Consider the following 56675-nt stretch of genomic DNA (forward strand, 5'->3'; position numbering starts at 1 on the left):
CGCGTTCTACGGCGCAGTGGAAAAGCTGGGAGCGCTGCCGATGGAACAGCGCAAGGCGGCGTTGCGGAGGCTGGCGGGATCAGACACATGACTGTAGGAGCTGCGAAGACCATTCAACGCGGCCCACCGGCTGCCCCTTGATCCCGATCATGGCGGCAGGGTCAAACCCAAACCCGTCGGAAGCCCGTGCCGGGCTTATTCGCAGACAAGTCAGCTCCTACAGGGGATCAGCTCACAGCGGCTGATCGTAACCTTCGGCCAGGTGTTGATCCTTGAGCTTCACGTAGTTGCTGGCGCTGTAGCTGAAGAATGCGCGCTCTTTGTCTGTCAGCGCCCGCACCTGTTTCACCGGGCTGCCAACGTACAGAAAGCCGCTCTCCAATCGCTTGCCCGGCGGTACCAGGCTGCCAGCGCCGATGATCACCTCGTCCTCGACCACCGCACCGTCCATGACGATGCTGCCCATGCCGATCAAGATGCGATTACCGACCGTGCAGCCATGCAGCATGACTTTATGGGCGATGGTCACTTCATCGCCAATCAGCAGGGGAAAGCCGTCCGGGTTGAACGGGCCCGCATGGGTAATGTGCAGCACGCAGCCGTCCTGGACACTGGTGCGCGCGCCGATGCGGATGTGGTGCATGTCGCCGCGAATCACGGTCAACGGCCAGATCGAACTGTCGGCGCCAATCTCTACATCGCCGATCACCACCGCCGAATAGTCGACAAATGCGCGCTCGGCGAGCACTGGAATGTGGTGCTGATATTTGCGAATAGCCACGATAGGTTCCTTCTCTGAGACTTATAGATGGGTCTGAGTGCTGCGGTCAGCGTCGATTGTAATTAAGATGTGCCAGTGATTCTTCCAGCCAAGGTGCTAAACCGTGAGCGCGAACAACCCTCTTTTACAGTCGTATGACTTGCCACCCTTCTCGGCGATCCGCGCTGAGCACGTCAAACCGGCGATTGACCAGATCCTTGCCGACAACCGTAGCGCGATTGCCGAGATCCTTGTGACTCAGGGCAAACAGCCGACCTGGGCCGGTCTGATCCTGGCCATGGACGAGCTCAATGACCGCCTGGGCGCGGCCTGGAGCCCGGTCAGCCACCTGAATGCCGTGTGCAACAGCGCCGAATTGCGCGAGGCCTATGAGTCTTGCCTGCCAGCGTTGAGTGCCTACTCTACCGAGATGGGCCAGAACCGCGAACTGTTCCAGGCTTTCGAGGCATTGGCCAACAGCCCGGAAGCCGCCGGCTTCGACGTGGCGCAGAAAACCATTCTCGAACACTCGCTGCGTGATTTCCGCCTGTCGGGTATCGACTTGCCGCCTGCACAGCAACAGCGTTATGCCGAGGTGCAGAGCAAATTGTCTGAGCTGGGCAGCCGCTTCTCCAACCAACTGCTCGATGCGACGCAGGCGTGGACCAAGCACGTTACCGACGAAGCCGCCCTCGCCGGCCTGACGGACTCGGCCAAAGCGCAGATGGCCGCCGCAGCCAAGGCCAAGGACCTCGACGGCTGGTTGATCAGCCTGGAATTCCCGAGCTACTACGCGGTAATGACTTACGCCGAAGACCGCGCCCTGCGTGAAGAAATTTACGCGGCCTACTGCACCCGAGCTTCCGATCAGGGCCCGAATGCCGGTCAGAATGACAACGGTCCGGTCATGGAAGACATCCTCGACCTGCGCCGTGAATTGGCCCAGCTGCTCGGTTTTGCCAGCTTCTCCGAGTTGAGCCTGGCGACCAAAATGGCTGAGACCAGCGATCACGTGTTGAGTTTCCTGCGCGATCTGGCCAAACGCAGCAAGCCGTTCGCCGTTCAAGACCTGCAACAGCTCAAGGCCTATGCCGCCGAGCAAGGCTGCGCCGACCTGCAAAGCTGGGACAGCGGTTTCTACGGGGAAAAGCTCCGTGAGCAACGCTACAGCGTCTCCCAGGAAACCCTGCGCGCTTACTTCCCCATCGATAAAGTGCTGACCGGCCTGTTTGCTATCGTGCAGCGCCTGTATGGCATTGAAATCGCCGAGCAAACAGGTTTTGACACCTGGCACCCGGATGTTCGTCTGTTCGAAATCACAGAAAACGGCCAACACGTCGGACGCTTCTTCTTCGACCTCTATGCTCGCGCCAACAAACGTGGCGGCGCCTGGATGGACGGCGCACGGGATCGTCGTCGTACGGCTAAAGGTCTGCTGCAAAATCCGGTGGCGAACCTGGTGTGCAACTTCACCCCTGCGGTAAGCGGCAAGCCTGCGCTGCTGACCCACGATGAAGTGACCACCCTGTTCCACGAATTCGGTCATGGCCTGCATCACCTGCTGACCCGCGTCGAACACGCGGGCGTGTCGGGTATCAACGGCGTGGCGTGGGACGCGGTCGAGTTGCCGAGCCAGTTCATGGAGAACTGGTGCTGGGAGCCTGAAGGCCTGGCGCTGATTTCAGCGCATTACGAAACCGGCGATGCGCTGCCGCAGGACTTGCTGGAAAAAATGCTCGCCGCGAAGAACTTTCAGTCCGGACTGATGATGGTTCGCCAGCTGGAATTCTCGCTGTTCGACTTCGAACTGCACGCCACCCATGGCGACGATCGCAGTGTGCTGCAAGTGCTTGAGGGCATTCGCGATGAAGTGTCGGTGATGCGTCCGCCGGCCTATAACCGCTTCCCCAACAGCTTCGCGCACATCTTTGCCGGCGGTTACGCGGCGGGTTACTACAGCTATAAGTGGGCTGAAGTGTTGTCGGCCGATGCGTTCTCGAAGTTCGAGGAAGAAGGGGTGTTCAACTCCGACACCGGTCGCGCGTTCCGCGAAGCGATTCTGGCGCGCGGCGGCTCACAGGAGCCGATGGTGCTGTTCGTCGACTTCCGCGGACGTGAGCCGACGATTGACGCACTCTTGCGCCATTCAGGCTTGAGTGAGGGAGCGGCACTATGACTGAGGCACCGGTAACGATCACCAAAAGACGCTTTATTGCCGGGGCTGTCTGCCCGGCGTGCAGCGAGCCTGACAAGTTGATGATGTGGAGCGAGAACGACGTCCCTCATCGCGAATGTGTGGGCTGCGGTTACTCCGACACCCTCAACGAGCAGGGGCTGTCCGTGCCCAAAGAACTCGGCACGCGGGTCAACAAACCAGTGGTAAAAGCGGCCGATCCAAAGGTGCAGGGCGTGCAGTTTTTCCCTAATCCCAAGCTGAAAAAGCCGGTTGATCCAAGCTAGATCGCTGGTTTCCCCCTGCAGGAGATGCCATCCCATCGTCGACGCCGCGCTATCGACGACGGGGCGGGGCCTCCTGCAGGTATTTCCCCGATATCCCCTCCAAAACATAACCGCTCGCCAGAGACGGGAATGGTCTTTTTTCGCCTAAACGAACGGTTATTTCGAATCTGATACCGATTTCATTTGTCGGAATGATCTGATTTTTGATGCTGAAACGATTTTTCTTATTGTTAGCCTGCTACCATTTGTAACTAAAGCTTGCCGGCGTGTTCTGTAATCAAAGTCGTGACACCTTGTCTGTGCGACCCAACAGCCCCGAAAAGACGGGCCGTCCAAGAGCGGCTCCTTAACCGTGATCGCAAGATGAGGTCTCCCATGTCTGAGCAAGACAATCCGCGGCGTGAGTTTCTGCGCAAAACCCTGACGTTGATCCCCGTGGTGACGGTTGCCAGTGCTGGTTTCGGTCTGGGCAGTAGCGTCGTGTTGGCCCAACCACCGGTCGTGACCACCGCCACACCGCCACCCGAAGCCCCTGCCAGTCATGGGGTGTACGAGCCGAATTATTTCACGGCTGAAGAATGGGCCTTCATCAACGCGGCGGTCGCGCGCCTGATTCCGGATGACGAACAAGGTCCTGGCGCCCTGGAAGCCGGTGCGCCGGAATACATTGATCGGCAGATGAACACGCCGTATGCCAGCGGTGCACTGTGGTTCATGCAAGGGCCTTTCGTGGCCGACGCGCCGAAGGAAATGGGTTGGCAGAGCAAGCTGGTGCCCAAGGACATCTACCGTCTGGGCATCGCTGACTGCGACATCTGGTGCAAACAGCAATACGGCAAGGTCTTCGCCGAGTTGAGCCCGTCTGCGCAGGACGAGGCACTCAAGCAGCTGGAAGCAGGCAAGGCGACGTTCGACAGCGTGCCGCCGAGTCTGTTTTTCAATCTGTTGCTGCAAAACACCAAGGAGGGTTTTTTCTGCGACCCGATCCACGGTGGCAATAAGGGCCTGGTTGGCTGGACCATGGTCGGTTTCCCAGGCGCTCGCGCCGATTTCATGGATTGGGTCGAACGCAACGAGCCCTACCCGTTCCCGGCAGTGTCTATTCGCGGCGAGAGGGCTTGAGCATGGCAACCATCATGAAGAAGGTCGATGCAGTGATCATCGGCTTTGGTTGGACCGGCGCAATCATGGCCAAGGAACTCACCGAGGCCGGGCTCAATGTGCTCGCCCTTGAACGCGGACCGATGCAAGACACCTACCCGGACGGTAACTATCCTCAGGTAATCGACGAACTGACCTACAGCGTGCGCAAAAAGCTGTTTCAGGACATCTCCAAGGAAACCGTGACCATCCGTCACAGCGTCAATGACGTGGCCCTGCCTAACCGCCAACTCGGTGCGTTTCTGCCCGGCAATGGTTTGGGCGGCGCGGGTTTGCATTGGTCCGGCGTGCATTTTCGGGTCGACCCAATCGAGCTTCGCATGCGCAGTCATTACGAAGAGCGCTATGGCAAAAGCTTTATCCCCAAGGACATGACCATTCAGGATTTCGGCGTCAGCTATGAAGAGCTGGAGCCGCACTTCGACTTCGCCGAGAAAGTCTTCGGCACCTCCGGTCAGGCGTGGACGGTTAAGGGCGAGAATGTCGGCCAGGGCAAAGGTGGCAATCCATATGCGCCCGATCGCTCCGATCATTTCCCCCTGGTGCCGCAGAAAAGAACCTACTCCGCGCAGCTGTTTCATACAGCTGCCGGCGTCGCGGGCTACAAGCCGTATGACCTGCCCTCGGCCAATACCTCAGGGCCTTACACCAACCCTTATGGCGCGCAGATGGGGCCGTGCAATTTCTGCGGATTTTGCAGCGGGTACGTGTGCTACATGTATTCCAAAGCCTCACCCAACGTGAACATCCTGCCGGCGCTCAAACAGACCCCGACGTTCGAGCTACGGCCCAATTCCCATGTACTGCGAATCAACCTCGACAGCAGCAAAACCAAGGCCACCGGCGTGACTTACGTCGATGCGCAGGGCCGGGAAATCGAGCAGCCGGCCGATCTGGTGATCCTCGGTGCGTTCCAGTTTAATAACGTACGCATGCTCCTGCTTTCCGGGATTGGTAAGCCTTACGACCCGAAAACCGGAGAAGGCGTGGTCGGCAAAAACTTCGCCTACCAGAACATGGCAACCATCAAGGCGTTCTTCGACAAAGACGTGTACACCAACAACTTCATCGGTGCGGGTGGCGCGGGCGTTGCGATTGATGACTTCAACGCGGACAACTTCGATCACGGGCCGCACGGTTTCGTCGGGGGCTCACCGATGTGGGTCAACCAGGCGGGCAGCCGGCCAATCGCCGGTACGTCCAACCCTCCGGGTACGCCGGCCTGGGGCAGCGCCTGGAAGCGCACCACCGCCGATTTTTATTCGCATCAGGTGTCGATGGACGCTCACGGTGCGCATCAGTCCTACCGGGGTAACTACCTGGATCTCGATCCGACCTACCACGATGCCTACGGCCAGCCTTTATTGCGCATGACCTTCGACTGGCAGGAAAACGACATCAAGATGAACCAGTTCATGGTCTCGAAACTGAGCAAAATTGCCGAAGCCATGAACCCCAAAGCCATCGCCGTGTTGGGCAAAAAAGTGGGCGAGCACTTCAACACAGCTGCCTACCAGACCACCCACCTGAACGGCGGCGCGATCATGGGCACCGACCCGAAAACCAGTGTGATCAATCGCTACCTGCAGAGCTGGGACGTGCATAACGTTTTCGTCCCAGGGGCGTCAGCTTTCCCACAAGGTCTTGGTTATAACCCGACAGGTCTGGTGGCTGCGCTGACCTACTGGTCGGCCAAGGCAATTCGCGAGCAGTACCTGAAAAACCCAGGCCCGCTGGTTCAGGCATAAGGAGCGATGATCATGAAAAATCTGCTTATCGCGACCTTGGCCCTGTGTTTTGGTGCCCCTGCTTTCGCTGTTGATAACCCGGACTCGGGGTTAATCAAACAGGGCGAATACCTGGCGCGTGCCGGTGACTGCGTGGCCTGCCACACCGCGAAGGATGGCAAGCCATTCGCCGGTGGGCTGCCTATGGAAACGCCCATTGGCACGATTTACTCGACCAACATCACCCCGGACAAGACCGGCATAGCCGCCTACAGCTTCGAGGACTTTGACAACGCTGTGCGTCAGGGTGTCGCCAAAAGCGGCAGCACCTTGTACCCCGCCATGCCCTATCCATCGTATGCGCGAGTGACCGAAGCCGACATGCAGGCGTTGTACGCGTACTTCATGAAAGGTGTAGAGCCCGTCGTTCAGGACAACAAGGCCGTCGACATCCCCTGGCCATTGAGCATGCGCTGGCCGTTGACGGGCTGGCGCTGGATGTTCGCGCCGAAGGTCGAGGCCTATCGGGCACCAGTCGCGCAAGATGCAGTGGTCAGTCGTGGCGCGTACCTGGTTGAAGGCCTTGGCCATTGCGGCGCGTGCCACACACCGCGGGCCATCAGCATGCAGGAAAAAGCCTTGAGCGCGAATGAAGGCAGCGTATTCCTGTCCGGCAGCGCACCGCTTGAAGGCTGGATCGCCAAAAGCCTGCGTGGCGATCATAAAGATGGCCTGGGGAGCTGGTCCGAGGCGCAGCTGGTTCAGTTCCTCAAAACCGGCCGCAGCGACCGCAGCGCAGTGTTCGGTGGTATGACCGACGTGATCGTGCACAGCATGCAATACATGAGCGATGAAGATTTGACCGCCATCGCCCGTTACCTGAAAACCCTGCCTGCCAACAACCTTGACGATCAGCCCCATCAATACGATGAGCAGGTCGCCAAAGCGCTGTGGAAAGGCGATGACAGCAAAGCCGGCGCTGCGGTCTACATCGATAACTGCGCCGCCTGCCACCGCACCGATGGCCACGGCTATACCCGCGTGTTCCCGGCACTGGCAGGCAACCCGGTGTTGCAGTCCGAAGACGCGACCTCGTTGATTCACATCGTCCTCAAAGGCGGCACGCTGGCGGCGACCCATACCGCGCCGTCGACCTTCACCATGCCCGCCTACGCCTGGCGTCTGTCGGATCAGGAAGTGGCTGATGTGGTCAACTTCATCCGCAGCAGTTGGGGGAATCAGGCGGGAACGGTGAAGGCTGGGGATGTCGCAAGCATCCGCAAGGCCGGTTGATTAATGTGTGAGGGACCGCTCGCCCGGTGACGCTAGGCAAAAGGGTTGATCGCGGATACTGTATGCATAGACAGTATCCGGAGAACCCTAATGCCCACTGCTCTGCCCCCGCGCGGACGCGGAACCGCGAGTAATCCACACAATCGCTTCGCGCCCAACCGTTCGGTCGCGGAGGATGACGGCTGGTATCAGGAAGTACCGCGGACCCAAGGCACCGAGGTGCGTAGCGAGACGGCGAAAACCATTATTACGCGCAACACCTCGCCGGACATTCCTTTCGACCGCTCCATCAATCCTTATCGCGGCTGTGAGCACGGTTGCATTTATTGTTATGCGCGGCCCAGCCACGCCTATTGGGACATGTCGCCTGGGCTGGATTTCGAGACCAAGCTGATCGCCAAGACCAACGCTGCTGCGGTGTTGGAGCAGCAACTGTCCAAGCCGGGCTACCGATGCGCGCCGATCACGTTGGGGTCCAATACCGATCCTTATCAGCCGATTGAGCGTGAATACAAAATCACCCGCGCGACCCTGGACGTGTTGTTGCGCTATCGTCATCCGGTGACGATCATCACCAAGGGGTCGTTGATTCTGCGTGACCTTGATCTGCTCGCCGAGTTGGCAAAGCAGCGGCTGGTGTCGGTATTTATCAGCCTGACGACCCTTGATGATGAGCTCAAACGTATCCTTGAGCCTCGTGCGGCGGCGCCCAAGGCGCGGCTGAGGGCGATTCGGGTGATGCGTGAGGCGGGCATTCCCGTTGGCGTGTTGTGCGCGCCCATGATCCCGATGATCAACGACAGTGAGCTGGAAAGCTTGCTGGCTGAAGCCAAGGCGGCCGGGGCATTGAGCGCAAGCTACGTGATGCTGCGTTTACCGCTGGAGGTCGCCCCGTTGTTCGAGGAGTGGCTTCAGGCGCACTATCCACAGCGGGCAGCGCATGTCATGAGCCTGATTCGGCAGAGTCGCGGCGGCGAGGTGTATGACAGTCGTTTTGGCGTACGGATGCGCGGTGAAGGACCATTCGCCGATTTGCTGGCCCGGCGTTACAGTGTGGCGATCAAGCGGTTGGGCCTGAACCGGCGCGAAGGCTTTGATCTGGATTGCGACGCGTTTTGTCCGCCAGGGGGGCAGATGTCGTTGTTGTAGTGAGGCAGTCCCCATTGGCCCCGGGAACCTCGGCCTAGGGCGTTTTATTAAGTTTCAATTAAGCTTGGACGGCTACTGTCGACCCTGGAGTGACTGATCAGTCGCGCTCCAGGAGCAGCAGGAAAATCCACATCAATCCGTCAGAGAGAACCAGACATGAGTGACATGGATAAACAGCCTCCGGCTGCGTCGGCCAGCGCCTCGCCAGAGACGGAAAATGCCGAGGCAGCGCTTCAGCATATCGTTGACGGTTTTTTGCATTTTCGTCATGAGATCTTCCCGCAGCAGGAAGAACTCTTTAAGAAGCTCGCCACGGCTCAGCGTCCTCGGGCCATGTTCATCGCCTGCGCCGATTCACGCATCGTTCCCGAGCTGATCACCCAAAGCGCCCCCGGCGACCTGTTCGTTACCCGTAACGTCGGGAATGTCGTGCCGCCTTACGGTCAGATGAATGGCGGCGTTTCCACCGCCATTGAATACGCGGTCATCGCCTTGGGCGTGCAGCACATCATCATTTGCGGGCATTCCGATTGCGGCGCCATGCGCGCCGTCCTCAACCCTCAAACTCTGGAGAAAATGCCCACGGTCAAGGCATGGCTGCGGCATGCCGAAGTCGCCAAGACGGTGGTCGAAGACAACTGTCATTGCGCCAATGAACAGGAAAGCATGCACGTGTTGACCCAGGAAAACGTCATCGCCCAGTTGCAGCATTTGCGCACGCACCCTTCGGTAGCGTCGAAGATGGCCAGTGGTCACTTGTTCATCCACGGTTGGGTCTACAGCATCGAGACCAGCGAAATCCTGGCTTACGATGCCTCGCAAGACCGGTTTCTGCCGCTCGACGGCACCCATCCGATACCGGTGGCAACACCCAGAGCGCGGTTTTAGACGCTCGCGTCTGATTCACAGCTGACTTTCATAAAATCCTTCTTGGGCCTTTAACGGCAGTGCTTTCTATGCGCTGGCGGGCCTTGTTACGTCTGAAGAATCCCGGAGAGTCGTCATGGGTACTGCAGAACTGAAATCCGTTTTGCCTCGGGAGCTATTGGCTTCCGTCGTGGTGTTCCTCGTCGCCCTGCCCTTGTGCATGGGTATTGCCATTGCCTCGGGCATGCCGCCTGCCAAAGGGCTGATCACGGGCATTATCGGTGGTCTGGTGGTGGGTTGGCTGGCCGGCTCGCCGTTGCAGGTCAGCGGTCCGGCCGCCGGTTTGGCGGTCCTGGTCTTTGAAGTGGTGCGCGAACACGGGATGGCGATGTTGGGGCCGATCCTGCTTCTGGCGGGCCTGCTGCAGGTTTTGGCGGGGCGCTTCAAGCTTGGCTGCTGGTTTCGGGTCACCGCGCCTGCGGTGGTCTACGGCATGCTCGCCGGGATTGGCGTGCTGATCGTCCTGTCTCAAGTGCATGTGATGTTTGATGGCGGACCCAAACCGTCCGGGCTGGATAACCTGATCGGGTTCCCCGCGACCCTGATCCAGGCTATCGGACCGGGCACCGGCTTACAGGCCGGGATGCTTGGGCTGGGTACGATTGTGGTGATGTGGCTGTGGGACAAATGGCGACCAACGGCGTTGCGCTTTGTACCAGGGGCGTTGCTGGGTGTCGGTCTTGCCACCGTTGTCAGCCTGGCGTTCGCCCTGCAAATCAAGCGCGTCGAGGTGCCGGCCAATCTTGCTGAGGCCATTGACTGGTTGCGCCCCGCCGACCTGCTGAGTCTGGCGGATCCGGGTATTTTGATCGCGGCCTTCGCGGTGGCATTTATCGCCAGTGCCGAGACGTTGTTGTCCGCCGCTGCGGTGGATCGCATGCACAATGGCCCGCGTTCGGATTTCGACCGGGAACTGACCGCCCAAGGAGTGGGCAACATGCTCTGCGGTTTGCTCGGTGCCCTGCCGATGACCGGGGTCATTGTGCGCAGCTCGGCCAACGTCCAGGCCGGTGCTCGTACACGGCTGTCAGCGGTTTTTCACGGCGTCTGGTTATTGGCCTTCGTGTTGCTGCTGTCCAGTGTGCTGCAAAGCATTCCGGTCGCCAGCCTGGCGGGCGTTCTGGTCTATACCGGGTTGAAACTGGTCGACCTCAAGGCCTTTCGCGGGCTGGGTCGCTATGGCCGGATGCCGATGTTCACCTACGCCGCAACTGCAATGGCGATCATCTTTACGGATCTGTTGACCGGAGTGTTGATCGGTTTCGGTATGACCTTGGCCAAACTGGCCTGGAAAGCATCGCGTTTGAAGGTCAGTCTGGTTGATCTCGAAGCCAAGGGGGAAATGGAGTTGCGATTGATGGGCGCTGCGACCTTTCTCAAAGTCCCGATGTTGACCCGGATTCTGGGGACCGTTCCGCACGGCAGCACGGTGCATGTGCCGCTCAATAACCTGAGTTATATCGACCACTCGTGTCTTGAGCTGCTTGAAGAGTGGGGACGCGCCAATGCGGCCACAGGCTCGCGGTTGATCATCGAGCCTCGTGGCCTTAAGCGTCGACTGGAGGGGAGATTGCGCACAACGGCAGGCCTTGGTTCGGCCTGAGTCGTGCGCGGTGTGGCGGTGCGCTGCAAGCCGTGGTGTCAGACGGCGCGGGTTTGCTCTAGATCAAGCCCGACGCCCAGCTGGCGCGACAGACACGGCCAGCGCTTCCATGCGGCTTCGGTGTCCGGGCTGATCAGGCGGTCGCGATAGGCTTCGACGGAATCGAGCGCGAAGCTTTCATCGTCGAGCATTTCGTCTACGGCATGATGGACCGCTTCGTCCAGTTGATTGGCGAACGCTTCGCCAATCAACTGGTGGGCAATCACGCTGGCCACGGTGGTATTCGATGGAATCAGCGGTTGGCCGAAGTGCTTGATGTAGAGGTCATTCACTTCTTCGACCAGACGATGGGCCAGATAGGCTTCATCCAGCAGGCTGTCCAGACCCTCGTGGCCGTCCATGATTGTCGGCGGCTGAAGAAAAAAGTGTTCGGCGATCTTCAATACGGGTTTGATTTGATCCTCGATACCGGCTTCGAGCGCGACCTCGTGGGCGGCGTCGAGCAAGTCCGGAACCAACTCGATATAAGCTGCAACAAAACGTGTCAGAACACCCTTTGCGTCCAGTTCAGGCAGGTGAATGGCAGGGTGAAGGTGTGGCAATTGAGTTTCCAGCTGACGTGACAATTGGCCGGTTTCGGCCTCGTGTTGATGTGCACGTTGAATCTGCTCGCGCAAAGCGGCGGTGTTCATGAAGGCTCCTGAAAGCAGTGAAGCAGGATTGAAAAGAAAACGAAGTTATACGGTAGCGTGCTTATAAAATTTTATAAGACGCATTTGTCATAACAAATTCACATTTATGTGAATGAGATCTAAGGCGTGTCCAATTGCGTTACACATTTCGCGCCCGATATAGCCCCGAATCGACAATTTAGCCAGCTAACTAGTTTCGCCACATCGCATTGCGAGGTCTGAGTCGCTGTCTATACTCGGGGCTGAAGGAAGATTAGCTGGTGACGCCCGACTGCATTTGCAGCCCTGGCCCCGACCGCCAAGTCCCCATTCTTGGCCGTCGCTCCCTTGGCCGCAGGTGAAAGCCGGCGGGATAACAAGAACGATAAGGGGAACCCGCAATGATGCGACATCCACATGTCTGGATGGGCCTCCTGTTGTGGTCGGTATTCAGCCAGGCACAAGCCGCCTGGACCACGAATATGGCGCCGGGAGCGACTGTAGTCAGTCACGAAGTATTCGACCTGCACATGACCATCTTCTGGATCTGTGTGGTGATCGGCGTTGTGGTATTTGGCGCCATGTTCTGGTCGATGATCGTCCACCGTCGCTCCACCGGTCAGGTGGCAGCCAAGTTTCATGAGAGCACGACCGTCGAAATTCTCTGGACGATTGTGCCCCTCCTGATCCTTATCGTAATGGCCATTCCGGCGACCAGAACCCTGATCAAGATGTACGACACCAGTGAGTCGGCGCTTGATATTCAGATCACCGGTTATCAGTGGAAATGGCATTACAAATACCTGGGGCAAGACGTCGAGTTCTTCAGCAACCTGGCGACCCCGGCGGCTCAGATTCATAACAAAGAAGCCAAGGGCGAAAATTACCTGCTGGAAGTCGACGAACCGTTGGTGGTCCCGGTGGGTGTGAAAATACGCTTTTTGGTGACCGCAGCCGATGTTATCCACTCCTGGTGGGTGCCGGCCTTTGCGGTTAAACGCGATGCCATTCCGGGGTTCGTCAACGAAGCCTGGACCCGCGTCGATACGCCTGGCATCTATCGCGGTCAGTGCTCTGAACTGTGCGGCAAGGACCACGGTTTCATGCCCATTGTGGTCGAGGCCAAGTCCCAGGCCGATTTTGATACCTGGCTGGCGGGACGCAAAGCCGAGACGGTCAAACTAAAAGAACTGACCAGCAAAGACTGGACACTGGATGAGCTGGTCGCCCGCGGCGACAAGGTCTACCACACCACCTGCGTGGCGTGTCACCAGGCCGAGGGTCAGGGTTTGCCACCGATGTTCCCGGCGCTGAAAGGCTCGAAGGTGGCCACCGGGCCTAAGGCAGACCACTTGAGCACGGTCTTCCATGGTCGGCCAGGCACGGCCATGGCGGCGTTCGGCAAACAGCTTTCCGAGGTCGATATCGCGGCGGTGGTGACCTACGAGCGTAATGCATGGGGTAACAGCAAAGGCGACATGGTCACCCCCAAAGACGTGCTGGCTCTGAAACAGGCGGACAGCAAATGATCCCTTCAATTGCCTATTCCTCTCGTTTCGCCCTGGCGTGCTTAGCTCCCCGTTTTGCAGGAGACAGGACATGAGTGCAGTGATCGATGACCATGGCCACGCCGGCCATGATGACCACGCTCACGGCCCCGCAAAAGGCCTGATGCGTTGGGTGCTGACGACTAACCACAAAGACATTGGCACGCTGTACCTGTGGTTCAGCTTCTGCATGTTTTTACTGGGCGGCTCTTTCGCCATGGTGATTCGTGCCGAGCTGTTCCAGCCGGGTCTGCAAATCGTCGAGCCGGCCTTCTTCAACCAGATGACCACCATGCACGGGCTGGTGATGGTGTTCGGTGCAGTGATGCCCGCGTTCGTCGGCCTCGCCAACTGGATGGTCCCGTTGATGATCGGCGCACCGGACATGGCCCTGCCGAGGATGAACAACTTCAGTTTCTGGTTGCTCCCGGCTGCGTTCCTGTTGCTGGTGTCGACGCTGTTCATGCCGGGTGGCGGGCCGAACTTCGGCTGGACCTTCTACGCCCCGCTGTCGACCACCTACGCGCCGGAAAGCGTGACCTTCTTCATCTTCGCCATCCACTTGATGGGCATCAGCTCGATCATGGGCGCGATCAACGTGATCGCGACCATTCTCAACCTGCGTGCGCCCGGCATGACCTTGATGAAAATGCCGCTGTTCGTCTGGACCTGGCTGATCACGGCCTTCCTGTTGATTGCGGTGATGCCGGTGCTGGCAGGTTGCGTGACCATGATGTTGATGGACATCCACTTCGGCACCAGCTTCTTCAGTGCGGCGGGCGGCGGTGACCCGGTGTTGTTCCAGCACGTGTTCTGGTTCTTCGGGCACCCTGAGGTGTACATCATGATCCTGCCGGCATTCGGCGCGGTCAGCTCGATCATCCCGACCTTCTCGCGCAAACCGCTGTTTGGCTACACGTCGATGGTGTATGCCACGGCGAGTATCGCCTTCCTGTCGTTCATCGTCTGGGCCCACCACATGTTCGTGGTCGGTATCCCGCTGGTGGGCGAGTTGTTCTTCATGTATGCCACCCTGCTGATCGCCGTGCCCACCGGGGTCAAGGTGTTCAACTGGGTCAGTACCATGTGGCAGGGGTCGCTGACCTTCGAGACACCGATGCTGTTCGCGGTGGCGTTCGTGATCCTATTTACCATTGGCGGTTTTTCCGGGCTCATGCTGGCGATAGCCCCGGCGGACTTCCAGTATCAGGACACCTACTTCGTGGTCGCGCATTTCCACTATGTACTGGTGCCGGGTGCGATCTTCGGGATCTTCGCGTCGGCCTATTACTGGCTGCCGAAATGGACCGGGCACATGTATGACGAAACCCTCGGCAAGCTGCATTTCTGGTTGTCGTTCGTGGGCATGAACATGGCCTTCTTCCCGATGCACTTCCTTGGTTTGGCGGGCATGCCGCGCCGGATTCCGGATTACAACCTGCAGTTCGCCAACTTCAACATGGTGTCGTCCATCGGTGCCTTCACCTTTGGCGCGACGCAGCTTTTCTTCCTGTTCATCGTGATCAAAACCATTCGTGGTGGTCCGCCAGCACCGGCCAAACCGTGGGACGGCGCTGAGGGCCTGGAGTGGAGTATTCCTTCGCCTGCGCCCTATCACACCTTCACGACACCTCCGGAAGTGAAATGACATGAGCGAAGCGCGCTCGATCAAACGCCTGGTGATCCGCCTGTTATTGCTGGTGGTCGTGATGTTCGCCTTCGGTTTTGCTTTGGTGCCGCTGTACGACGTGATGTGCAAAACGCTCGGTATCAACGGCAAGACCGGCGATAAATATGAAGGGTCGCAGGTCGTTGATCTGAATCGTCAGGTGCGGGTGCAGTTTGTCTCGAGCAACAACGTCGACATGGTTTGGGACTTCTACCCCAAGGCGGAGGAACTGATTGTGCATCCCGGTGCGGTCAACGAGATGCTGTTCGTGGCCCATAACCCGACCAACAAGCCGATGACGGCGCAGGCTGTCCCCAGCATTTCGCCGGGCGACGTCGCGGTTTACTTCCACAAGACCGAATGCTTTTGCTTCACCCAGCAAGTGCTGCAGCCGGGGGAACGCATTGAAATGCCGGTGCGATTCATCGTTGATCGCGACCTGCCCAAGAGCCAGAAAGAACTGACGCTCGCTTACACGCTGTTCGATATCACCGCTCGCCAACCACCGGCTGCAAAAGTGGCAAGCAATGGCGGTTAGGACCTGGATTCATCCAGGGCGCCCGATAAGGAGAACAATAAGATGGCAATTTACGAGCATTACTACGTTCCCGCGCAAAGCAAATGGCCGATCATCGCCACGGTTGGCATGTTCGTCACGATGTTCGGCCTGGGCACTTGGTTCAACGACATGAAGGCAGGACGGCCTGATTCCCACGGGCCACTGATCTTTTTCGTCGGCGGCCTGCTACTGGCCTACATGCTGTTTGGCTGGTTCGGTGCCGTGATCAAGGAAGGCCGCAGCGGTCTGTACAGTGCGCAGATGGATCGCTCGTTCCGCTGGGGTATGAGCTGGTTCATTTTTTCTGAAGTGATGTTCTTTATCGCCTTCTTTGGTGCCCTGTTTTACGTGCGCAACCTGTCGGGTCCCTGGCTGGGCGGTGAGGGCTCCAAGGGCATCTCACACATGCTCTGGCCTAATTTCCAGTACGCCTGGCCGCTGATGAATACCCCTGATCCAAAACTTTTCCCGGGTCCTAAAGAGATCATCAATCCGTGGCATTTGCCGCTGATCAACACCCTTTTGCTGGTCAGCTCCAGTGTCACGGTCACCATCGCTCACCATGCGTTGAAAAAAGGCCATCGCGGCGCCCTGAAAATCTGGCTGGCACTGACGGTCTTGTTGGGGCTGGGTTTTCTGGCGTTGCAGGCTACCGAATACATCGAGGCCTATCACGAGCTGGGGCTGACCCTCGGCTCAGGCATTTATGGCGCAACCTTCTTCATGCTCACCGGGTTTCACGGGGCCCACGTCACCATCGGCACGATCATTCTGTTTGTGATGTTGATGCGGGTGATGCGCGGGCACTTTGATGCCGAGCATCAATTCGGCTTCGAGGCGGCGAGTTGGTATTGGCACTTTGTCGACGTGGTGTGGATCGGCCTGTTTGTCTTTGTCTACGTCTTGTAGAGGCAAGGCTTACCAGCTGACGTGAGAGACCAATTGACCACTGTAGAAGCCCCACGCAATCAGGATGACGGTGATGGCGGTCAGGCTGACACGCACGGTCAGGGCCCTTACCACTCGGGTGGAACCGCTGTCGTCTTTGACTAGAAAGAACAGGCCGCTGAATAGACTGATCATCGTGGCAATAAGCAGTAGAACAATCGCCGCTTTGAGCATGATGAAACTCCATGACGTTGGGGGAGGTATAGGCGATGTATTGCAGTATAGCTACCCACAATGGGGGCATGTCATGAAGCGCTTCCAACCTGGCCGGGCACCGACAGTGGTGGTGTTTCTGTTACTGCCGCTGCTGATTTTTCTCGGCTTCTGGCAGCTTGATCGAGGCGAGGAAAAACGCGTATTGCTGACCCATTACGCCGAGCGCCGCGCGGCTGAACCGATGCCGGGCACCCACCTCGAACAAACAGTCGACCCCGCCTATCTTCGCGTGCAGTTGCGCGGCCAGTTCGACGCCGAACACACCCTGCTCCTGGACAACAGCACCCGTGGCGGCAGGCCCGGTGTCGAGTTGATCCAACCGTTTCACGATCAGGCCAGCGGGTTGTGGCTGCTGGTCAATCGTGGCTGGCTGCCTTGGCCGGAACGTCGCACGCCGCCGGTATTCAACACCCCCAGCCAAGTCTTGAACCTCAACGCCTGGGTGTATGTGCCGTCTGGCGCCACCTTCCAATTAGCGCCCGACCCTGTGGGTGCCCCATGGCCGCGGTTGGTCACGGCGGTGGATCCGACAACGCTCTGGCCCGAACTGGGACGCCAGGGGTATGCCGATGAATTGCGGCTTGAGCCGGGCGTTGCCGCGTATCAACTCGATTGGCCGGTGGTGGCGATGGGCCCGGAAAAACACCTCGGTTACGCCGTTCAGTGGTTCGCCATGGCGGCGGCGCTGTTCGGCCTTTATCTGTACCTCGGATTACACAACGCCAAGGAGAAAAACCATGGGAGCGGCCATGAATCCACTCAACATGTCTGAAACACGCGCGCCGCAGGGTCGCCGCAAGGGACGTTTGCAACTGATTCTGGTGTTGCTGGTGGCCCTCGGCCCGATCCTTCTGGCGACCGGCATGTACAAGTTGCAGTTCTGGGTGCCGGACGGCCGCAGCTACCACGGCGAGCTGATCGGTAACGGGCAAGGTCGCGCCGACCTCGGGGTGCCGGCCGACGAGCCCCGTTGGCAACTGCTGGTCAGTGCGCCGCAGGGCTGTGCGGCAGATTGCCAACAGCTGGTCTATCTGGCGCGGCAGGTCCAGATCGGTCTTGGCCGTGATGCGACTCGCGCCAGCCATGCGCTGGCTACCGCACAACCGCTGGAGGCCAATTACTCGGCGAAGCTGACGCGCGAATACCCGCAGTTGCAGCGCTATCCGCTGGATCTATCGCGGTACAACACCCTTGCACCCGGCGTTGAAGCGCCACACCTCTGGATCGTCGATCCCCACGGCAACCTGGTGCTGCGTTACGACGCCAAGGTCGACGGCAAGGACCTGCTCAACGATCTACGCCAACTGTTGAAACTGTCGAACATCGGATAGGGCATCGTCATGGCCAGACCTGGATTTCGCCTCGCTTTGTTTGCCACGCTGCTTGCGCTGGTTGTGGTGTTGCTCGGTGCCTACACCCGGCTGACCCACGCAGGGTTGGGATGTCCGGACTGGCCTGGCTGTTACGGTTTTATCAGTGTGCCCAACGGCGAGACGCAACTGGCGCATGCCGAATTGCACTTTCCCGAGGCACCGGTAGAAGCCCGCAAGGGCTGGAACGAGATGGTCCACCGTTACTTCGCGGGCACGCTGGCGCTGATGATCATGGCGCTGGCGGCCCAGGCCGTGCGTCGTCGCCATAACGGTGGGCAGCCGCTGAAATTGCCGCTGCTGATGCTCTGCGTGGTCATCGCTCAGGCCGCGTTTGGCATGTGGACGGTGACCCTCAAGCTATGGCCGCAGGTGGTTACGGCGCATTTACTCGGCGGCGTCGCGACCTTGAGCCTGCTGTTTTTGCTGACGCTGCGTTTGTCCGGGGCCTTTGCACCCTTGCCGCAGCTACCTTCTCGATTACGCCTTCTGGCGGCGTTGGGGTTGGTGCTGGTGATTGGGCAAATCGCCCTCGGCGGCTGGGTCAGCTCCAACTATGCCGCAGTGGCCTGTATCGACTTGCCCACCTGTCATGGCGAATGGTGGCCCAAAGCAGACTTCGCCAATGGCTTTCACCTCACGCAGCACATAGGCCCGAACTATCTGGGGGGGCAACTGGACAGTGATGCCCGCACCGCGATCCACCTGACGCATCGCGTCGGCGCAGTCGTGGTGACCTTGGTACTGCTGGCGCTGGCCTGGCAACTGCAGCGAGCCGGGCTCAAAGGCATGGCTTCTCTGGTTTTGCTGGCCCTGGCGGCTCAGGTGGGATTGGGTATCAGCAACGTGATTTTTCATCTGCCGCTGCCGATTGCCGTGGCCCATAACGCTGGTGGTGCGGCCTTGATGTTGACCCTGACCCTGGTGAATTACCGCACACGCTCAGCCCTTGGTTGGGCGACCAAGACGAAACGCCGACACCGCTTTGAAGTGCAAGGATCGGCTCACGGGCAGCTTCAACCCGGCAAATAACCTGGCACAGAATAATAACGAGAAGGAGAGACGCCATGGCTACTCTAATCAGCGAGCGACACAGCCAGGCCATTTGGCGTGACTACCTCGAACTGACCAAGCCCAAAGTGTTGGTGCTGATGCTGATCACCTCACTGGTCGGCATGTTCCTCGCCACACGCGCTGGAGTGCCTTGGACGGTACTGGTGTTTGGCAACATGGGGATCGCTTTTTGCGCGGGCGGCGCGGCGGTGGTCAATCACGTGGTGGATCGACGCATTGATGCCGTGATGGCACGCACCCACAAGCGACCAATCGCTGAAGGACGCGTGTCACCTGCGTCGGCCATGACCTTTGCCTTGCTGCTGGCGGTGGCCGGGCAAGCCTTGCTGTTGGCGTTCACCAACCCGCTCACGGCGTGGCTGACGCTGGCCTCGTTGCTCGGCTATGCAGTGATTTACACCGGCTTTTTGAAGCGCGCCACACCGCAGAATATTGTGATCGGCGGCCTGGCCGGGGCCGCGCCGCCGCTGCTGGGTTGGGTTGCCATCACCGGGCATGTCAGCGCCGAACCGCTGCTGCTGGTGCTGATCATCTTCGCCTGGACCCCGCCGCACTTCTGGGCGCTGGCGATCCATCGCAAAGAGGAATACGCCAAGGCAGACATCCCGATGCTGCCCGTCACCCACGGCGAGCATTACACCAAGGTGCATATTCTGCTGTACACCTTCGTCCTGCTCGCGGTCAGCCTCATGCCCTACGTGATTCACATGAGCGGCATGCTGTACCTGCTGTGTGCCCTGGGGCTGGGTGCGCGCTTTCTGCAATGGGCCTGGGTGCTGTACCGTGGCAGTAAGCCGCACGCGGCGATCAACACCTTCAAGTACTCTATTTACTACTTGTTCCTGCTGTTTATCGCGCTGCTTGTCGACCACTACTTATTGTTGAATCTATGACTCGAGTTCAGAAAACCGTTTTTATTCTGGTCGCCCTGGTGGCGTTGGTCCTGGGCCTTACCGTCAACAAGGTGCTGTCTGGCAGAGGACAGGGCGATCCGACGGCGCTGATTGATGCAGGCATCATCCTGCTACCTACCAGCCGCAGTCTGCCTGACGTGAAGATGACCAATCAGGATGGCAAGCCGGTCGTCATGAATGAGTTGAAGGGTAAATGGACGATGCTGTTTTTCGGCTATACTTTTTGCCCGGATATCTGCCCAACCACGCTCGCCCAGCTGCGCCAGATCAAAAGCGAATTACCCAAGGACGTTGTGGGCAAGCTGCAAATCGTATTGGTCAGCGTCGACCCCAATCGCGATACACCGCAGCAGCTCAAGCAATACCTGGGCTACTTCGACCCCGAGTTCCAGGGCGTGACCGCGCCCGTCGACGACATCCAGAAACTCGCCAACGCCGTGAGCATTCCATTCATCCCTGCCGACACCAGTAAGCCCAACTACACCGTCGACCACAGCGGCAACCTCGCCCTGCTTGGTCCGGACGGCACCCAGCGCGGGTTTATCCGGTCGCCGCTGAATAACCAGAAAATGATCGCGCAATTGCCGGGGTTGTTGGTCCGGGAGTAACCGGACGCTGATGGCCGTTTCGCGAATGAAGGCGACATCACTTGGCAAACAACTGGCCAATGTCTTTGAAGGCTTTGAACTCCAGCGCATTGCCACACGGGTCGAGCAGGAACATGGTCGCCTGCTCGCCCACCTGGCCCTTGAAGCGAATGTATGGCTCGATAACGAACGCGGTTTCCCGGGATTGGAGTCGATCGGCCAGCGCTTCCCATTGATCCCATTCCAGCACCACGCCGAAATGCGGCACGGGCACATCATGGCCGTCCACCGGATTGCTCAGGGCTTGCTCCTGCGACGTGCTTTTTGCTTGGTGGTGAATCACCAACTGGTGGCCGAAGAAATTGAAGTCGACCCAATGCTCGCTGCTGCGGCCTTCGCTGCAACCGAATACATCGCCGTAGAAATGCCGGGCAGCCGCCAGGTCATAGACCGGTACCGCCAAGTGGAAGGGGGGCAGCGCCATGACAAGCATCCTCGTTCAGGGAGTGAAAGTGTCCTGAGTCTAGGCTAATGGCGCGTGAGGGTGTTTGATCAGAATGCCGGAACGATTGCACCCTGATATTTTTCCAGCATGAATTGCTTCAGTTCCGGGCTGTGCAAGGCGACGACCAGTTTTTGCATGGCAATCGAGTCTCTGTTTTCCGGACGTGCTACGAGGATGTTCACGTAAGGCGAGTCGCTGCCTTCGATGAGCAACGCGTCTTTGGCAGGGTCCAGTTTGACGCTCATCGCGTAGTTGGTGTTGAGCAGCGTCAGGTCAACCTGGGTAACCACGCGCGGCAATGTGGCCGCTTCCAGCTCGCGGAATTTCAGGTTTTTCGGGTTCTCGGCGATGTCTTGAGGCTTTGACAAGATGTTGCCCGGATCTTTAAGCGTGATCAGCCCGGCTTTGGTCAGCAACAGCAAGGCTCGACCTTCGTTGGCGGGTTCGTTGGGTAAGGCGATGTTGGCGCCATCGGGCAGGTCGTCGATCTTTTTTAGTAGGCCGTTCGAGTAAGCGCCCATGGGCTCGACGTGAACCTTGGTCACGGCAATCAGGTCGGTGCCGTTGCTTTTGTTGAACTCATTCAGGGCCGGCTGATGCTGGAAGAAGTTCGCGTCGAGGCTTTTATCCGCGAGCAGCGCATTGGGCTGGATGTAGTCGCTGAATACCTTGATTTGCAGGTCGATCCCTTCCTTGGCCAGCATCGGCTTGATGAACTCAAGAACCTCCGCATGGGGCACAGCCGAGGCGCCGACGGTCAAAGTTTCATCGGCGTGCGCGCCCAGAGCAACAACTGCAGCCAATGCGGCGAGTAGCTTTTTCATGCACTAACTCCGTTGAAACGGCCGCCTGCTGACGGGGCGGCTCTGGCCGGTCGGGCCTTGGCGGATCGGCGACCCGCCATTGTGTTTAGCGATTGCTGTTATCGGTGGGTGAAGTGCGTCACCAGCTTGTCGCCGATGGTTTGCAGGATCTGTACCAGCACCAATAACAATACGACCGTGACAAACATCACATCGTTCTGGAAGCGTTGATAACCATAGCGAATAGCCAGGTCGCCCAGACCTCCGGCACCGACTGCACCGGCCATCGCGGTGAACGACACCAGTGCGATAGCCGTGACGGTTATGGCCGCCAGAATGCCGGGCCGCGCTTCTGGCAACAGTGCCTTGATGATGATTTGCCGAGTGGTGGCACCCATGGCCTGGGTCGCTTCGATGATGCCGCGATCCACTTCCCTCAATGCGGTCTCGACCAGGCGAGCGAAGAAGGGCGTGGCGCCCGCCACCAGTGGCGGCAAGGTGCCGAGGACCCCGAGCGATGTGCCGGTGATGATTTCGGTCAGTGGCATCATCACGATCAGCAAAATGATGAACGGCAACGCCCGCAGCAGGTTGACGATCAATGCCACGCCGGAATACAGACGGTCGTTCTCCAGTAACTGGCGCGGCGAGGTCAGGAACATCAACACGCCCAGCGGCAGCCCAAGGAGCACAGTAAAGGCTAGGGACACGCCGAGCATCACCAGGGTGTCGCCCGTGGCGATCCAGATTTCGTACCAGTCGACGTTGGAAAACAGGTGGGTCAGGGCATCCATCAACGCAGCACCTCCATGTGAACATCTGCGGCGGTGAAGCGGGCGAAGGCTGCTTCCATGTCGCCACCGGTAATGGCTAGGGTCAGTTGCCCATAGGGGGTGTCTTTGATTCGGTCGATGCGCCCGGCGAGGATACTGTAATCGACCCCGGTCTCCCGGGCGACAGTGCCCAGTAGCGGTGCGTAGGTGGCATCACCCTGGAACGTCAGGCGCACGATGCGGCCCTGCACATGGGCGAAATCATCGCGCAGTTCACCTTCGTCGATTTGCTCGTCTTCTTGCACGAAACGCTTGGTGGTCGGGTGCTTGGGATGCAGGAACACATCCGTCACGCTGCCCTGCTCGACGATCCTCCCGGCATCCATGACGGCAACGTGGTCGCAGACGCGGCGGATCACGTCCATCTCGTGGGTGATCAGGACAATGGTCAGATTAAGCTCGCGATTGATCTCGGCCAGCAATTGCAGGACTGATGCCGTGGTTTGCGGGTCAAGGGCGCTGGTGGCTTCATCGCACAGCAGGATTTTCGGTTTGGTCGCCAGCGCACGGGCAATACCCACCCGCTGCTTTTGGCCGCCAGACAACTGGGTCGGGTATTTCTTCGCCTGATCGGACAGGCCGACGCGTTCAAGCAGTTCGGCCACGCGCTGATCGATCTGGCTGCGTGACATATCACCGGCCAGGGTCAGCGGCATGGCAACGTTATCGGCAACGGTCTTGGAGGCCAGCAGATTGAAGTGCTGGAATATCATCCCGACCTGTTGCCGGAAGCCTCGCAGAGCGTTGGCATCGAACGCGGTGACATCTTCACCGTCGACGATGATCTGCCCACCACTCGGGGTTTCCAGGCGATTGATCAGGCGCAGCAACGTGCTTTTGCCCGCGCCAGAATGACCAATCAGACCGAAGACCTGACCGTCTTCGACACGCAGGCTGGTGGGGTGCAGGGCGGGAATTTCACGATCTGCGACCCGATAGGTTTTATGGACGTTATGAAACTCGATCACGTAGCGAACCTTGTGGGGGCGCGGTAAGAAAGGGTGGTGGAAGTGGCCGGATGCTCAGGCGTTCTTACTACCAGCGGACACCGGCTGGATAAGCCGGGCGCGCATTTTAGCCTGTCCGGCCAGAGGTTCTTAGCATTTATTTGATGGCAAACCTGCGAAACGGCAATAACGGGGTCGGTGGCGGCAGATCGGAGTGGTTTGCCTGTTGGTTAGACCAAAGGTCATGAAAAACACGGAACGGCTGTTTTAAGCCTCAGTCAGTAATTAAGCGTCTCGATTTTCCTGAGTGCCGTACCAGGAGAGGTTTTGCCGATCAGGCCCCGCGATTCAACCCGCGCCAGGGCCACCCGCAACCGAGGAGTTTTAGTCTGATGGCTACCAAGAAGACCATAACCACTGCCACGACCCGCGCCAGTTCCAATGTCAGCCACAGCCAGCTGGCAGGCACTGACACCCTGGACCGTGGCAATACCAACGCCAAGCTGGACAGCCTGGAGCAGTTCCGTTCCGATGCCACCGAGCAGGCGCTACGCACCAATCAGGGCGTAAAAATTTCCAATAACCAGAACACGCTCAAGGTCGGTGATCGCGGTCCGTCCTTGCTTGAAGATTTCATCATGCGTGAAAAAATCACCCACTTTGACCATGAACGCATTCCCGAGCGCATCGTTCATGCGCGGGGCACTGCGGCGCACGGTTACTTCCAGACCTATGAAAACCATGCAGCCCTGACCAAGGCCGGTTTCCTCCAGGACCCGGGGAAAAAGACCCCGGTGTTCGTGCGCTTTTCCACCGTCCAAGGGCCGCGTGGCTCGGGCGATACCGTGCGTGACGTACGCGGATTTGCGGTGAAGTTTTACACCGATGAAGGCAACTTCGATCTGGTCGGCAACAACATGCCGGTGTTCTTCATTCAGGACGCGATCAAGTTCCCGGACTTCGTTCACGCGGTAAAGCCCGAGCCTCATAATGAAATACCCACGGGCGGTTCCGCTCACGATACGTTCTGGGATTTCGTTTCGCTGGTGCCGGAATCGGCGCATATGGTGCTATGGACGATGTCCGACCGGGCCATCCCGAAAAGCCTGCGGACCATGCAGGGGTTTGGCATTCACACCTTTCGCTTGATCAACGCCGACGGTAAATCGAGCTTCGTCAAGTTTCACTGGAAGCCCAAGTTTGGCGTGTGTTCGCTGCTCTGGGATGAGGCGCAGAAACTCGCAGGCAAGGACACCGACTTTCATCGTCGCGATTTGTGGGAGTCGATTGAAACCGGCGATTACCCCGAGTGGGAATTCGGTGTGCAGATTGTCGCGGAAGAGGATGAGCATACATTCGATTTCGACCTGCTCGACCCAACCAAGATCATCCCCGAGGAGTTAGTGCCGGTGACGCCGTTGGGCAAAATGGTGCTTAACCGCAATCCGGACAACTTCTTCGCCGAGACCGAGCAGGTTGCGTTCTGCCCTGGGCATATCGTACCGGGCATCGACTTTTCCAATGATCCGCTGCTGCAAGGTCGACTGTTTTCCTACACCGACACGCAGATCAGCCGTCTGGGGGGACCGAACTTCCACGAGATTCCGATCAACCGTCCTGTCGCACCCAACCACAACGGGCAACGTGACGCGCAACATCGCACTACCCTCGACAAGGGGCGCGCCTCTTACGAGCCTAACTCCATTGATGGTGGCTGGCCGAAAGAGACGCCGCCCGGGGCTCAGGATGGCGGTTTCGAGACCTATCCAGAGCGCCTCGAAGCGCACAAGGTTCGTCGTCGTAGTGAATCGTTCGCCGACCATTTTTCACAAGCGACCCTGTTCTTCCAAAGCATGAGTGACCATGAGAAAGAACACATCATCGCGGCCTACAGCTTTGAGTTGGGCAAGGTGGAGCGCACTTGGATTCGTGAGCGTCAGGTGAATGAGATTCTGGCCAATATCGACCTAGAGCTGGCCGCGCGCGTGGCGCAAAACCTCGGTTTGCCTGCGCCGACTGCCGGTACCGTGCCCGGAAAGGCGGCGGCGGTGACTCAATCCCCTGCGCTGAGCCAGGTCAACTTGCTGTCTGGCACTATTGTTTCGCGCAAAGTGGCCATCCTTGCAGCCAACGGCGTCGATGGTGCTGCCATCGCTGCGCTGAAGAAGGCCCTGGAAGTCGAAGGTGCGCACGCCAGGCTGCTAGGCCCTACCTCGGCGCCAGTCACCACGGCGGATGGCAAGCACCTCGCGGTGGACGCTTCTATGGAAGGCATGCCGTCGATCGCTTTCGACGCGGTGTTTGTGGCGGGCGGGGCCGAGTCGGTGAAAGCACTGAGCGCCAATGGCGTGGCATTGCATTTCGTGCTCGAGGCCTACAAGCACCTCAAGGCTATTGCGTTGAATGGGGAAGCCAAACAATTGCTGGACGTGCTGCATCTGTCAGCTGATGAAGGCTTGCTGGTTGGCGGTAATGACAGCAAGGCGTTCAAGGCGTTTTTCGCGGCGATGGCCCAGCATCGGGTGTGGGCGCGTGAGCCTAAAACCAAGACTGTTCCGGCGTGATGACACACGGTCGACTGTAACTCCAGGAGCGCGCTTGCAAAATCGCATAAACCGTCAGCGTTTTTGGGACCGCTTCGCGGTCCATCGCGGGCAAGCACGCTCCTACAGTTGATTTTCGTCGCACATAAGTCTGTGGAGGATGCTACAGCTTCGCGGGTTTGAGAACGATATGCGCAGGTTGGCTGCGATCGATCTGCCGCTCCAGCTGTAATTCAAAGTCAGGATTGATTTTGATGACCCGTTTGGTCAACAAGGTTGCCAACCACGGGTAATCATCAGTGCGTGGCACTTGCAGGATCACCTGGCAATCGAAAGCTGTGACATCTGCGGCAATCGCGTCAAACTGGCGACGTAACTGCGTCATATCGCCGATTTTAAGTGCGATGGTGGTGCTTTCGACGGTGGGGTCGATTACCTTCGCGATACGTTTGGCTTCCGCAGCTTTCAGCTCGGCTTCGGCTTTTTCCAGTTCGGCTTTGCGTGCCTGGGTAATTGCACCATTCACGCCGCTAGTGAGCGCCGGGGCCTTGGGCATGAGTGCTCGGGCGCGGCTCAATGCGGTGGCCGCAGCGTTCACATCGCCCTTTTGCAGGACGATTTGACTGCGCTTCAAGTACGCCTCTGCCAACTGGTGTTGGTACTGCTCGATGCGCGGGTCGTCTGGCATCTGCGTTTGCAGAGCCTGCAACTGGTCTTCAGCGGTGGCCAGTTCGCTGCTGGCGATACTTTGCTCAAGCTGCTCAAAGCCCGTGGGCGCGGCGGCAGGCGCGGGCGTTTCGACTGTCGGCGCACTTTGGCAGGCGCCCAACAGGATGGAAAATGCGGCAAGGAGCAGATAACGGGAGGCGAACAGCTTCATTCCTGCGATTCTCTAATTGCGCAAAAAACGAGCAAGTCTACACCGCTCGCCGGGGGAGGACAAAACTCAACAAGAACAACGCGGCGGCGCATACCACTATAGACGGTCCAGCCGGGGTGTCTTTGAACCACGATAAGGCCAGCCCGCCACAGACTGCAACCACGCCAAGCGCGCTTGCGCCCAAAGCCATTTGCTCGGGGGAACGTGAGTGGCGTTGCGCGGCGGCGGCAGGAATGATCAGCAGCGAGGTGATCAGCAGGACACCAACGATTTTCATGGCCACCGCAATCACAATCGCGATCAGCAACATCAATGTCATGCGCAAGGCCGCGACGGGTAAGCCTTCGACGGTCGCCAGTTCTTCATGCACCGTAATGGCCAGCAATGGTCGCCACAGGGCGACGATCAACGTCAGTACCGCCGCGCTGCCGCCCATAATCCAGGCCAGATCGGTGGGGCTGATCGCCAGCAGGTCACCAAACAGATAACCCATCAGGTCAACACGAACGTTGTGCATGAAGCTGAGGACTACCAGCCCCAGTGACAACGTACTGGGCGCGAGAATCCCGAGCAGCGTGTCCGATGCCAGCGCCTGGCGCTGTTGCAGCGTCACCAACAGGATCGCCAGCAGCAGGCAACCGACGGTAACCGCCAGCGCCGGGCTGATATCCAGCACAAAGCCCAATGCCACGCCGAGCAAAGCCGCATGGGACAGGGTGTCGCCGAAATAAGCCATGCGCCGCCAGACCACGAACGAACCCAAAGGGCCTGCGACTATTGCCAGCGCCAGACCTGCGAGCAAGGCATAGAGTAAAAAGTCAGCCATGCTTGCAGTTGTCTCCGTGGACATGAGTAGGGGGCGTGCCGGGCGCTGATGCAGCCTCTTCGACCACTGCGCCGTGTAAGTCATGGGCGTGATCGTGGTGGTGGTGATAGATCGCCAGGCTTTGCGCGTTTTTGCCGAACAATTCGACAAACGCCGGATCGTTGCTGACTTGCTCCGGGTGGCCCGAGCAGCACACATGCCGGTTCAGGCAAACTACTTGGTCGGTGGTGCTCATTACCAGGTGCAGGTCATGGGACACCATCAGCACGCCGCAGCCGTAGCGGTCGCGCAGGCGGGTGATCAAGCTGTACAGCTCAGTCTGGCCAGCCACGTCGACACCTTGCACGGGCTCATCAAGGACCAGCAACTCGGGTTCACGCAATAATGCCCGGGCCAGCAGCACGCGCTGCATCTCGCCGCCGGATATCCCTTGCAGCGGGCTGTCGATGACTTTCTCGGCACCTACTTCGATCAACGCCGCCAGCGCTCGTGGCCGGTCAACGCCGGGGACCAGTCGCAGAAAGCGCAGCACCGACAGGGGTAATGTGGGGTCCACATACAGCTTTTGCGGCATGTAGCCGACACGCAACTTCGGTTTGCGCCAGACGCTGCCCGAGTTCGGTTTGAGCAGGCCCAGAACCGCCCGCACCAACGTGGTCTTGCCTGCGCCGTTAGGCCCGATCAGGGTCACGATTTCGCCCGGTTTTACGCTGAGCTGAATGTTTTCCAGCACGTTTTGCCCGGCAAACGTAACGGTGACCTGATCGAGACGGATCAATGCAGTGCTCATCAGGCCGCCTTGCAGCCCGAACACAGGCCAACAATTTCGACCGTTTGCCCTTCTACGGTGAAACCCACCTCCGCCGCAGCGGCGATGATTGCCTTGCTGATGGCGGGGTGTTGCAGCTCGATAGCGGCATGGCACTCCCGGCAGATCAGAAACTGGCCCTGGTGCGCGTGCGTCGGGTGATTGCAGCCGGTAAAGGCGTTGAGCGATGCGATGCGGTGGACGAGGCCGTTTTCCAGAAGGAAATCCAGCGCGCGGTACACGGTGGGCGGCGCGGCGCGGCGGCCGTCTTCTTCACTGAGGACCGCGAGAATGTCATAGGCGCCCAACGGTTTATGACTCTGCCAGACCAGTTCCAGCACGCGGCGACGCAGAGCGGTCAGGCGCAGACCTTGGCTCGCGCACAGCGCATCAGCCTCGGAGAGCGCGGTGTGCACGCAATGTGAGTGATCATGGGGGCGACTGGCCAGCGGTGTGTTGAGCATGGGCGGCGACGACTTTTGTGAGAGACGTTATTATGTTACCTGTTCCTGCCTCCTTGAGTGGTCATCGTGTTCCGTCTTTTTGCCATTTTTATTGCTTTAAGTGCCAGTTTGCTGGTGATCAGCCCCGCTCACGCCGAGGTTCGGGTGCTGACCAGCATTAAGCCGTTGCAGCTGATTGCCGCTGCGGTGCAGGACGGCGTGGGCTCGCCAGAGGTGCTCTTGCCGCCCGGTGCGTCGCCGCATAACTACGCCTTGCGCCCGTCCGACGTACGGCGCGTGCGTGAAGTCGATTTGTTTTATTGGATCGGTCCAGACCTGGAAAGCTTCCTGCCTCGTGTGTTGCAAAGCCGAACGCTGCCGGTGGTGACGGTGCAATCGTTGCCGGAGTTGCGCCTGCGTCACTTCGCGGCGGACAGCCAGTCCCATGAGGCTGCCGATCCCGCCGAGCATGACCACGACCATCGCCCCGGCAGTCTGGATGCCCACTTATGGCTGTCATCGGTCAATGCGCGGGTGATCGCTGCGCGTATGGCCACTGATTTAAGTGCGGCCGACCCCACCAACGCGGCGCGCTATAAAAGCAATGTGAAGGTGTTCGATGAACGCCTCGACGCCATGGATGCGCGGGTAAAGGCGCGGGTTGCGGACGTCGCAGGAAAACCGTTCTTCGTGTTTCATGAAGCATTCGATTACTTCGAGGATGCCTACGGTCTCAAGCATACGGGGGTGTTCAGCGTCGCCGCTGAAGTGCAGCCCGGCGCGCAGCATGTTGCCGCCATGCGCGCGCGGTTGAGCGAAGTGGGCAAGACCTGCGTGTTCAGCGAGCCGCCGATGCGTCCGCGTCTGGCCGAAACCCTGACTGCGGGGCTGCCGGTCAAACTGGCGGAACTCGATGGATTGGGCGGCTACACCCCTGCCACCGCTCAGGGTTATGAGCAGATGGTGGAAAAGCTGGGTAATGATTTGGCAGGGTGTCTGGAGTCGCTTTGATGGGGCGGTGTCTGAGTCATTGCTTTTCAGGCGAGTGAGTTCGCTCCCACAGATTGAGAGCGAACTCATTCGTGAAGCGTACGCCGCTGACTACAGGGCGAACGGCAGCGGCGTATGCACGTGCTGGCGCTGGGCCAAACGTTGCTGAAACTCCATAGGGTCATGGATCAGTACGTCCTGCCCGGCAAAGGATTCCGCCGCGATCAGGCGTGACAGCCAGAAACGCACGCAGGCTACGCGCAGCATGGTCGGCCACAGTTCGGCTTCGCCGGCGGTGAACGGACGCAAACCGGCGTAGGCACCGAGCAAGGCACGGGCGCGCGCACCGTCGATCTGACCGTCTTCTTCAGAGCACCAGTCATTGAGGGCAATGGCCAGGTCGTAAAGCATTGGCCCGGAGCAGGCGTTGTAGAAATCGATCAGCCCGGTCAAGTGCGTGCCTTCGAACAAGGCGTTGTCGCGAAACAGGTCGGCGTGCAGGTTGGCGCGTGGCAAGGCCATGATTCTCGGCGCGAGCCGTTCGAACTCTTCAAGTGCCGCCTGCAGCAGTGCGCTTTGCGTCGTGTCCAGGTGCGGCATCAACGTCGCGCCTTCGGCCTGCATCCAGTCCAGCCCCCGATCAGTCTTGCGCTCCAGCACATGCTCATGCGTGGCCAGATGCAAATGCCCCAGCAATTCGCCGATCTGTACGCAATGCTGGGTGTTCGGTTCGCTAACGTGTTTGCCCGGGAGCCTTGGCTGCAGCAGTGCCGGCTTGCCCGCCAGCTCGCGTAATGCGTGGCCGTCGGTGGTGCGTAGGGCGTAAGGCACCGGCAGATTGGCGTCGTGCAGTACGTCGAGCAGCTTGATGAAAAACGGTAGATCCTTGACTGGCCCGCGCTCAACCAGGGTCAGGACGAACTCGCCCTGCTCCAGGCTGACGAAGAAATTGCTGTTCTCGCTGCCGGCAGCAATGCCCTGAAAATCATGTAGACGGCCAAGCCCATAAGGGGCGAGAAACGTTTCCAGCTCAGGTCGAGCCAGGGGGGTAAATACGGACATGGTCAAGACTGCCAGTAAACAAAGTGAATGTTAGGCACTACCACTCGAAGATTTTCCATTCGGGAATCAGCATGTCCGGTTGGTCCGAACGAATGAAGTTGGCCTGAGTGCCATCGGAGCGTACTAGAAAGTACGGTTTACCGCCTTTGGGTGTGATCTTGATTGCGTAAAGAAACCCGTTCTGGCGGTATTCCTGAATGGTTTTGTCGCCTTCGGTGCGGATGGTAACGTCTGGATCCGCAGAAGGAGCCCCAGTGTCAGCAGCAACTGCAACCAGCGGGCAAAGTGCCAACAGGCTGGCCAGCAACAGGCGATTTGTTGTGCGCATGATAACCTTGTCCTTTTGTCGTCATTGGTCCTCGCATTCTAGCGCCGACCCCGCTGAAAAGGTTGATCTTGCTCATGAACCAAGCACCCCTCGTCCTGGTGGACGGTTCTTCCTATCTTTACCGTGCCTTTCACGCGCTACCGCCACTCGCTACGTCTAGGGGATTGCCTACGGGGGCGGTCAAGGGTGTGCTGAACATGCTCAAAAGCCTGCGTCGGCAGTATCCTGAAAGCCCGTTTGCCGTGGTTTTCGACGCAAAAGGCGGCACGTTCCGCGATGCGTTGTTTGCCGAATACAAGGCTAATCGCCCAAGCATGCCCGACGATCTGCGGGTGCAGGTCGATTTGCTTCACGCCTGCGTCAAAGGTCTGGGCTACCCGCTGCTCTGCGTCGAAGGCGTCGAGGCCGATGACGTGATCGGTACGCTGGCCCGCAGCAGCGCGGCCGCCAACCGCCCGGTGATTATCTCTACCGGCGACAAGGACATGGCGCAACTGGTCGATGGGCACATTACCTTGGTCAATACGATGACCGGTAGCGTGCTGGATGTGGCTGGCGTGAAAGAGAAGTTTGGTGTCGGTCCTGAACACATCATCGATTATCTGGCGCTGATGGGGGACAAAGTCGACAACATTCCGGGCGTGCCCGGTGTTGGCGAAAAAACCGCGGTCGGCCTGTTGGTCGGTATCGGCGGTGGTCTTGTCGAGCTGTACGCAAACCTGGACAAGGTTGCCGCACTGCCGATTCGTGGCGCGAAAACCCTGTCGGCCAAGCTTGAAGAGCACAAGGACATGGCGTTCCTGTCCTACGAGCTGGCGACGATCAAAATCGACGTGCCATTGGACGTCGAGCTGGACGCCCTGCACTGCGGCGAACCGGATCGCGAGAAGCTGGTCGAGCTGTACACCGAACTGGAGTTCAAAAGCTGGATTGACGAATTGCAGCGCGAAGCCAAGCGCGCCGGTGAGGAAATCGTCGTTGCACAGGAGCCGGTGGTCACCGAAGCGCGCTACGAAACCATTCTTGAACAGGATCAGTTCGAGGCCTGGTTGAAGAAGTTGAGCGACGCCAAGCTGTTTGCCTTCGTCACCAAGAGCAACGGTCCGGACGCACAAAAGGCGCAGTTGGTCGGCATGTCGTTTGCGGTCAAGACCAACGAAGCGGCTTATATCCCGCTGACCCACTCATACATGGGCGTGCCCCAGCAACTGGATCGAGACACCGTGCTCAGGGCGCTTCAGCCGCTGCTTGAGGACCCCGGGAAGGTCAAGGTCGGTCAGCACGCCAAGTTCGATATCAACATCCTCGCCAACTGCGCCATTGGCGGTGATCAGCGCCAAGGTATCACCGTGCGGGGCCTGGCGTTCGACACCATGCTCGAATCCTATGTGCTCGACTCCACTGCGACCCGGCACGACATGGACAGCCTGGCCCTCAAATACCTGGGCCACACGACCACCAGCCTGCAAGACATTGCCGGCAAGGGCGTGAAACAACTGACTTTCGATCAGATCGCGCTGGAGCAAGCCGCGCACTTTGCCGCCGAAGACGCGGATGTAACCCTGCGGTTGCATGAAGCCCTGATGGAAAAGCTCGCCCTTACACCAAGCCTGATGCCGGTACTCACCGACATCGAAATGCCATTGGTACCGGTGTTGGCGCGAATAGAGCGTCAGGGTGCGTTGGTCGATGCCAAATTGTTGGGTATTCAGAGCGTCGAACTGGGCGAGAAAATGATCGCCCTGGAGCGAGAGGCGTTTGCTATCGCCGGCGAGGAGTTCAACCTCGGCTCACCCAAGCAGCTCGGGGTCATTTTGTACGAAAAGCTCGGTCTTCCGGTCCTCAGCAAAACGGCCAAAGGCCAGGCGTCTACCGCAGAAGCGGTGTTGGCCGAGTTGGCTGAGCTGGATTACCCGCTGCCTAAAGTGCTGATGCAGTACCGCTCCATGAGCAAACTGAAGAGTACCTACACCGACCGTTTGCCGGAGCAGATCAACCCACGCACCGGGCGCGTTCATACGTCCTACCATCAAGCGGTTGCGGCGACCGGGCGCTTGTCGTCCAGTGATCCTAACCTGCAGAACATCCCGATCCGTTCGGCCGAAGGGCGCCGGATTCGTCAGGCTTTCGTTGCGCCCAAGGGCTACAAGCTGCTGGCCGCCGACTATTCGCAGATCGAGCTGCGAATCATGGCGCACCTGGCCAAGGACGAAGGGTTGCTGCATGCCTTCCGCAACAACCTGGATGTGCACCGTGCGACGGCTGCCGAAGTGTTTGGCGTCGAGTTGGAGGACGTCACCACCGACATGCGTCGCAAGGCCAAGGCGATCAATTTCGGTTTGATCTACGGCATGAGTGCGTTTGGTCTGGCGAAACAGATCGGTGTCGACCGCAAACAGTCGCAGGCGTATATCGACCGCTATTTTGCGCGCTATCCCGGTGTGCTGGATTACATGGAGCGCACGCGCGCGCAAGCGGCCGAGCAGGGCTTTGTAGAAACTCTTTTCGGCCGTCGGCTCTATCTGCCGGATATCAATGCCAAGAACCAGGCCTTGCGCAAAGGTGCGGAGCGTACTGCGATCAATGCGCCTATGCAGGGCACTGCAGCCGACATTATCAAGAAAGCCATGATTGCGGTCGATGGATGGCTGACTGACTCCGGTCTGGATGCCAGGGTTATTCTTCAGGTCCACGATGAATTGGTGCTGGAAGTGCGCGAAGACCTCGTTGAGCAGGTGCGTGAGGAGATTCGGCACTACATGAGTGGGGCAGCTAAACTCGATGTGCCGCTACTCGTCGAAGTAGGTGTTGGCAACAACTGGGACGAAGCACACTGATTGTGCTGAATAAACGTGCCTGGACTGCGACTTAAAGTCGCAGTCCAGCAGGTGTTTCGCCCCGGTTTCTCAGCTTATTCCTGAAATGAAGCACCGCTATAGCGAACCGCATCTAGATGCTCAGGAACTAAATCGGAGAATTCCCAGTCAGAGATTGGGAATGGGTGTGAAGCCCTTCAAGCTCCTAATGTTGTGTTAAGTGTTGGCAGATATCTGGACCACGCCCTAATGGTCTGGATCTTAAACCCCGAACTTCCCCCTCCCCATAAGAAGTCCGGGGTTTTTTTTGCCTGCGATTTTACGTTGCAGACGGCTCGGCACCCTTGTCCGCCAGCTCCATCCATCCCGCCAATACAGTGTAGGCGTCTTCCAGGCCCATGCGCTTGGGGGCTGAAAATAACTGGATGCTCACTGCATTGCCCCAGCCTTTATGAATTTCGGCCTGCACTTTGAGCAGGGCATTTTTCGCTGCGCCGTACGTCAGCTTGTCGGCTTTGGTCAGCAGAATATGCATAGGCATGTGGCTGGCGACGGACCAATCGAGCATCAGCAGGTCGAAATCGGTCATTGGATGACGGATATCCATCATCAGAATCAAACCTTTGAGGCTTTCGCGGCTGCCTAAATAGGCTTCCAGGTGACGCTGCCAGTGCAATTTAAGCGGGATTGGCACCTTGGCGTAGCCGTAACCGGGCAAGTCCACCAGGCGACGATGATCGTCGAGACTAAAGAAGTTCAGCAGCTGTGTACGCCCTGGAGTCTTCGATGTACGGGCCAGGCTGGCGTGAGTCAGGGTGTTCAGTGCGCTCGACTTACCGGCGTTGGAACGTCCTGCGAAGGCCACTTCAAAGCCTTCGTCGTCGGGACATTGATCGACTTTGGCCGCGCTGAGCATGAAAGTTGCCTGTTGGCACAGGCCGAGGATGGGGTTCTTGAGTTGCATGGGATTTCCGATGAGGGCGGTGCCGGCAAGAGCGCGGCAAGCAGTGTCGTTTCCGTTTCAGTAGCGCCAGTATATAATGCCGCAGATTTTGTGTGCGCTTTGTCCCACCGTAGGATGAAGTTCACGGGAACGAGTGGTTTGAATTGCGCATTAGAACGCAGCACGTTCCCAACCCTGAAAAGGTCGTTTTATGAAGAAATGGCTGCTAGCTGCCGGTGTCTTGATGCCGTTTTTCAGCGCTCAGGCTACACAGGATCCGGAAGCTATGTACAACCGTGCTTGCGTGGCTTGTCATGCCGGTCAACTGCCAATGGCGCCGAAACCTGGCGACCGGGCAGTTTGGGCGCCTAGACTGTTGCAGGGTATGGATACGCTGGTGCAACACGTTACCCAGGGTTTCAAGGCAATGCCGCCGCGTGGATTGTGCATGGACTGCAGTAGCGAGGATTACCGCGCAATCATCCAGTGGATGAGCGAGTAACCCCGATACATAACTCTTTCACCCTTAGCCGTAGTTGGATTAGCTGATGAACAAATTAATCGTGAGTCTGCTGTTGACCTTGGGCATCTCTGGTATGGCCCAGGCCGCCGGTGCTGTTACCGGTGTTGTTGGCGACGCTGCTGCCGGTCAGGCAAAAGCGGCTGTGTGTGGCGCTTGTCATGGCCCGGACGGCAATAGTATGGCGCCTAACTTTCCGAAATTGGCAGGTCAGGGGCAGCGCTATCTGCTCAAGCAAATGCATGACATCAAGGATGGTAAGCGTACGGTCCTGGAAATGACCGGTCTGCTGACCAACCTGCAAGACCAGGACCTGGCTGATATTTCAGCTTACTTCTCCAGCCAGAAAGGCAGCGTAGGTGCTGCTGATCCGAAGTTGGTTGCTGCAGGCGAAGCGTTGTTCCGTGGCGGTAAACTGGAACAGGGCATGCCTGCCTGCCTCGGTTGCCACTCACCCAATGGTGCAGGTAACGTGGCTGCCGGCTTCCCGCACCTGGGTGGTCAGCACGCTACTTACGTGGCAAAACAGCTGACCTCGTTCCGTGAAGGTGATCGCACCAACGACGGCGATACCATGGTAATGCGTACCATTGCTTCGAAGCTGAGCAACAAGGACATCGCAGCGCTGTCGGCCTACATTCAAGGTCTGCATTGATCGCTGCCTGATCAGTCTGCGAACGGCTTACACTTTTCGCAATGATTTGAGGCTCTCCTGCATGGACGCAGGGTCAAAAAGGGTGGCTACGGCTGCCCTTTTTCGTGGCTGCCAGCGTTACACTAGCGAACTCAAGCCTGTCCGCCCGGTCCAACACTGGTCGCGCCAAGGCGACTTTATTTGCCCAGGAGTAAAGCATGCGTAATTTGATTCTCAGCGCCGCTCTCGTTACCGCCAGCCTGTTCGGGATGACCGCTCAGGCTGCCGAGCCTATCGAAGCCGGTAAACAGTATGTCGAGCTGAGCAGCGCTGTTCCTGTTTCCGAGCCTGGCAAGATCGAAGTAGTTGAAATGTTCTGGTACGGCTGTCCACACTGCTATGCCTTCGAGCCGACCATCAACCCATGGGCAGAAAAACTGCCTGCCGATGTGCACTTCGTGCGTCTCCCCGCCATGTTCGGCGGCCCGTGGGACGCTCACGGCCAATTGTTTTTGACCCTGCAGTCCATGGGCGTTGAAAACAAGGTTCACTCTGCCGTGTTCAATGCCATCCAGAAAGAACACAAAAAACTGACCACTCCAGACGAAATGGCTGAATTCGTCGCGACTCAAGGCGTTGACAAGGACAAGTTCCTGGCCACATTCAACTCCTTCGCGATCAAGGGCCAAATCGCAGCAGCAAAAGAACTGGCCAAGAAGTATGAAATTACTGGCGTTCCAACCCTGATCGTCAACGGCAAATACCGCTTTGACCTGGGTTCTGCTGGCGGTCCTGAGCAAACATTGCAAGTCGCCGACCAGTTGATCGCCAAAGAGCGCGCTGCTGTTGCTGGCAAATAAGAGGCGTTAGCCATGCGACGCTGGGGAACAGAACGCGTTGTTGGCAGGCACGATGCGCATGTCAACGAAGACCACCTGGAAACAAGCGGCTTGCCGGCCGATGGTCGGTTGCGCTTGCTCAGCTTCAACATTCAGGTCGGTATCAGCACCGAGCGGTACCGGCACTACCTGACGCGCGGGTGGCAGCATCTGCTGCCGCATACCGGGCGAGCAGGCAACCTGCAAAAGATCGGTGATCTGCTCGGCGACTTCGATCTGGTCGCGCTGCAGGAGGCCGATGGTGGCAGCCTGCGATCAGGTTATATCAATCAAGTCGAACACCTTGCCCAGCTCGGGGCCTTCCCGTACTGGTATCAGCAACTCAATCGTAACCTCGGGCGTTTTGGCCAGCACAGCAACGGTGTGCTCAGCCGTTTGCGGCCGTGGGCGATAGAAGATCACCCGTTGCCAGGTCCTGCCGGGCGCGGGGCCATCCTGGTCCGTTTTGGCGAAGGTCCGGAAGCATTGATCGTGGTGATGATGCACCTGGCACTGGGCGCACGCGTTCGCACCCGGCAACTGGCTTACATTCGCGAGTTGATTGGTGATTATCGCCACCAGGTGTTGATGGGCGACATGAACACTCATGCCACCGACTTGCTGGAAAACTCACCGCTTCGGGACTTGGGCCTGTTGGCGCCGCAGATCGAAGCGACGTTCCCCAGTTGGCGCCCTCAGCGCTGTCTTGATCATATTTTGCTCAGCCCCAGCCTGACGCTGGAGCGAGTGCAGGTCCTGGCTCAACCCATCTCCGACCATTTGCCCGTTGCCGTGGAGATCCGCCTGCCTGCATCGTTAACGGGTGATTCGCTGCCTGTGGCCAGCACGCCTCTTCGTGGAACCCTTGGATGAGCGAAGAAGCAGAACGCTGGAAAGAAAAGTACCTGAAAAGTCTCGAACAACAGGAAAAGCTTGAAAATCGCTGGAATGCGCGACTCGATCTGCTGCGGCGTGGCCTGGTGCGCAGCAGCCTGGCCGCTGAAGGCAGTGATCGCGCCGTTGATCACTGCATGAAAGAAATGCGTGAGGTCGTTCGCAAGGATGACATGGATGCCGCCCTCGCCGCGCTTCTCCCCCGGCTGGAAAAAGCCGTGCTCGATTCGGAGCAGCGCCGCGAAACCAGAGTCGGGCAGATGGGCACGGCCTTGAACTCATTAGTTGCCCAGTTGCAGAGTCTGCCCTTGCCTCGAGAGGTGAGTCGCCCGCTCAAGAGTTTTGCCAAGCAGTTGGATGAGCGCGTTTCTCAGGCGCGTGAACTGCCACTGTTGCTCGCCGAATTGAGCGCGTTGCAGGGCAAAGCGTTGACCCTGCTGGAAAACTCTGAAGAGACAAACTCACGGCCGGGACTCCTGCAGCGGTTGTTTGGTGGTCGCGAGGCTGCCAATACCGGCACGGAGCCGATGCCCGAGGCTGCGATGGGCTCGGTATTGGCGTCTGTCGAGTCGGTGATGCTGCCTGCCGAAACGCGGATTGAAAGCACAAAGGTCCCTGAGCACGCTCAAGTGGTGCAGGTCGCCTCACCCGTGCCTGCCGCTCCTGCAACCGGTCAGCGTGTTGATGACCCGGTAGAAGAGGCGCCTGAGCCTGCCGCGATAACGGTGCCAGTGCCTGCGGCTGTCAGCTCGACGCCAACGGTCGCGGCGCCTGCAGTCCTTGATGCCCGTGCGCCAACCGAGGCGCCAGTTGCCGCAGAGGTTGCGCTCGTTGTCGAAGAGGTGTTTGTCGCACCGGAGCTGATTGAGCAATTGCCAGTCGCGCTGCCTGAGCGCCTTCCAGACGCCGTCGATAGCGGCGCGCTGGCCGCTGAGCCGGTGGCTGAGAGCGTGCCGCAGCTCGATCAAGAGAATGTCGAGCAAGACGTCACCTACGACCTCCCGGCTACTCCAGAGCCAACTTACAGCTCTGTGGCGACACATATTGAAGAAACACTGCTGGGCCTGCTTGACGACCTGACCTTGCCGGAGCGTCACCAGCCTCAAGCACAGTCGATGCGAGAACGTTTGGCCAAGGGCCTGAACTGGTACGAATTGTTGCCGCTTCTAGATGACCTGGTCGTGCTGATGTTGGCGATCACGGACAGCGGACAGCATGAGTTCGAGGTGTACCTCAAGCAACTCAACGAGCGGCTTGAGTCATTTCAGAGCAGCTTGCAGGCCGCCAGTGAGGGCCAGGCCGACAGCTGCTCTGTTGCCCGCGACATGCAAAGTGAGCTGCGTGAACAGGTCGATGGCCTGCAAAGCAGCGTGCAGGACGCAGCCGACCTGAACAGCCTCAAGCAGGTCCTAGAGAATCGTCTGGAGGGCCTGCTGGGCACGATGGATCAGCATCAGCAGCAGCATGACGAGCGGGAGCAGGAAGTCGCTGCACGGCTGCAAGGCCTGGCGAACCGGGTCGCAACCATGGAACAAGAGGCTCAGGGCTTTCGCGTGCACCTTGAGGAGCAGCGGCAGAAAGCCTTGGTCGATCCGCTGACGGGCCTGCCCAATCGTGCCGCCTGGAGTGAACGGCTGGAGCAGGAGGTCGGTCTTCGGCAAAAAAATGGCAATGAGCTGCTGCTGGGGATGATTGATCTCGATTACTTCAAAAGGATCAATGACAACTACGGCCACCTGGCGGGCGACAAGGTGCTGAAGATCATCGCCACAGAACTGCGCAAACGTCTGCGGCCCGGCGACTTTATCGCCCGTTTTGGCGGTGAAGAGTTTGTTCTATTGATCCCGCATACCCCCATGCCTGATGGTGTGGCGTTGATGGACAAGCTGCGCAGGGCCATCGAGGCCTGCCCGTTTCACTTCAAGGGCGAGCCGGTAACGGTCACCATTTCTGTGGGGATCACTGCTTTTGGGGTGGGTGAGCGTAGCGAGTTTGTGTTGAAGAGAGCGGACGAAGCGTTATACCGCGCCAAGGATGAAGGCAGAAACCGCATCGAATGCGGCTGACAGGCCCCGTGTCGAGTAATGACTAAATATTGCGTAACGCTGCTTTACTAAAGCGTTTTGTCAGCATTACGTTATGCTATTGCATTACTTGCCTATGCGTGTTCCGACCTTCCATGAAATTGCTCACCGCTTTGGTTTTGTTCATCTTCCTGACCGCGTGCACCAGCAGTGGTCCGAAGCTCGACACCAGTCACCCCTCCGCCAACCATGACAGTCGGGTCCAGTTCGTCATCGTGCACTACACCAATGCGTCGTTGGAGCGTTCCTTGGCGCTATTGACCCATGGCGAGGTCAGCAGCCATTACCTGATCGGCGATCAGTCGCGCCCCACGGTCTACAAACTGGTCGATGAAAACCTTCGCGCCTGGCATGCCGGCGAAAGCGAGTGGCAGGGCCGAACCTGGCTCAACTCCAGCTCCATCGGAATCGAAATAGTCAACCCGGGTTTCCGCGATACGCCCACTGGCAGGCTTTGGTACCCCTATACAGAGGGCCAGGTCCAGGCGTTGATCGTATTGCTCAAAGACATCGTCAAACGCAATAACATCGATCCTCGACACATCATTGGACACAGCGACATCGCTCCTCTGCGCAAGCTCGATCCGGGCCCATTGTTTCCATGGAAGCGTCTTGCGGATGAAGGGCTGGGTATCTGGCCGGATGCACAGAGGGTGGCTCAGCGCCAGGCGTCGATGATGGACAACCTGCCGAGCGTTACCTGGTTTCAGCAGCAGTTGGCGCAGCTGGGTTATGTGACTCCCCAAACGGGCGAGCTGGATGTAGCTACACGTCACGTGTTAGCGGCGTTCCAGATGCACTATCGGCCGGAGCGATTCGATGGTCAGCCGGATGTGCAGAGTGCAGCTATCCTGCAAGTGCTCAATCATTAACGCTAAAAACAGCCGGCCCGTCTGATAGGGCAGGTTATTTTCTGAGTTGTTGCTATACCTCAGTGATATTCATTTGGATAGACATTGATGTCGATGGCTGCTGCACGCACTCTGATCTTTCGTCCCTGGCTGCTGGCCTTACTGGCGGCATTGATCAGTGCTGTCTTGTTGTTAGTCGGCAGCTTTGGCTTGGTCATGCATCAAGCCAGGCAGGATGAAAGAGAACAGATGAATGCTCAGGGCGAGCGCTTTTTGGTGCGTCTGGAGCAAATGTTCGGCCAATTGCGCGAAGGTCTCGATCAGCTGGAGGCCCAGCCTTTGCGCAGCTGTAGCCCGCAAATGCTGGAACTGCTGCGTCAGGTCAGCGTCAGCTATCGGTTCGTGTATGACGCCTCGTTTGTCGGTGGGTCGCAGCCGTGTTCGAGTCGGGGGGGGCAAAACCTGGTCGATTCCCCGCGCGCTCCGGATATTCGCGGGCCTACCTATGACTATTGGCTCAATACGTCTGCCCAGCCCGATGACAATCTGGCTGCGTTGATGCTGGGACGAGGCGATTTCCGGGTGTTGACCTCTCGGGGGCACCTCACCGATGTGGTTGATCTGCCCGTCGATGGCAGTCTGTTGGTGGTGCTTGATAAAGGCGCCAGGGCCATACCGGTGTTGGGGCCTGCGCAGGCATGGCCACCGACACCGGACTGGTCGGCCGACACCCTGCAAACCTTGGTCACCACCCCCACTCAGCTTATTTACCGGATGCCCACGCAGAGCCCGGAATACCAGCTTGTACTCATCACTTCGCGCACAGGGCTACAGCCGCAAACGAGGGGTGCCTGGTGGTTGCTGATCCCGGCCAGTCTCCTGATTGCGCTGTGCATCGGTGGATTGGTGTTGCAATTGGTGCGTCAGCGCCAGTCGTTGGGCGGCGAGCTTCATGGCGCGTTGCGTCGGGGCGAATTGCAGGTGCTTTATCAGCCAATATTCGATCTCAACAGTCGCCGCTGCGTCGGTGCCGAGGCTTTGGTGCGCTGGCGTCGGCCGGATGGCAGTTTGACCAGCCCGGATCTGTTCATTCCACTGGCGGAGAACACCGGGCAGATTCGGCAAATCACCGACTTTGTTCTTCAACAATTACTGGAACAGTTAGGCCAGTTATTGCGCGCGAATCCGCATTTGTACATCTCGGTGAACCTGGCCGCATGTGATGTCATGGCCCCACGCATTGGTCGGGTAGCGGCCAGATTGCTGACGCTGCATCGGGTGGCCGCGCGTCAGATTGCGTTCGAGGTGACCGAGCGCGGGTTGATTGATGTCGTGGTGGCACGCGATCACCTGCAAGCACTGCGCGACGTCGGCCATCAGGTATTGATCGACGATTTTGGCACCGGTTATTGCAGCCTTGCGTACCTGCAAACCCTGCCTGTGGATTGCCTGAAAATCGACAAGGCATTCATCGACGCGCTAGGGCACGATGCGGCGAGCAGCGGTGTCGCGCCGCACATCATTCGCATGGCTCACGCCCTGCAGTTGCGCGTGATCGCCGAAGGGATAGAGTCAGAAGCGCAGGCCGTGCTGCTCAGCAGTGAAGGCGTGAGCTATGGCCAGGGCTGGCTGTTTGCGCGGCCATTGAGCGCAGCCAAATTTTCCGAACTGGTTACCGGCGGGCGGCGAACACTCTCCCGCCGCAACGATGATGAGGCCTGAGACCTCACGCCTAGATCGGCAATGCCATGTAGAACTGAGTGCCCTGCCCCGGTCGCGAATAGACGCCCATCCGGCCACCGTGCAATTGCACGATTTCCTTGCACAGTGCGAGACCTAGCCCTGCCCCGCCTTTCTTGCGCCCGACCTGAACGAAGGGTTCGAAAATCCGCCCTTGCTGCCCATAAGCGATGCCTTCACCGTTGTCCTCGATGCTGACGATGACACGCTCGCCGTGGCGCCGTGCCTGCAGGCGAATCAGCCCGTTCTGCGGGGTATGGCGTAGCGCGTTATCCAACAGGTTATCCAGTACGCGCTCAAGCTGCGTCTTGTCGGCGTTCACGCGTGGGAGCGGCTCCTGAATCTCGACCAGCAACGCGATATTCTGCTCATCGGCTTGTTCGGCGAAACGCTGGCGCGCCAGCTCGAGCAGATCATCAAGGGCGCAGGGGGCGAGGCTGAGTTTTTGCAGACCATTCTGGTAACGCGAGAAATTCAGTAGATCGTTGATTAACTGCATCAAACGCTGCATTTCTTCATTGACCGTATTAAGCAGGTCGGCTTCACGCGAGTCCGCGGCAAAGTGCACGCGCTCTTGAAGCAGGCCGAACGCCATGTGCATGCCGGTCACGGGGGTGCGCAATTCATGGGAAGCGCGCAGTACGAACTCGCTGCGTACCCGCTCGAATGCACGTTGTTCGGTCACGTCGCGCAGCACCATCACCGCGCCAAGGATATGGCCCTTGGTATGGCTGACGGGCGTCAAACTGTAGGTCAGCAGCCGTGACTCGCCATCGACCTCAATGGCCAGGTCGTCGGGGACACGATCCAGACTTCCGCCGCGCAGCGTCAGGTACAGCTGTTCGTCCAGCTCAGGGCGCTGCAAGGCCTCGCCCAACCCTTGACCGAGTCGGTTTTCGTCCCAGCCCAGTTGGCGTTGGGCTACTGGATTAAGGTGCTCCAGACGGCCTTGCCGGTCAATCATGAGCAACCCGTCATCGATGCTGTCAAGCACTGCTTGCAGGCGCTGCTGACCCGCGAGCAGCTCATCGATATTCGTCGCCTGATGCTGGCGCAAGGCTTCGGCCATGATCCCGAAACGTCGAGTCAGCAGGTTCATTTCCGCCGCCGAAGAAATCGGCAGCGTGACCTCGAAATTGCCTTGGCCGATATTGTCGGCGGCCTTGGCCAGTGCCTCGATAGGTGCGCCGAAACGCTGAGCAATACCGTGGGCGGTAATAAAACCGATACACAAGACGGCAATGCCCACCAATCCCAGCAGGGCGGCAATCCAGAGAGCCCTTTCTCGGGCCGTACTCTGGGTTTGATTGATGTTTTCCAGTGCTTGCCTATGGGCGTCGATCAACCCGTTGCGCAGGACATCGAAACTGTTAGTCAGCGCCACATTATCGCGGACCTCGGCGGGTTGACGTTGCGATTGCTCGAAATCCTGAATAAACCGCTGATAATCGATGCGGGCCTGAGTAAAACCGTTTTGCAGATTGCTTTGCGCTTCGTTTTCGATGCCTTGGGCCAACAGCGCTTGAAACTGCTGGCGAGCCTGCAAGACGGCGGCTCTATCGGACTGTCCTTTGAGCATCATGACCAATTGATCGCCGAGGTTCTTGCGCAACTTCAGGCCCAAGTCGAGGGTGATGAAGTTTTGCTGGACCAGCGACTCCTGGGCTTTTGCCATCTGCATCACGCTGACGAGCCCGAGCAGCAGTCCCAGCAGCGCGACCGTGATCAACGCCGAAATGCTCAGGAACAACCGGGTACGCAACTTCATCGTGAACTTCATGAATTGAGATTCATAGCGTGTACTGCTTGCGTTTGCGGTACAGCGTCGAGGCATCGATACCCAGGGTTTTAGCGGCTTGGTCAAGCGTGTCGCTGGTCGCCAGAACGGCGCCGATGTGGGCTTTCTCCAATTCGTCCAGGCTCAGCGCAGCGCCGATCCGTGGTGCGTTATTGGTCGGCTGCTCGGCCATCCCCAAATGACTCACCTCCACGCGTTCTTGAGGGCAAATGATGCTGGCCCGTTCGACCACGTTACGCAGTTCCCGAATGTTGCCGGGCCAACGATAATTGAGCAGGGCTGCCCGCGCCTCTTCGCTGAAACCGCGTCCGGGACGGGCGTACTCCTTGACGAAGCGGGCAAGAAACCGGTCGGCGAGGGCCAGAATATCTTCGCTACGTTCACGCAGCGGCGGCAGATTCAGGGTAATGACGTTTAAGCGATACAACAGGTCTTCGCGAAAACGGCCATCGCGCACCATGTCTTCAAGGTTGAGGTTGGTTGCCGCCAGAATTCGCACATCGGCTCGACGCGTGACCGGGTCGCCAACGCGCTCGTACTCTTTGTCCTGGATGAAACGCAGTAGTTTAGGTTGCAGCGTCAGCGGGAAATCGCCGATCTCGTCGAGGAACAGGGTGCCGCCATCGGCCTGGTTGACCCGGCCCAATGTGCTTTCGCTGGCGCCGGTAAATGCACCACGGCTATGGCCGAACAGCTCGCTTTCCATCAGTTCGGCGGTCAGCGAGGGGCAGTTGATCGTGATGCAGGACTTCTTCGCCCGTTTGCTCCATGCGTGAATCGCACGCGCCAGCTCGCCTTTACCAGTGCCGGACTCGCCGAGAATCAGGATGTTCGCATCCGTATTCGCGACCTGACGCGCGGTTTCCAATACGGCCATCATCGACGGGCTGTGAGAGTCCAGGCCGTCCTTGGGCTTGCGCACTTCACCTTCCAGCGCTTCGAGCCGCGCGGACAGTTGACGGATTTCAAGTTGCTTGGCGGTGGCCAGTCGCAGTTGATCCGGGCTGCAAGGTTTTACCAGGTAGTCGGCCGCGCCCGCCTGAATCGCATCGACGGCGGTATCGACGGCTGAGTGGGCGGTGACGATCACCACGCGCATCCACGGCGCCTGGATGCGCATTTGCGCCAGCACGTCCAAGCCATTGTCTTCACCCAGGCGCAGGTCCAGAAAGCACAGGTCGAATACCTGGCGCTGAAGCAACGCCTCTGCCTGGGCCGCGCTGTTGGCGGTGGCGACGGTATAGCCTTCATCTTCAAGGCAATAGCGAAAGGTGCGAAGGATCGCGGACTCGTCATCCACTAAAAGAATACGGCCTTGATGCTCAGTGGCTGTGTCCATATTCCTACGCTCCTTTAAGACTGTTCTTAGTTAGTCCCGGAAAAATCGGGCAAGTTGCATGGTTAATTCTGCTTGATTCGGCGGTCTGCATGGTAGCTATCTGTTAGTGATGTCGTCATCGGCCTGATTTATATGCGTTTTAGCGTCTCAAACGTGCTGGCACGAGGCTTGCGACACTCCCGCGACTATCGTCACAAACAACCTGCGCAGACATTGATGGAGAATCGTTATGCACCCGCTGAAGAAGATTGCCCTGGCCACCGCTACGACCGCAGTACTGGGGTTGACCCCTATGTTTGCGCAGGCCGCTCAGGAAGATCTGGCTCCTCAGCTGACCCAGGCGCGGCAGGAAGGTTCGATCTGGACCGCGTTCGCTCTTAACCGCCATTTGAGCCCTTTCAAGATCGACGTCACGGTCGAGAAAGGGACTGCGGTGCTCAAGGGCAAGGTTGAAAATGACGTTGATCGTGAGTTGGCTGAACAGATAGCGCTCGACACCAAAGGCATAGACAAGGTCGATAACCAGCTGGAGGTAGACCCAAATGTCGCTGCTGAGCCAGGCACTAAAGCCAAAATCGCTCAGCGTTTTGAAGATGCAACACTCACCGCGACGGTGAAATCAAAACTGCTGTGGAACAGCGTGACCCAGGCGCTGAGTATTCAAGTGGATAGCAAAGACGGGGTGGTCACGCTTAAAGGCCAGGCCCAAAGCGCCGAAGCCAAGGAGCTGGCTGGCAGGCTGGCGAGCAACACCGATGGGGTGACAGAGGTTAATAACCTGATCAGCCTGAGTGCCAGTGACCCCTCGGTGCCCAAGGTCCAGCCTGGCGCAACTAACGCCGGCGAAGTGATCAGCGATCTCTGGATTACCAGCAAGGTTAAATCCAGTTTGATCTACAGCCGTAACCTTGATGGATTGAACATCAAAGTCGATACCAAGGATGGCATGGTCAGCCTTAGCGGTGTGGTCGCCAATTACGCCGAAAAACAACTGGCGGTCGAAATCGCGCGGAATATTCGTGGCGTACGCGGTGTTGATGCCGACGCGTTGAAAGTCATCACCCGGACGGCGGGTTAGTCCCATCGTGCAGAACGCACGATGCCCATGGGGCCGTCGTGCAGGATGCTTGCAAGTATGCGGCTGTTATTTATTTAAATACTTGATAAGTAAGGTTTTTTATAGATAAAGAAGCTGGCATGCAGGCTGCAGAAGGTTACGTAACAAAGGCTGAGCAGTACGCTCGCCCAACAAGATCGAACAGCCACTCAGGTGGAGGAGTTTCAGGATGAACAGCCCGCGTATCGCTCAACTGCGTATTTCGCCTCTGCCTATTCAGCAGGGTTTGTTTGTCAGCCTGGCGCTGCTCGTCACTTTGATTGTCGGACAACAATTTGAGCGTTGGGACAGTCACCGGAATGTGCATCAGATCAAACAGCCTTTCATGACCGGCAGCACCTACACCAACGTGAGCGCCGCAGCCCCGAAAGACGTTGCCCTGAGCTTGCAACCGGTCGAGGGGGAAGCCTCTGTCAGTGAACGACCTCATCCACAAAGCTGGGTGTTCTAGGCATGTTGTCCTGGAAGCCTGAAATATACGCAAGAAAAAACGCAACGTAAGGAGAATCACCATGTTGAGTTGGGCAATCACGTTCTTGATCATTGCTATCGTCGCTGCCGTATTGGGCTTCGGTGGTATCGCTGGCACCGCTACGGGTATCGCGAAGATTCTCTTTATCGTGTTCCTGGTGCTTTTTGTCGCTTCGTTCTTCTTCGGTCGTCGCGGTCGAGGTTGACGCGCTTTTTCACGCCTGTATGCCGCGACACAATCAGGGTCTAATCAGGAGAGCGCTGTGATGCAAGTCCGTGATTTTCATTCAGAAATGAATTTCGCGGACTTGCCGAGCGCTTTATTTTTCGACCATCGATCTAAAAATTTCCAGCAGAAAACTCCCCCGCTTTAATACCGAATTACCTTTTTATTCGCTCATGCCCCGGGTTGGATTTTTAAATCTCTTTTCGCTACAGGCGACGCTTTAGCCAGTCTGGCGCCGAAAAACGGTATTTATTCCCGCCGCGTAAATGACCTTGTTCTATCTGAAACCTGGGTTTCATTTGACGTACCTCATGCCGATTCGGCATGAGGTAGGCGTTTACGGCATTAGACGTCGCGTCTTGTCCTCGGAATAGTTGCGCCCTTTTTCGCCTGCTAAAGAGCTGGGACGCCCAACTGCGGAAACCTTCTACTGGACAGCCCTCAAGCCATCTTTGTCCTCGATGCGGCCTTCAAAAAAAGCCAAGTCAAATGCCTTGATGGGGGATGTCCACGCCACTTGATATAAGGGTAATGACATGAAGAAGGCAAAGCTGAGCCTCGCCTGGCAGATCCTCATCGGTCTGGTTCTGGGGATTGCAATCGGGGCACTGCTCAACCATTTCAGTGCTGAAAAAGCCTGGTGGATCAGCAACGTTCTGCAACCAGCGGGTGACATATTCATCCGCCTGATCAAGATGATCGTGATCCCGATTGTGGTGTCTTCACTGATCGTTGGTATCGCGGGTGTGGGTGATGCTAAAAAACTGGGACGCATCGGCCTCAAAACCATTCTCTATTTCGAAGTCGTCACTACCATCGCCATTCTGGTAGGCCTGGTGTTGGCCAATGTGTTCCATCCGGGCACAGGCATCGACATGAGTACCTTGGGCACCGTCGATATCTCCAAGTACCAGCAGACGGCCTCCGAGGTGCGGCACGAGCATGCGTTCATAGAGACCATCCTCAACCTGATCCCGTCGAACATCTTCGCCGCCATCGCTCGCGGTGACATGCTGCCGATCATCTTCTTCTCGGTATTGTTCGGCCTCGGCTTGTCCAGCCTGCAATCAGACCTGCGTGAGCCGCTGGTAAAGATGTTTCAGGGCGTCTCGGAAAGCATGTTCAAAGTTACCCATATGATCATGAGCTACGCCCCGATAGGTGTGTTTGCCTTGATCGCGGTCACGGTCGCTAACTTCGGTTTTGCGTCCCTGCTGCCGCTGGCCAAGCTGGTGATCCTGGTTTACTTCGCCATCGCTTTTTTTGCCTTCATGGTGCTGGGTCTGATTGGCCGCCTGTTCGGGTTCTCGGTGATCAAGCTGATGCGCATCTTTAAAGATGAGCTGGTCCTCGCCTACTCCACCGCCAGCTCCGAGACCGTGCTGCCGCGTGTGATCGAGAAGATGGAAGCCTACGGCGCACCCAAGGCTATTTGCAGCTTCGTGGTGCCGACCGGCTACTCGTTCAACCTTGATGGCTCGACCCTGTATCAGAGCATTGCGGCGATCTTCATTGCTCAGCTTTATGGCATTGACCTGTCGATAGGGCAGCAATTGATGCTGGTCTTGACCCTGATGGTCACGTCCAAAGGGATCGCGGGCGTGCCGGGCGTGTCCTTCGTGGTGTTGCTGGCAACGTTGGGTAGCGCGGGTATTCCGTTGGAAGGTCTGGCCTTTATCGCCGGTGTCGACCGGATCATGGACATGGCCCGTACGGCGCTGAACGTGATCGGCAATGCCTTGGCGGTGTTGGTGATCTCGCGCTGGGAAGGCATGTATGACGATGCCAAGGGCGAGCGCTACTGGAACTCCCTTCCGCACTGGCGCAGCAAAGAGCCGCTGCCAGCGGGTGAAACCGTCATTGACTGATCACTGACGCGCCGCACTGACAAACCCCGGATTTCCGGGGTTTTGTCTTTTTGACGTTCCTGCCGCAATACGGCCAGCCCCATTTGTTGTTAACCCCTGTCGCCGCTATCATCGCCGCATCTTCTGAGGGACTTACTGATGCTCAATGGCCTATGGCTTGGCTTTTTTGTGGTGGCGGCGGTCTCGGCGCTGGCGCAGTGGCTGATTGGCGGGAATGCCGGGATCTTTGCAGCGATGGTGGAAAGCATTTTCGCCATGGCCAAGTTGTCGGTCGATGTGATGATCCTGCTGTTCGGCACCCTCACCCTCTGGTTAGGGTTTCTGCGCATTGCGGAGAAGGCCGGAATCGTCGATTGGCTGGCCAAGGTACTGGGCCCGTTGTTCCGCCATCTGATGCCTGACGTCCCGCCTGGTCATCCGGCGCTGGGGCTGATCACCCTCAACTTCGCTGCCAATGGCTTGGGTCTGGACAACGCCGCCACACCTATTGGTCTCAAGGCCATGCGTGCGCTGCAAGAGCTGAACCCCAGCAAGACCACGGCCAGTAACGCGCAGATTCTGTTTCTTGTGCTCAACGCTTCGTCCCTGACCCTGATGCCGGTGACGATCTTTATGTACCGGGCTCAGCAAGGCGCGGTGGATCCGACGCTGGTGTTCTTGCCGATTTTGCTGGCGACCAGCGCCTCCAGCCTGGTCGGATTGCTGTCGGTAGCGTTCATGCAACGCTTGCGGTTGTGGGACCCGGTGGTCCTGGCGTATTTGATTCCCGGTGCACTGCTGCTGGGCGGTTTCATGACGCTGCTCGCCGGGCTGTCGGCTACCGCGTTGGCAAGCCTGTCGTCGATCCTCGGTAATTTGACGTTGTTTGGCCTGATCATGGTGTTTCTGCTCATTGCCGCGTTCAAGAAAGTGAAGGTGTACGAGGCCTTTGTCGAGGGCGCGAAAGAAGGCTTCGATGTCGCCAAGAACCTACTGCCCTATTTGGTAGCGATGCTCTGCGCGGTCGGTGTATTGCGTGCGTCAGGTGCGCTGGATTTCGGCCTTGATGGCATTCGGCATCTGGTGCAATGGGCGGGGATAGACTCCCGCTTCGTCGATGCCCTGCCCACTGCAATGGTCAAACCGTTCTCTGGCAGCGCCGCACGGGCGATGCTGATCGAGACCATGCAGACTCAGGGCGTCGACAGCTTTCCGGCGCTGGTGGCCGCGACGATTCAGGGCAGCACTGAAACCACCTTCTACGTGCTGGCGGTCTACTTCGGGTCTGTCGGTATCCAGCGTGCGCGGCATGCGGTGGGTTGCGCACTGCTGGCGGAACTGGCCGGGGTCGTTGCGGCCATCCTCGTTTGCTACTGGTTCTTCGGCGCCATGGCGTAATGCTTTTGACCCTGCTCAAGGGTCCATTGCACCAGTTGCGCCGCTAGCGTATCGCTGGCCTGACTGAAACCCGCCACCACCGAAGGTACCTGTTTGTCAGTGACGGGTTGGTGTACGTCGAAACGGCGGCTGGCGACGATACGTTTGTCCTCACTGACCAGTCGCGCATCGAGACGGACGACCACGTCGATGACCTGTCCATGGTATTCGCTCTGGAACGCCTGTAGCTCGCCGCTCAGCTCAAAATCCGCCTGCAGGTTACTGTCATCGGTGCTGAGCGACTGCACGCGGCCATCGCGCGTAAAGGCGTCAAGCAGTCGGTTACGCAGTGCCACCGGGGCCGGATCGCTCCAGCGCGCGCCCTTGTAATTACTGATCAGATCCCCCTGAGGCACGACGGCGATTCGCGGGCTGTCCAGCGCCTCGCTAGCTCTGGGCCGGGCCACCCGTAGCGACCAGGCAAGCGGTGCTCCGTGGGCGGCTTGCGGTGCTGATTGCGACGTGGTCAATCGGTAGACATCGGACGGTTCAGCTTGTGGCAGGATCGAGCACGCGCTCGACAGCAACAATGCTCCGGCAACGGCGAAACGACCGAGTGAGTGATGGGCAAGCCTCATGGCTCGAACTCCTTGTTCTTGTCGCGGCCCAGAAGGTAACCGCTCGGATTGGCTTCCAGGCGGCGGGAAATTAACCGGAACGAGGTCAGCGTGTCGCGCAATTCGCGCACGGCCGGGCCTAGTTCGCTGAGTCCTTGCATGCCGCTGTCGAGCGAATCATGGTTATTTTTGAGCAGGTTGCTGATGGTCAGGCTGCTTTGCTCGATGGATTTCATCGCCTGTTCGGCGCTGTTGAACATCTGTTTGCCGTCATTGTTGAGCAAGCCGTTAGCGTTGCGCATCAACAAGGCGGTTTGCTCCAGCGTTGCACTCGCTTGCTTACCGACCTGCGCCAGTTGGTTGAGGGCCTGGCGTATATCGTCGCGCTGCTCGGCGATGACGCCGGTGGTTTGTTCCAGATGCTGGAGGGTCAGGCTGAGGCTTTTCGCGTTGTCGGGCGAGAACATCTGGTTGGCGTTGTGCAGCAATTCATTAACGCCGCTCATCAGGTCGCCGGTGTCGTTCAGCAGTCGGGCGATGGGCGAGGGCTTGGCGAAAATAACAGGAAGTTTACCGTCGACGCCCCGCAATACATGGCTTTCTGGCGTGCCGCCACTGAGCTGGATGATCGAGGTGCCCGTAATCCCGGTCAGGGCCAGTTTGGCTTGAGTGTCTTCCTTGATCGGGGTTTCGCCCGCGATACGGATCCGCGCCAGCACTCGCCGCGGATCCTCGGGGTCCAGGCGCAACTGCGCCACGTCGCCGACCTTGATTCCGCTGTATTGCACGCCACTGCCGTTCGACAGGCCCGTCACGGCCTCGTTGAACACAACCTCATACTCTTTGAACTCGGTGTCGACACTGGATTTTGCCAGCCACAGGCTGAACAGCAGCGCTGCGGCGACCACTATCACGGTGAATAAGCCAATCAGCACATGATGGGCACGGGTTTCCATCGTTAGACCTCGTTCTACTGTGTGGCGGCTGAAAAGGCCGCTCGGCCGCGCGGGCCATGGAAGTATTCATGAATCCAGGCATCGTTCGTGGCGGCGACTTTATCGATCTGATCGACCACTAATACACGCTTTTGCGCCAGCACCGCGACCCGATCAGTGATGGTGTAGAGGGTGTCCAGATCGTGTGTGACTAGAAATACGCTCAGGCCCAGCGCGTCACGCAGGGTCAGGATCAATTGATCGAACGAGGCGGCGCCAATCGGATCGAGACCCGCAGTCGGCTCGTCGAGAAACAAAATGTCCGGGTCCAGGGCCAGAGCCCTGGCCAGCGCGGCGCGTTTGATCATGCCGCCAGACAACGTCGCCGGGTATTTGTGTGCGGCCGACAACGGCAGTCCGGCCAGCGCCAGTTTCACGCTCGCCAAGTGTTCCGCGTCATTGCGGCTCAGACCTGCGTTCTCGATCAGCGGCAGCGCGACGTTCTCGGTCACCGTCAATGAAGAAAACAACGCGCCTTTCTGGAACAGTACACCGGAGCGTCGCTCGACCAGGGAGCGGTGTTTGTCTGACAGGTGTCGCAGGTCTTGGCCAAATACCCGAATCGTGCCTTCGTTCGGCCGCCGCAGTCCGACAATGCTGCGCAGCAATACGGACTTGCCACTGCCCGAGCCTCCGACCACGGCCAGAATTTCGCCCCGCCGCAAGTCCAGGTCGAGATTCTCATGCACGATCTGGCTACCGAATCGGTTGCACAGGCCGCGCACCTCAATCACCACTTCGTGCGGCGTACTTGGGGTCGGGCTTGCAACAGGGTTTGTCATTGGGGTCACCAGCCCATCTCCATGAAGAACAGCGCGGCCACGGCATCCAGCACGATGACCACAAAGATCGACTGCACCACGCTGGATGTGGTGTGAGCCCCGACTGATTCGGCACTGCCACTGACCTTGAAGCCTTCCAGGCACCCAATGGAGGCGATCAGGAAGGCAAAGAATGGCGCCTTGACCATACCCACCAGGAAGTGCCGAACGCTAATGTCCGATTGCAGTAGCGAGAGGAACATCGCTGGCGATATATCCAGCGACACTGCACACACCACGGCACCGCCGATAATCCCGGAGAGCATCGCGAGAAAGGTCAGGATCGGCAGCGAAACCAATAGTGCCAATACGCGAGGGACCACCAGCAGCTCGACAGGGCTCAGACCGAGGGTACGGATAGCGTCTATTTCCTCGTTGGCCTTCATCGAACCGATTTGCGCGGTGAAGGCACTGGCCGTTCGCCCGGCCATCAGGATCGCAGTCAACAACACGCCGAACTCACGCAGGAAAGAGAACGCCACCAGATCCACGGTAAAGATGCTGGCACCGAATTTTTGCAGTACCGTCGCGCCAAGGAACGCCACCACGGCGCCGACCAGGAAGGTCAGCAGCGCCACGATAGGCGCGGCATCAAGGCCGGTCTGCTCGATGTGCGAGATCACCGAGGTCATCCGCCAGCGTTTTGGGCGAAATGAATTCAGCACCAGTGTCTCTAGAATCAGGCCAACAAAACCAAGCAGTTGCAGGGTGTCCAGCCAAACCGCATCCACCGCCTTGCCGATGCGCATGAGTAACTGAATGCCCACCGCCTCTTCCGGCTCTTTGGCAGGTATACAAAAATCATGCATCGAGGACTGAATGGTTTGCAGCAAGGCGCGGCTGGCGGTTGGCAGTTCCGGGGCGTCCACGGCCAGTTGTCCCAGCCGGTCTGCGCCCAGCAACTCCACCAACAACGAAGCGCCTGCGGTATCGAGGGCGCTCAGCAGAGTCAGGTCGACGGGGGTCGTGGCGTCGTACTGCCCGAACAGCGCGCTCGTCTGCTGCTTGAGGTCGCGGTAATGTGCCAGCGTCCAGTCGCCCGAGATTCGCAGGCTCGGGGGGCTGCTCGACGTGTCAACGAGGGCGATGCCAGCCGAAGACGGCGCACTGCCGGCCAGAGAGGGTGTGGTCATAAGCTCCGAGCTTAGTAGGTTTGCCCTGGATTGGATTGCGCTGGATCATCGGCTGAGGGTTTTATACCCAGAGGGTCGCCAGCCGAGTGCGTGACAGGTGCCTGGTCGGTGTCTGTGACGAGAAACCGCAGCACACCGATCATCTGACCATCTTCAGTCAGCACCCTCACCTGCCAGCGCCCGGTGGGGTCGGCCGGGAAATTCTGTTTGCGGGTCCAGGCACGATAGCCTTCCTTGCGCCCACCGTGGATATCCAGGGCGATTCGATCGACCTCTTTACCGTTTTGTCGCCAGACATGGTAAATCCGTTCATCCAGCCCGCGCGGTGCATTGATTGCGGTGTAGGCATACAACCCACTGTTGCGTACCTGGCGGGCGCTGACCTCTTTCAGGCTTTCACCCGGCGTCCGGTTCTGGTTATCAAAATCAGTGCTGACCGCGACTTCAGTCAACCACAAGGTCGCCGGTGGTACCCACGAACGCAGAAACCAGCCAGCGCCGCCGATAACCAGCGTCACTGCCAGTAATAACACGCCGCGCCGCCAATGGTTGATCGGGAAGCTCGACACCAGGCTGGGAAATGACAGCAGCATGGCGATACCCAATGACAGCTTGTAACTCTCGGCGGTGGTCAGGTGCAGAATGATCGGTAACGCGGTGAGCAGCGCGGCGAATAAGGTCAGCGTGTGCAGCGCAAGAAACAACCAGCGCTTGGGCGCCAGCCATTTGTAATACAGCGGGTCAGTGATCGAAATCAGTGCCGCCGCGCCCAGTAGACTGGTGAACACCAGCTGGCCGCTGTTCCAGGTGGTGGTAATGAAGAAAAACGGCAATACGAAAAACAGACTTTCCTGGTGGATCATCTGAGTGCCATAGCGCAACAGCGGCGGCGGAATTTCGCGTTTGAAGATTTTAGTGAACAGCTGCATCACGCTGTTCTCGAACATCAGCCACAGCCAGCTGACCAGCATGATGACCGCAATCCAGGTGGCCAGAGCTTCTTGACGATCTACCAAAATGAAGCTGCTGATACCTGAAGCAAAACCGAAGAGCGCAATCAACCCTGGATAGCGCTTCATCAAATCCAGTATTCGCGTTACGTAATGGTTCCAGTCAGGCATTCGGCAGTTCACTGTGTATGTAGGAAAAATCCTCGACAGGATACCAATGCTGTTCGGTTAGCGGTCATCCCCGTGCAGGCTGTGTGAAAACTCCAGGCTCAATCCCCGTCAGCGAATTCATTCGCGAGCGCGGACCGCCCGGTATCGCCACAACAACAGCATCAGGGTAAACAACACAAGGGTCCCCGCCACCACCTCATACAATCCGTTGTAACCCAGCAACGGTTTTTCCACGCGGACATAGCCCGGCTGCGCGAGCAATTGACGCATCGCCCGGTTGGCGGTATCGAGACTGACGGCCCTGATCTGCTTTGCTGGGTCTGTCAGGTGCCCATCCTCGTAGTCGTTCGACGATCCCCAATAGTAATCGGCCAGCGCGCTATTGCCCTGGGCAGCCCACGCCTGTTTGTCGATGGCAGCCTGTTGCAGGCGGGAGAAGGTCGCGGGGTCGAGCCCGTCTTTTTGCAGGTGCTCGCTCAATTCACGCATTACGCGTTCTGCCTGATCGACATCATCACGGCCAAGGTCTGCGTTCAGGCTGAGAAAACCGGTGTCGCCGAAGACTTCCCGTTCGCTCCAGGGTCCGTAAGAAAGGCTGTGCTCGAGCCGCAACTGGCGGTAGAGCGCCCAATCCAGATAGCTTTTGACCAGCTCCCAGGTCTCATCGTGCTGCTGTTCAAGCTGCGGCTCAGGGAAAAACCAGTGCAGACGCGCGCCCTCACCCACCCAGCCTTTTATCAGGCTGCGTTCGGTTTCTGCGGTATGGCTGATGTGCGCGAGCGGGATGTGTTCGCTCGGTTCGGCTGCGATGAGTTGGCCGTAGGTGCGCACCAGATAGGCCGGCAGGAGC

General features: G+C 58.5%; 55 protein-coding genes (2 of these 55 cut by a window edge). 33 read left to right on the forward strand and 22 right to left on the reverse strand.

Translation table 11 applies throughout. The annotated features are described in order from the left end of the window. Positions 1 to 91 carry the 3' portion of an aminopeptidase gene (locus RGU44_RS19880; RefSeq protein ID WP_322177154.1) on the forward strand. Its footprint begins 974 nt before the window's first position, so only the last 91 of its 1065 coding nucleotides appear in the window; its start codon lies off the left edge, out of view; the stop codon is at positions 89 to 91. A gap of 141 nt (positions 92 to 232) precedes the next feature. Here the strand turns inward: RGU44_RS19880 and RGU44_RS19885 are convergent, their stop codons facing one another. Further along, positions 233 to 781, reverse strand: coding sequence for a gamma carbonic anhydrase family protein (locus tag RGU44_RS19885; RefSeq protein WP_322218727.1), 549 nt, complete (start codon positions 779 to 781; stop codon positions 233 to 235). A gap of 103 nt (positions 782 to 884) precedes the next feature. Between RGU44_RS19885 and prlC the strand changes: the two genes are divergently transcribed. From prlC to RGU44_RS19925, 8 genes are all read left to right on the forward strand, one after another. Then, positions 885 to 2936 (forward strand): oligopeptidase A, encoded by a 2052-nt coding sequence (gene prlC, locus RGU44_RS19890; RefSeq protein ID WP_322218730.1) that lies wholly within the window; start codon positions 885 to 887, stop codon positions 2934 to 2936. Beyond that, complete coding sequence (locus tag RGU44_RS19895; RefSeq protein ID WP_322177157.1) at positions 2933 to 3220, forward strand: YheV family putative zinc ribbon protein; 288 nt, start codon at positions 2933 to 2935, stop codon at positions 3218 to 3220. The genes prlC and RGU44_RS19895 overlap by 4 nt, the downstream gene beginning before the upstream one ends. Positions 3221 to 3595: 375 nt before the next feature. Beyond that, the gene (locus RGU44_RS19900) at positions 3596 to 4342 is read left to right on the forward strand and encodes a gluconate 2-dehydrogenase subunit 3 family protein (protein WP_322177158.1); all 747 of its coding nucleotides are present in this window, start codon (positions 3596 to 3598) and stop codon (positions 4340 to 4342) included. A gap of 2 nt (positions 4343 to 4344) precedes the next feature. Beyond that, positions 4345 to 6129 (forward strand): GMC family oxidoreductase, encoded by a 1785-nt coding sequence (locus tag RGU44_RS19905; RefSeq protein ID WP_322218734.1) that lies wholly within the window; start codon positions 4345 to 4347, stop codon positions 6127 to 6129. A gap of 12 nt (positions 6130 to 6141) precedes the next feature. Then, positions 6142 to 7401 carry a cytochrome c gene (locus tag RGU44_RS19910; protein WP_322177160.1) on the forward strand — a complete coding sequence of 420 codons (1260 nt, stop codon included), beginning with the start codon at positions 6142 to 6144 and terminating at the stop codon, positions 7399 to 7401. A 90-nt stretch (positions 7402 to 7491) separates the two neighbouring features. Then, positions 7492 to 8550: a PA0069 family radical SAM protein gene (locus RGU44_RS19915; protein WP_322218737.1), complete on the forward strand. Its 1059-nt coding sequence runs from the start codon at positions 7492 to 7494 to the stop codon at positions 8548 to 8550. A 156-nt stretch (positions 8551 to 8706) separates the two neighbouring features. Continuing rightward, complete coding sequence (locus RGU44_RS19920) at positions 8707 to 9438, forward strand: carbonic anhydrase (protein ID WP_322177162.1); 732 nt, start codon at positions 8707 to 8709, stop codon at positions 9436 to 9438. A 115-nt stretch (positions 9439 to 9553) separates the two neighbouring features. Further along, on the forward strand, positions 9554 to 11080 hold the full coding sequence (locus RGU44_RS19925; protein WP_322218740.1) for a SulP family inorganic anion transporter: 1527 nt from the start codon (positions 9554 to 9556) through the stop codon (positions 11078 to 11080). Between the two features lie 38 nt (positions 11081 to 11118). Here the strand turns inward: RGU44_RS19925 and RGU44_RS19930 are convergent, their stop codons facing one another. After that, positions 11119 to 11772, reverse strand: coding sequence for a hypothetical protein (locus tag RGU44_RS19930; protein WP_322177164.1), 654 nt, complete (start codon positions 11770 to 11772; stop codon positions 11119 to 11121). 380 nt (positions 11773 to 12152) lie between these two features. Here RGU44_RS19930 and coxB point away from each other — a divergent pair, with 380 nt between their 5' ends. From coxB to RGU44_RS19950, 4 genes are all read left to right on the forward strand, one after another. Continuing rightward, on the forward strand, positions 12153 to 13280 hold the full coding sequence (gene coxB / locus RGU44_RS19935; protein WP_322177165.1) for a cytochrome c oxidase subunit II: 1128 nt from the start codon (positions 12153 to 12155) through the stop codon (positions 13278 to 13280). 70 nt (positions 13281 to 13350) lie between these two features. After that, on the forward strand, positions 13351 to 14946 hold the full coding sequence (gene ctaD, locus RGU44_RS19940; protein WP_322177166.1) for a cytochrome c oxidase subunit I: 1596 nt from the start codon (positions 13351 to 13353) through the stop codon (positions 14944 to 14946). A 1-nt stretch (position 14947) separates the two neighbouring features. Continuing rightward, positions 14948 to 15505 (forward strand): cytochrome c oxidase assembly protein, encoded by a 558-nt coding sequence (locus RGU44_RS19945; protein WP_322177167.1) that lies wholly within the window; start codon positions 14948 to 14950, stop codon positions 15503 to 15505. Positions 15506 to 15547: 42 nt separating this feature from the next. Further along, entirely contained in the window at positions 15548 to 16435 is an 888-nt protein-coding gene (locus RGU44_RS19950; protein WP_322177168.1) for a cytochrome c oxidase subunit 3, read from the forward strand. 9 nt (positions 16436 to 16444) lie between these two features. Here the strand turns inward: RGU44_RS19950 and RGU44_RS19955 are convergent, their stop codons facing one another. Further along, positions 16445 to 16648: a twin transmembrane helix small protein gene (locus tag RGU44_RS19955; protein WP_322177169.1), complete on the reverse strand. Its 204-nt coding sequence runs from the start codon at positions 16646 to 16648 to the stop codon at positions 16445 to 16447. Between the two features lie 73 nt (positions 16649 to 16721). Here RGU44_RS19955 and RGU44_RS19960 point away from each other — a divergent pair, with 73 nt between their 5' ends. From RGU44_RS19960 to RGU44_RS19980, 5 genes are read left to right on the forward strand one after another with little or no spacing between them, the layout of a single operon-like run. Next, on the forward strand, positions 16722 to 17462 hold the full coding sequence (locus tag RGU44_RS19960) for an SURF1 family protein (protein ID WP_322218743.1): 741 nt from the start codon (positions 16722 to 16724) through the stop codon (positions 17460 to 17462). Further along, positions 17428 to 18021: a hypothetical protein gene (locus RGU44_RS19965; RefSeq protein ID WP_322177171.1), complete on the forward strand. Its 594-nt coding sequence runs from the start codon at positions 17428 to 17430 to the stop codon at positions 18019 to 18021. Before RGU44_RS19960 ends, RGU44_RS19965 begins: the two co-directional genes overlap by 35 nt. A 9-nt stretch (positions 18022 to 18030) precedes the next feature. After that, on the forward strand, positions 18031 to 19092 hold the full coding sequence (locus RGU44_RS19970) for a COX15/CtaA family protein (RefSeq protein WP_416194646.1): 1062 nt from the start codon (positions 18031 to 18033) through the stop codon (positions 19090 to 19092). 35 nt (positions 19093 to 19127) lie between these two features. Next, positions 19128 to 20027, forward strand: coding sequence for a heme o synthase (gene cyoE / locus RGU44_RS19975; RefSeq protein ID WP_322177172.1), 900 nt, complete (start codon positions 19128 to 19130; stop codon positions 20025 to 20027). Continuing rightward, entirely contained in the window at positions 20024 to 20656 is a 633-nt protein-coding gene (locus tag RGU44_RS19980) for an SCO family protein (RefSeq protein ID WP_322177173.1), read from the forward strand. The genes cyoE and RGU44_RS19980 overlap by 4 nt, the downstream gene beginning before the upstream one ends. A 37-nt stretch (positions 20657 to 20693) precedes the next feature. On the opposite strand, the gene RGU44_RS19985 is transcribed toward RGU44_RS19980, so the two are convergent. From RGU44_RS19985 to RGU44_RS20000, 4 genes are all read right to left on the reverse strand, one after another. Then, a complete protein-coding gene (locus tag RGU44_RS19985) occupies positions 20694 to 21119 on the reverse strand; it encodes a VOC family protein (protein ID WP_322177174.1) in 426 nt (141 codons plus the stop codon). Positions 21120 to 21187: 68 nt separating this feature from the next. Continuing rightward, positions 21188 to 21964 (reverse strand): MetQ/NlpA family ABC transporter substrate-binding protein, encoded by a 777-nt coding sequence (locus RGU44_RS19990; protein ID WP_322218746.1) that lies wholly within the window; start codon positions 21962 to 21964, stop codon positions 21188 to 21190. Between the two features lie 98 nt (positions 21965 to 22062). After that, positions 22063 to 22737, reverse strand: a complete 675-nt coding sequence (locus RGU44_RS19995) for a methionine ABC transporter permease (RefSeq protein WP_322177176.1) — start codon at positions 22735 to 22737, stop codon at positions 22063 to 22065. Continuing rightward, the gene (locus RGU44_RS20000) at positions 22737 to 23744 is read right to left on the reverse strand and encodes a methionine ABC transporter ATP-binding protein (RefSeq protein ID WP_322218749.1); all 1008 of its coding nucleotides are present in this window, start codon (positions 23742 to 23744) and stop codon (positions 22737 to 22739) included. The genes RGU44_RS19995 and RGU44_RS20000 overlap by 1 nt, the downstream gene beginning before the upstream one ends. 263 nt (positions 23745 to 24007) lie before the next feature. On the opposite strand from RGU44_RS20000, the gene katE reads away from it, so the two are divergent. Next, positions 24008 to 26287: a catalase HPII gene (katE, locus tag RGU44_RS20005; RefSeq protein ID WP_322278483.1), complete on the forward strand. Its 2280-nt coding sequence runs from the start codon at positions 24008 to 24010 to the stop codon at positions 26285 to 26287. 142 nt (positions 26288 to 26429) lie between these two features. Here katE and RGU44_RS20010 read toward each other — a convergent pair whose 3' ends face one another. The 4 genes from RGU44_RS20010 to zur are packed head-to-tail and all read right to left on the reverse strand — an operon-like array spanning position 26430 to position 29244. Then, complete coding sequence (locus RGU44_RS20010) at positions 26430 to 27146, reverse strand: PA5502 family lipoprotein (RefSeq protein WP_322218751.1); 717 nt, start codon at positions 27144 to 27146, stop codon at positions 26430 to 26432. Between the two features lie 37 nt (positions 27147 to 27183). Next, a complete protein-coding gene (gene znuB, locus RGU44_RS20015) occupies positions 27184 to 27972 on the reverse strand; it encodes a zinc ABC transporter permease subunit ZnuB (RefSeq protein ID WP_322218754.1) in 789 nt (262 codons plus the stop codon). Beyond that, positions 27965 to 28762, reverse strand: a complete 798-nt coding sequence (gene znuC, locus RGU44_RS20020) for a zinc ABC transporter ATP-binding protein ZnuC (protein WP_322177180.1) — start codon at positions 28760 to 28762, stop codon at positions 27965 to 27967. The genes znuB and znuC overlap by 8 nt, the downstream gene beginning before the upstream one ends. Beyond that, the gene (zur, locus tag RGU44_RS20025; RefSeq protein WP_322177181.1) at positions 28762 to 29244 is read right to left on the reverse strand and encodes a zinc uptake transcriptional repressor Zur; all 483 of its coding nucleotides are present in this window, start codon (positions 29242 to 29244) and stop codon (positions 28762 to 28764) included. The genes znuC and zur overlap by 1 nt, the downstream gene beginning before the upstream one ends. 66 nt (positions 29245 to 29310) lie before the next feature. Here zur and RGU44_RS20030 point away from each other — a divergent pair, with 66 nt between their 5' ends. Next, positions 29311 to 30234, forward strand: coding sequence for a zinc ABC transporter substrate-binding protein (locus RGU44_RS20030; RefSeq protein ID WP_322177182.1), 924 nt, complete (start codon positions 29311 to 29313; stop codon positions 30232 to 30234). Between the two features lie 90 nt (positions 30235 to 30324). Here RGU44_RS20030 and RGU44_RS20035 read toward each other — a convergent pair whose 3' ends face one another. Continuing rightward, positions 30325 to 31275: a homoserine kinase gene (locus RGU44_RS20035; protein ID WP_322218757.1), complete on the reverse strand. Its 951-nt coding sequence runs from the start codon at positions 31273 to 31275 to the stop codon at positions 30325 to 30327. 37 nt (positions 31276 to 31312) lie between these two features. Continuing rightward, on the reverse strand, positions 31313 to 31603 hold the full coding sequence (locus tag RGU44_RS20040) for a DUF2782 domain-containing protein (protein WP_322177184.1): 291 nt from the start codon (positions 31601 to 31603) through the stop codon (positions 31313 to 31315). 74 nt (positions 31604 to 31677) lie between these two features. On the opposite strand from RGU44_RS20040, the gene polA reads away from it, so the two are divergent. After that, the gene (gene polA, locus RGU44_RS20045) at positions 31678 to 34440 is read left to right on the forward strand and encodes a DNA polymerase I (RefSeq protein ID WP_322177185.1); all 2763 of its coding nucleotides are present in this window, start codon (positions 31678 to 31680) and stop codon (positions 34438 to 34440) included. Positions 34441 to 34738: 298 nt separating this feature from the next. Here polA and yihA read toward each other — a convergent pair whose 3' ends face one another. Further along, entirely contained in the window at positions 34739 to 35383 is a 645-nt protein-coding gene (yihA, locus tag RGU44_RS20050) for a ribosome biogenesis GTP-binding protein YihA/YsxC (protein WP_322177186.1), read from the reverse strand. A 190-nt stretch (positions 35384 to 35573) separates the two neighbouring features. On the opposite strand from yihA, the gene RGU44_RS20055 reads away from it, so the two are divergent. The 7 genes from RGU44_RS20055 to RGU44_RS20085 all read left to right on the forward strand — a co-directional run bounded on the left by RGU44_RS20055 (position 35574) and on the right by RGU44_RS20085 (position 42945). Further along, on the forward strand, positions 35574 to 35864 hold the full coding sequence (locus RGU44_RS20055) for a c-type cytochrome (protein WP_322177187.1): 291 nt from the start codon (positions 35574 to 35576) through the stop codon (positions 35862 to 35864). A 46-nt stretch (positions 35865 to 35910) separates the two neighbouring features. Then, a complete protein-coding gene (locus RGU44_RS20060; protein WP_322177188.1) occupies positions 35911 to 36537 on the forward strand; it encodes a c-type cytochrome in 627 nt (208 codons plus the stop codon). 197 nt (positions 36538 to 36734) lie between these two features. Then, positions 36735 to 37376 carry a thiol:disulfide interchange protein DsbA gene (dsbA, locus tag RGU44_RS20065; RefSeq protein ID WP_322177189.1) on the forward strand — a complete coding sequence of 214 codons (642 nt, stop codon included), beginning with the start codon at positions 36735 to 36737 and terminating at the stop codon, positions 37374 to 37376. Positions 37377 to 37388: 12 nt separating this feature from the next. Then, the gene (locus tag RGU44_RS20070) at positions 37389 to 38267 is read left to right on the forward strand and encodes an endonuclease/exonuclease/phosphatase family protein (protein WP_322177190.1); all 879 of its coding nucleotides are present in this window, start codon (positions 37389 to 37391) and stop codon (positions 38265 to 38267) included. Beyond that, positions 38264 to 40354 (forward strand): diguanylate cyclase, encoded by a 2091-nt coding sequence (locus RGU44_RS20075; protein ID WP_322177191.1) that lies wholly within the window; start codon positions 38264 to 38266, stop codon positions 40352 to 40354. The genes RGU44_RS20070 and RGU44_RS20075 overlap by 4 nt, the downstream gene beginning before the upstream one ends. 113 nt (positions 40355 to 40467) lie before the next feature. Further along, a complete protein-coding gene (locus tag RGU44_RS20080) occupies positions 40468 to 41244 on the forward strand; it encodes an N-acetylmuramoyl-L-alanine amidase (protein ID WP_322177192.1) in 777 nt (258 codons plus the stop codon). An 87-nt stretch (positions 41245 to 41331) separates the two neighbouring features. Continuing rightward, positions 41332 to 42945, forward strand: coding sequence for an EAL domain-containing protein (locus RGU44_RS20085; protein WP_407074611.1), 1614 nt, complete (start codon positions 41332 to 41334; stop codon positions 42943 to 42945). Between the two features lie 10 nt (positions 42946 to 42955). Here the strand turns inward: RGU44_RS20085 and RGU44_RS20090 are convergent, their stop codons facing one another. After that, positions 42956 to 44743, reverse strand: coding sequence for a KinB sensor domain-containing domain (locus tag RGU44_RS20090; RefSeq protein ID WP_322177193.1), 1788 nt, complete (start codon positions 44741 to 44743; stop codon positions 42956 to 42958). 10 nt (positions 44744 to 44753) lie between these two features. After that, the gene (algB, locus tag RGU44_RS20095; RefSeq protein ID WP_322177194.1) at positions 44754 to 46100 is read right to left on the reverse strand and encodes a sigma-54-dependent response regulator transcription factor AlgB; all 1347 of its coding nucleotides are present in this window, start codon (positions 46098 to 46100) and stop codon (positions 44754 to 44756) included. A gap of 229 nt (positions 46101 to 46329) precedes the next feature. On the opposite strand from algB, the gene RGU44_RS20100 reads away from it, so the two are divergent. From RGU44_RS20100 to RGU44_RS20120, 5 genes are all read left to right on the forward strand, one after another. Continuing rightward, positions 46330 to 47178: a BON domain-containing protein gene (locus tag RGU44_RS20100; RefSeq protein ID WP_322218760.1), complete on the forward strand. Its 849-nt coding sequence runs from the start codon at positions 46330 to 46332 to the stop codon at positions 47176 to 47178. A gap of 208 nt (positions 47179 to 47386) precedes the next feature. Further along, complete coding sequence (locus RGU44_RS20105; protein WP_322177196.1) at positions 47387 to 47668, forward strand: hypothetical protein; 282 nt, start codon at positions 47387 to 47389, stop codon at positions 47666 to 47668. Positions 47669 to 47729: 61 nt separating this feature from the next. After that, positions 47730 to 47894: a DUF1328 domain-containing protein gene (locus RGU44_RS20110; RefSeq protein ID WP_322177197.1), complete on the forward strand. Its 165-nt coding sequence runs from the start codon at positions 47730 to 47732 to the stop codon at positions 47892 to 47894. Between the two features lie 556 nt (positions 47895 to 48450). Next, the gene (gene gltP / locus RGU44_RS20115) at positions 48451 to 49782 is read left to right on the forward strand and encodes a glutamate/aspartate:proton symporter GltP (RefSeq protein WP_322218763.1); all 1332 of its coding nucleotides are present in this window, start codon (positions 48451 to 48453) and stop codon (positions 49780 to 49782) included. Between the two features lie 138 nt (positions 49783 to 49920). Further along, the gene (locus RGU44_RS20120) at positions 49921 to 51159 is read left to right on the forward strand and encodes a nucleoside recognition domain-containing protein (protein WP_322177198.1); all 1239 of its coding nucleotides are present in this window, start codon (positions 49921 to 49923) and stop codon (positions 51157 to 51159) included. Here the strand turns inward: RGU44_RS20120 and RGU44_RS20125 are convergent. From RGU44_RS20125 to RGU44_RS20150, 6 genes are all read right to left on the reverse strand, one after another. Further along, the gene (locus RGU44_RS20125) at positions 51132 to 51776 is read right to left on the reverse strand and encodes an ABC-type transport auxiliary lipoprotein family protein (protein WP_322177199.1); all 645 of its coding nucleotides are present in this window, start codon (positions 51774 to 51776) and stop codon (positions 51132 to 51134) included. The two genes, RGU44_RS20120 and RGU44_RS20125, sit on opposite strands and share 28 nt — an antisense overlap. Continuing rightward, positions 51773 to 52711 carry an MlaD family protein gene (locus RGU44_RS20130; RefSeq protein WP_322177200.1) on the reverse strand — a complete coding sequence of 313 codons (939 nt, stop codon included), beginning with the start codon at positions 52709 to 52711 and terminating at the stop codon, positions 51773 to 51775. The genes RGU44_RS20125 and RGU44_RS20130 overlap by 4 nt, the downstream gene beginning before the upstream one ends. A gap of 14 nt (positions 52712 to 52725) precedes the next feature. Next, on the reverse strand, positions 52726 to 53532 hold the full coding sequence (locus tag RGU44_RS20135) for an ABC transporter ATP-binding protein (RefSeq protein WP_322218765.1): 807 nt from the start codon (positions 53530 to 53532) through the stop codon (positions 52726 to 52728). Between the two features lie 5 nt (positions 53533 to 53537). Further along, on the reverse strand, positions 53538 to 54704 hold the full coding sequence (locus RGU44_RS20140) for an ABC transporter permease (protein ID WP_322218768.1): 1167 nt from the start codon (positions 54702 to 54704) through the stop codon (positions 53538 to 53540). An 11-nt stretch (positions 54705 to 54715) separates the two neighbouring features. Beyond that, the gene (locus RGU44_RS20145; RefSeq protein ID WP_322218770.1) at positions 54716 to 55825 is read right to left on the reverse strand and encodes a DUF5924 family protein; all 1110 of its coding nucleotides are present in this window, start codon (positions 55823 to 55825) and stop codon (positions 54716 to 54718) included. A gap of 117 nt (positions 55826 to 55942) precedes the next feature. After that, positions 55943 to 56675, reverse strand: the 3' portion of a protein-coding gene (locus RGU44_RS20150; RefSeq protein WP_322218772.1) for a M16 family metallopeptidase. 653 nt of this gene lie beyond the right edge of the window; 733 of the gene's 1386 nt are visible here — the last part of the coding sequence; its start codon lies beyond the right edge, outside the window; it ends in the stop codon at positions 55943 to 55945.

It is taken from the genome of Pseudomonas sp. 5C2 (assembly GCF_034314155.1).
Lineage (GTDB): Bacteria > Pseudomonadota > Gammaproteobacteria > Pseudomonadales > Pseudomonadaceae > Aquipseudomonas.

Excerpts from the sequence above, each read along its gene's own strand:
- RGU44_RS19895 (WP_322177157.1), top strand. The coding sequence starts at position 2,933 with ATGACTGAGGCACCGGTAACGATCACCAAAAGACGCTTTATTGCCGGG.
- RGU44_RS19900 (WP_322177158.1), top strand. The coding sequence starts at position 3,596 with ATGTCTGAGCAAGACAATCCGCGGCGTGAGTTTCTGCGCAAAACCCTG.
- RGU44_RS19905 (WP_322218734.1), top strand. The coding sequence starts at position 4,345 with ATGGCAACCATCATGAAGAAGGTCGATGCAGTGATCATCGGCTTTGGT.
- RGU44_RS19910 (WP_322177160.1), top strand. The coding sequence starts at position 6,142 with ATGAAAAATCTGCTTATCGCGACCTTGGCCCTGTGTTTTGGTGCCCCT.
- RGU44_RS19915 (WP_322218737.1), top strand. The coding sequence starts at position 7,492 with ATGCCCACTGCTCTGCCCCCGCGCGGACGCGGAACCGCGAGTAATCCA.
- RGU44_RS19920 (WP_322177162.1), top strand. The coding sequence starts at position 8,707 with ATGAGTGACATGGATAAACAGCCTCCGGCTGCGTCGGCCAGCGCCTCG.
- RGU44_RS19925 (WP_322218740.1), top strand. The coding sequence starts at position 9,554 with ATGGGTACTGCAGAACTGAAATCCGTTTTGCCTCGGGAGCTATTGGCT.
- RGU44_RS19930 (WP_322177164.1), bottom strand. The coding sequence starts at position 11,772 with ATGAACACCGCCGCTTTGCGCGAGCAGATTCAACGTGCACATCAACAC.
- coxB (WP_322177165.1), top strand. The coding sequence starts at position 12,153 with ATGATGCGACATCCACATGTCTGGATGGGCCTCCTGTTGTGGTCGGTA.
- ctaD (WP_322177166.1), top strand. The coding sequence starts at position 13,351 with ATGAGTGCAGTGATCGATGACCATGGCCACGCCGGCCATGATGACCAC.
- RGU44_RS19945 (WP_322177167.1), top strand. The coding sequence starts at position 14,948 with ATGAGCGAAGCGCGCTCGATCAAACGCCTGGTGATCCGCCTGTTATTG.
- RGU44_RS19950 (WP_322177168.1), top strand. The coding sequence starts at position 15,548 with ATGGCAATTTACGAGCATTACTACGTTCCCGCGCAAAGCAAATGGCCG.
- RGU44_RS19955 (WP_322177169.1), bottom strand. The coding sequence starts at position 16,648 with ATGCTCAAAGCGGCGATTGTTCTACTGCTTATTGCCACGATGATCAGT.
- RGU44_RS19960 (WP_322218743.1), top strand. The coding sequence starts at position 16,722 with ATGAAGCGCTTCCAACCTGGCCGGGCACCGACAGTGGTGGTGTTTCTG.
- RGU44_RS19965 (WP_322177171.1), top strand. The coding sequence starts at position 17,428 with ATGGGAGCGGCCATGAATCCACTCAACATGTCTGAAACACGCGCGCCG.
- RGU44_RS19970 (WP_416194646.1), top strand. The coding sequence starts at position 18,031 with ATGGCCAGACCTGGATTTCGCCTCGCTTTGTTTGCCACGCTGCTTGCG.
- cyoE (WP_322177172.1), top strand. The coding sequence starts at position 19,128 with ATGGCTACTCTAATCAGCGAGCGACACAGCCAGGCCATTTGGCGTGAC.
- RGU44_RS19980 (WP_322177173.1), top strand. The coding sequence starts at position 20,024 with ATGACTCGAGTTCAGAAAACCGTTTTTATTCTGGTCGCCCTGGTGGCG.
- RGU44_RS19985 (WP_322177174.1), bottom strand. The coding sequence starts at position 21,119 with ATGGCGCTGCCCCCCTTCCACTTGGCGGTACCGGTCTATGACCTGGCG.
- RGU44_RS19990 (WP_322218746.1), bottom strand. The coding sequence starts at position 21,964 with ATGAAAAAGCTACTCGCCGCATTGGCTGCAGTTGTTGCTCTGGGCGCG.
- RGU44_RS19995 (WP_322177176.1), bottom strand. The coding sequence starts at position 22,737 with ATGGATGCCCTGACCCACCTGTTTTCCAACGTCGACTGGTACGAAATC.
- RGU44_RS20010 (WP_322218751.1), bottom strand. The coding sequence starts at position 27,146 with ATGAAGCTGTTCGCCTCCCGTTATCTGCTCCTTGCCGCATTTTCCATC.
- znuB (WP_322218754.1), bottom strand. The coding sequence starts at position 27,972 with ATGGCTGACTTTTTACTCTATGCCTTGCTCGCAGGTCTGGCGCTGGCA.
- znuC (WP_322177180.1), bottom strand. The coding sequence starts at position 28,762 with ATGAGCACTGCATTGATCCGTCTCGATCAGGTCACCGTTACGTTTGCC.
- zur (WP_322177181.1), bottom strand. The coding sequence starts at position 29,244 with ATGCTCAACACACCGCTGGCCAGTCGCCCCCATGATCACTCACATTGC.
- RGU44_RS20035 (WP_322218757.1), bottom strand. The coding sequence starts at position 31,275 with ATGTCCGTATTTACCCCCCTGGCTCGACCTGAGCTGGAAACGTTTCTC.
- RGU44_RS20040 (WP_322177184.1), bottom strand. The coding sequence starts at position 31,603 with ATGCGCACAACAAATCGCCTGTTGCTGGCCAGCCTGTTGGCACTTTGC.
- polA (WP_322177185.1), top strand. The coding sequence starts at position 31,678 with ATGAACCAAGCACCCCTCGTCCTGGTGGACGGTTCTTCCTATCTTTAC.
- yihA (WP_322177186.1), bottom strand. The coding sequence starts at position 35,383 with ATGCAACTCAAGAACCCCATCCTCGGCCTGTGCCAACAGGCAACTTTC.
- RGU44_RS20055 (WP_322177187.1), top strand. The coding sequence starts at position 35,574 with ATGAAGAAATGGCTGCTAGCTGCCGGTGTCTTGATGCCGTTTTTCAGC.
- RGU44_RS20060 (WP_322177188.1), top strand. The coding sequence starts at position 35,911 with ATGAACAAATTAATCGTGAGTCTGCTGTTGACCTTGGGCATCTCTGGT.
- dsbA (WP_322177189.1), top strand. The coding sequence starts at position 36,735 with ATGCGTAATTTGATTCTCAGCGCCGCTCTCGTTACCGCCAGCCTGTTC.
- RGU44_RS20070 (WP_322177190.1), top strand. The coding sequence starts at position 37,389 with ATGCGACGCTGGGGAACAGAACGCGTTGTTGGCAGGCACGATGCGCAT.
- RGU44_RS20075 (WP_322177191.1), top strand. The coding sequence starts at position 38,264 with ATGAGCGAAGAAGCAGAACGCTGGAAAGAAAAGTACCTGAAAAGTCTC.
- RGU44_RS20080 (WP_322177192.1), top strand. The coding sequence starts at position 40,468 with ATGAAATTGCTCACCGCTTTGGTTTTGTTCATCTTCCTGACCGCGTGC.
- RGU44_RS20085 (WP_407074611.1), top strand. The coding sequence starts at position 41,332 with ATGTCGATGGCTGCTGCACGCACTCTGATCTTTCGTCCCTGGCTGCTG.
- RGU44_RS20090 (WP_322177193.1), bottom strand. The coding sequence starts at position 44,743 with ATGAAGTTCACGATGAAGTTGCGTACCCGGTTGTTCCTGAGCATTTCG.
- algB (WP_322177194.1), bottom strand. The coding sequence starts at position 46,100 with ATGGACACAGCCACTGAGCATCAAGGCCGTATTCTTTTAGTGGATGAC.
- RGU44_RS20100 (WP_322218760.1), top strand. The coding sequence starts at position 46,330 with ATGCACCCGCTGAAGAAGATTGCCCTGGCCACCGCTACGACCGCAGTA.
- RGU44_RS20105 (WP_322177196.1), top strand. The coding sequence starts at position 47,387 with ATGAACAGCCCGCGTATCGCTCAACTGCGTATTTCGCCTCTGCCTATT.
- RGU44_RS20110 (WP_322177197.1), top strand. The coding sequence starts at position 47,730 with ATGTTGAGTTGGGCAATCACGTTCTTGATCATTGCTATCGTCGCTGCC.
- gltP (WP_322218763.1), top strand. The coding sequence starts at position 48,451 with ATGAAGAAGGCAAAGCTGAGCCTCGCCTGGCAGATCCTCATCGGTCTG.
- RGU44_RS20120 (WP_322177198.1), top strand. The coding sequence starts at position 49,921 with ATGCTCAATGGCCTATGGCTTGGCTTTTTTGTGGTGGCGGCGGTCTCG.
- RGU44_RS20125 (WP_322177199.1), bottom strand. The coding sequence starts at position 51,776 with ATGAGGCTTGCCCATCACTCACTCGGTCGTTTCGCCGTTGCCGGAGCA.
- RGU44_RS20130 (WP_322177200.1), bottom strand. The coding sequence starts at position 52,711 with ATGGAAACCCGTGCCCATCATGTGCTGATTGGCTTATTCACCGTGATA.
- RGU44_RS20135 (WP_322218765.1), bottom strand. The coding sequence starts at position 53,532 with ATGACAAACCCTGTTGCAAGCCCGACCCCAAGTACGCCGCACGAAGTG.
- RGU44_RS20140 (WP_322218768.1), bottom strand. The coding sequence starts at position 54,704 with ATGACCACACCCTCTCTGGCCGGCAGTGCGCCGTCTTCGGCTGGCATC.
- RGU44_RS20145 (WP_322218770.1), bottom strand. The coding sequence starts at position 55,825 with ATGCCTGACTGGAACCATTACGTAACGCGAATACTGGATTTGATGAAG.